Below are 57671 nucleotides of genomic sequence, written 5' to 3' on the forward strand. Positions count from 1 at the left end.
GCTCATCCAGAGACAGGCGCAGCGCATCCTGCTTGCCCGCCAGCAGTTCCTGATCCTGCAATTTCCAGGGTGACCATAGCGTTTCAGGTTGCGCAAGCCAGGTCGGCTTTGGCAGGCTGCCAGCCGTTGAAGTCGGGAGCAATGTTTTCATAATAAAAGACCTTTTTTGATGTATTAAAGCGTGTAGTTATCAGACCACTGCTCAAGAATGTGTTTGTAAGGCTTAATGAAGTACTCTTCGGTAAATCGACCCTGTTCAATCGCCAGACGGCTTCGCTCTTCCCGGTCATACACAATTTTGGTTAATGAGTGATCCTGCTGGTTCAGATCCGGTCGGTAGCACAGTCCGGCCGCCGAGTTGGCGTTATAAATTTCCGGGCGATAGATCTTCTGGAACGTCTCCATCGTGCTGATGGTGGCGATCAGTTCCAGATCGGTGTAGTCGCTCAATAAATCCCCGGTAAAGAAGAACGCGAACGGCGCCACGCTATGTTCCGGCATGAAGTAGCGCACGTTAAGGCCCATCTTCGCGAAGTACTGTTCCGTGAGCGATTCGCCATCCGGCTGGTACTCAACGCCCAGCACGGGGTGCTGATTACCGGTGCGGCGATAGGTATCTTTGCTGGAGACGCTCAGGCAAATCACCGGTCCTTTTGTGAAGTTCTCTTTGTACTCCGGTGAACTCACAAAATGGCGGAAGATATTGCCGTGCAGTTCGCCAAATTTTTCCGGAATGCTGAAGTGCTGCTGGTTCTTGTTGTGCTCCAGCAGCAGGACGCTGAAATCATAATCCCGCACGTAAGACGAGAAGTTATTCCCGACGATGCCAGGGATACGCTGGTTGTTTTTCTTGTCGACAATGGTGGTTTGCAGTATCTCAATGGCCGGGAACGGCTTTTCCGCGCCAATATTCAAATCGACAGAGATGATTTCAAGCTCAACCGCATAGCGATCGGCGTTTGGGTTATCCCAGCGCGCTAAAGCGTTAAAGCGGTTGTTGATCATCACCAGCGTATTGCGCAGGTTTTCCTGACGCTTTTCCCCGCGGGCCAGGTTGGCGAAGTTGGTGGTCGTACGCGTATTTTCTGACGGGTTGTAATTCTCATCGAAGCAACTGCGCTTAAGGGTATATGTGAAAGCTTTGCTCATTGTGGTTATGCATCCTAAGTTCATGTTGCTAAGAAGTTACCAATGCATAATTTATGCCTGAGCCCGTGGCGCAGGGGAAGTGACTTAATTTCAATGCAACATGAGGGAAGTTCATGAAGTGTAACGCTTGAGGTGTCGCTGCCTTCTTGCCGGGTGACGCTGCGCTTACCCGGCCTACGATTCTGCTAATGTCGCACTCTTTCCTCAATTCCCGCTATAATCCCCAAAATTTCCAACCGGTTTAGAAACAATCATGACAAAACTCACCTTACAAGAGCAGATGCTGAAAGCGGGCCTCGTCAGCAGCAAGAAAGCGGCGAAAGTGCAGCGTACGGCAAAGAAATCACGCGTTCAGGCGCGTGAGGCTCGGGAAGCGGTAGAAGAGAACAAGAAGGCGCAGATCGAGCGTGATAAGCTGCTGAGCGAGCAGCAGAAGCAGGCCGTACTGGCGAAAGAGTTTAAGGCGCAGGTGAAGCAGCTGATTGAGATGAACCGCATCACCGTGGCGAAAGGCAACATCACCTTTAACTTCACCGACGGCAATGTGATCAAGAAAATCGAGGTGGACAAACAAACCCAGGCTCAGTTGATCAACGGCCGTCTGGCGATTGCGCGCCTGGTGCTCAATGCTAACGGTGACTGCGACTACGCGATCATTCCGGCAGTGGTGGCCGATAAAATTGCCCAGCGCGATGCCGACAGCATCGTGTTAAACAGGGCGCTCAGCCAGGAAGAGCAGGACGAAGACGATCCGTACGCGGACTTCAAAATCCCTGACGATTTGATGTGGTAAACCGCGTTCAGAACGGGGCGGCGTGACGGGCGTTAACCGGCTCGCCGCTCACGGGATGAATAAAATTCAGCTCGCAGGCATGCAGCATCAACCGGGGCGTTTCCTCAGCACCCGGCACGTCAAGACCGCCATACAGATCGCAGCCCAGAATCGGGTGTCCCAGCTGCTGGCAGTGAATACGCAGCTGATGGGTTCGCCCGGTCTCCGGGATCAGTTTCACCCGCGTTAACGGTAATCCCGCCCCCTGATAAAACCGTTCCACAACCTGGTAGCGGGAGCGGGCGGGTTTACCGGTAATGGCGCAGATCGACATCAGCGGGAACAGCGCCGGGTCTTTGGCAATCGGCGCATCAATAACCCCTTCATCATTTTTCACGTGGCCGCAAAGCAGGGCGCAGTAGACTTTCTCCACGTTGCGCTGGCTAAACTGCTGGCACAGTGCCGCGTTGATGGCCTTATTACGCGCAACTACCATCAGCCCGGACGTACCAAAATCCAGACGGTGCACCAGCGTGCAGCCCGGGAACGTCTGAACCAGACGATAATGGACGGAATCAAGGTTTTGCGGATTTTTGCCCGAGAGGCTGAGCAGGCCGGAAGGCTTGTCGATCAGCAGCAGATGTTCATCCTGCCAGAGGATCTGAATGTCATCGTGACACGGTGGGGCAATAAAAGAATCAATAATCGCAGACATCAGGCCGCCCGGCTGGAGAGTGGGAGCGGATGATAACGAAATGCGGGGAAAAGAAAAACCCTCCCACCGGGCGGTGAGAGGGTGAAGTCTTACGCTGCAACCAGGCTGTCGATGGCGGCTTTCGCGTCGGTCTGCGCTTTGGTCGCCACTTCAGGACCGTAAGCGATACCTTCCGCGAACACGAAGTTCACGTCAGTGATGCCGATGAAGCCCAGGAACAGGCTCAGGTACGGCGCAACCAGGTCGGTTGGGGTGTCTTTATGGATACCGCCACGGCTGGTCAGTACGATCGCACGCTTGCCTTTCACCAGACCTTCCGGGCCGTTCTCGGTGTAACGGAAGGTTACGCCAGCGCGCGCCACCAGGTCGAAGTAGTTCTTCAGCTGGGTTGGGATGTTGAAGTTGTACATTGGGGCGTTGATGACGATAACGTCATGCGCCTGCAGCTCAGCAATCAGCTCGTCGGACAGGGCCAGGGCTTCCTGCTGGCGTGGAGACAGCGGTGCATCGCTTGGGCGCAGCGCGCCAACCAGCTCGCCATCCAGCACAGGAATTGGGTTTGCAGCCAGGTCACGCACGGTGATTTCGTCCGCAGAATGCTGTTCACGCCACTGTTCAACGAAGTAATCAGACAGCTGACCAGACTGAGAGTACCCTGCCAGAATACTGGATTTCAAAACTAATACTTTGCTCATGGGTGATTCCTGTTGTTGCATTTGATTGAAGGGGGTTGCCCCGTTGCTTGTTGACACTCTATTCACAATCCTGCCACAGAGATAGCGCAATATATCGAAGCCTATGTTCGAATTTTTTGAATAAGGCGCGAAAGGCGTCAGTGTGGTACTCTATAGCAATCATTAAAAAGAGAGTTTATCAGGGCGTGTACGGCCCTTTAACGCTATGACAGAACAACAAAAATTCACCTTCCCGATGCTCCTGCAACAGCTCGATTCTCTGACGCTGCGCGACAAACAGCGCTTCGCCCGCCGTCTGCACGGCGTCAAGAAGGTTAAAAATCCTGATGCACAACAGGCCATTTACCAGGAGATGGCGAAAGAGATTGAACAGGCAGCAGGGAAGGTTGTGCTGCGCGAAGCTGCGCGCCCGGCGATTACCTACCCGGAAAACCTGCCCGTCAGCCAGAAGAAACAGGACATTCTTGAGGCCGTCCGCGACCACCAGGTGGTGATTGTCGCGGGTGAAACCGGTTCGGGGAAAACCACCCAGCTGCCGAAAATCTGTATGGAGCTGGGCCGCGGGATCAAAGGCCTGATTGGCCACACCCAGCCGCGTCGTCTGGCGGCGCGCACCGTTGCCAACCGTATTGCCGAAGAGCTGCAGACGGAGCCGGGCGGCTGCATCGGCTACAAGGTCCGTTTCAGCGATCACGTTAGCGACAACACCATGGTCAAACTGATGACCGACGGTATTCTGCTGGCGGAAATCCAGCAGGATCGCCTGCTGATGCAGTATGACACCATCATCATTGATGAAGCGCACGAGCGCAGCCTGAACATCGACTTCCTGCTCGGCTACCTGAAAGAACTGCTGCCGCGTCGCCCGGATCTGAAAGTGATCATCACCTCCGCGACCATCGACCCGGAGCGCTTCTCGAAGCACTTCAACAATGCGCCGATTATCGAGGTGTCAGGTCGCACGTATCCCGTGGAAGTGCGCTATCGCCCGATTGTGGAAGAGGCGGATGATACCGAGCGCGACCAGCTGCAGGCCATTTTTGATGCCGTTGACGAGCTGGGTAACGAAAGCGCGGGCGACATTCTGATCTTCATGAGCGGCGAACGCGAAATCCGCGATACCGCCGATGCGCTCAGCAAGCGCGACCTGCGCCACACCGAGATCCTGCCGCTGTACGCCCGCCTGTCCAATAGCGAACAGAACCGCGTCTTCCAGCCGCACAGCGGACGCCGCATCGTCCTGGCGACCAACGTGGCGGAAACCTCGCTCACCGTGCCGGGCATTAAATATGTGATCGATCCGGGGACGGCGCGCATCAGCCGCTACAGCTACCGTACCAAGGTCCAGCGGCTGCCGATTGAGCCCGTTTCGCAGGCGTCTGCTAACCAGCGTAAGGGCCGCTGTGGCCGCGTGTCGGAAGGGATCTGTATTCGTCTCTATTCCGAAGACGATTTCCTGTCGCGCCCGGAGTTTACCGACCCGGAAATTCTGCGCACCAACCTGGCGTCCGTTATCCTGCAGATGACCGCCCTGGGGCTGGGCGACATCGCGGCGTTTCCGTTCGTCGAGGCGCCGGACAAACGCAATATCCAGGACGGCGTGCGTCTGCTGGAAGAGCTCGGGGCGATCACCACCGACGAGCAGGCGACGGTCTACAAGCTGACGCCGCTGGGTCGCCAGCTCAGCCAGCTGCCGGTCGACCCGCGTCTGGCACGCATGGTGCTGGAAGCGCAAAAACACGGCTGCGTGCGCGAGACGATGATCATTACCTCGGCGCTCTCCATTCAGGATCCGCGCGAGCGTCCGATGGACAAACAGCAGGCGTCGGACGAAAAGCACCGTCGCTTCCACGACAAAGAGTCCGATTTCCTCGCCTTTGTGAACCTGTGGAACTACCTCGGCGAGCAGCAGAAGGCGCTCTCCTCGAATCAGTTCCGCCGTCAGTGCCGCGTAGATTTCCTCAACTACCTGCGCGTGCGCGAGTGGCAGGATATCTACACCCAGCTTCGCCAGGTGGTGAAAGAGCTGGGCATTCCGGTCAACAGCGAACCGGCGGAGTACCGCGAAATCCATATCGCGCTGCTGACCGGCCTGCTGTCGCACATCGGCATGAAGGACGCGGAGAAGCAGGAATATACCGGCGCACGTAATGCGCGTTTCTCTATCTTCCCCGGTTCCGGCCTGTTCAAGAAGCCGCCAAAGTGGACCATGGTCGCGGAGCTGGTGGAAACCAGCCGCCTGTGGGGACGCATTGCCGCGCGTATCGATCCGGAATGGGTGGAGCCGGTGGCGCAGCATCTGCTTAAGCGCTCGTACAGTGAACCGCACTGGGAGCGCGCGCAGGGCGCGGTGATGGCGACCGAAAAAGTGACCGTTTACGGCCTGCCGGTCGTCGCCGCGCGTAAGGTCAACTACAGTCAGATCGATCCGGCCCTGTGCCGCGAGCTGTTTATCCGCCACGCGCTGGTGGAGGGCGACTGGCAGACGCGCCACGCCTTCTTCCGTGAAAACCTGAAGCTGCGTGCTGAAGTGGAAGAGCTGGAGCATAAATCGCGCCGCCGCGACATTCTGGTGGATGATGAAGCGCTGTTCGAGTTTTATGACCAGCGCATCAGCCACGACGTCATCTCCGCTCGCCATTTCGACAGCTGGTGGAAGAAGGCCAGCAAAGAGACGCCGGACCTGCTCAACTTTGAAAAGAGCATGCTGATTAAAGAAGGCGCGGAGTCGGTCAGCAAACTCGACTACCCGAACTTCTGGCATCAGGGCAACCTCAAGCTGCGTCTGACCTATCAGTTTGAGCCGGGGGCAGACGCGGACGGCGTGACCGTCCACATTCCGCTGCCGCTGTTAAACCAGGTGGATGAGAGCGGGTTCGAGTGGCAAATCCCCGGCCTGCGTCGCGAGCTGGTGATTGCGCTGATCAAATCCCTGCCGAAACCGGTTCGCCGCAACTTTGTGCCTGCGCCAAACTACGCGGAAGCGTTTTTGGGCCGCGTCACACCGCTGGAGCTGCCGCTGCTGGACGCGCTGGAGCGTGAGTTCCGCCGAATGACCGGAACGACCATCGACCGCGACGACTGGAACTGGGATCAGGTGCCCGATCACCTGAAAATCAGCTTCCGCGTGGTGGACGATAAAAATAAAAAGCTGCTGGAAGGGCGTTCCCTGAGCGAGCTGAAAGAGGCGCTGAAAGGCAAAGTCCAGGAGACGCTGTCTGCGGTGGCCGACGACGGCATCGAGCAGAGCGGGCTGCACATCTGGAGCTTTGGCCAGCTTCCGGAAAGCTACGAGCAGAAGCGCGGCAACTATAAGGTGAAAGCCTGGCCTGCGCTGGTGGACGAGCGCGACAGCGTGGCGATCAAACTGTTTGATAACCCGCAGGAACAGCAGCAGATGATGTGGCGCGGGCTGCGTCGCCTGCTGCTGCTCAACATCCCGTCGCCGATCAAGTATCTGCATGAGAAGCTGCCGAACAAGGCCAAGCTGGGGCTCTACTTTAACCCGTACGGCAAAGTGCTGGATCTGATTGACGACTGCATCTCCTGCGGCGTGGACAAACTGATCCACGAGGCGGGCGGCCCGGTCTGGACGGAAGAGGGCTTTGCCCAGCTGCATGAAAAGGTGCGCGCGGAGCTGAACGACACCGTGGTGGAGATTGCCAAACAGGTCGAGCAGATCCTCACCACCGTGTTCAATATCAACAAGCGTCTGAAAGGGCGCGTGGATATGACCATGGCGCTGGGGCTGTCTGACGTGAAGGCGCAGATGGCGGGGCTGGTTTACCGCGGCTTTGTCACCGGCAACGGATTCAATCGTCTTGGCGATACGCTGCGCTATCTGCAGGCGATTGAAAAACGGCTGGAGAAAATGGCTATCGACCCGCACCGCGACCGTGCGCAGATGCTGAAAGTGGAGAGCGTGCAGCAGGCGTGGCAGCAGTGGCTGAACAAGCTGCCGCCAGCGCGCCGCGACGATGAAGACGTGCAGGCGATCCGCTGGATGATCGAGGAGCTGCGCGTCAGCTTCTTTGCCCAGCAGCTCGGTACGCCGTATCCGATTTCGGATAAGCGTATCCTGCAGGCGATGGAGCAGATTTCCGGTTAAACCCTTGCCCGGTGTCGCTGCGCTTACCGGGCCTACGGGAGAACGGGTAGGCCGGGTAAGGCGTAGCCGCCACCCGGCTGGTTATCGTTCTACAATCGCCAGCGTAAACCCATCCCAACCCTTAATCCCCACCGTTTGCAGCGCGGTGGCGGTTAAGCGCGGGTTATCCCCCATCATCTCAATAAAACGCCGCACGCCCAGCACGCGCGCGTCGTCGCTTTCCCCGTTGATTACCTCGCCGTCACGAACCACGTTATCGCCGATAATTACCGTGCCGGGGCGGGAGTAGTGCAGCGCCCATTCCAGATAGCCGGGATTGTTTGGCTTATCGGCATCAATAAAGATCAGGTCGAACGGCGGAACCTCACCGAAATTCTCCAGCGAGCTCAGGGCCGGGCCTTCAATTAATTCAATACGTTCGTCTAGCCCCGCGAGGTGAATATTCTGGCGGGCAACCCCGGCATGCGTCGGATCGGCCTCAAGCGTAATCAGCTTACCGTCCGGCGGCAGCGCACGCGCCATCCAGATTGAGCTGTAGGCACCCAGCGTCCCAATCTCAAGAATGCGTCTTGCCTGCGTCATGCGCACGAACAGCGCCAGCAGCTGCCCCTGATTGGCCGCGACATCGTGTTCGGGTAGTCCGGCGCGTTTGTTGTTTTCCAGCACCTGATGCAGTACGTCATCGTCAGGAATCAGCGAAGAAATCATGAAATTATCAACTGCAGACCACTGTTGTTGCATAGATTGTCTCCTGAGGGGGAATCGCCGGGTGGCGGCTGCGCCTTACCCGGCCTACGTGACGAAATCCAGGCCCGTTAAGCGCCTTCAGACATTGACCCAGCCGCCGCCCAGCGCTTTATACAAATCAATCTGCGCCAGCAGCAGGTTATTTTTCACCTGCACGACGCTGGTCTGGACCGAGAACAGCGTGCGCTGCGCGTCCAGCACGTCAAGATAGGAGGAATAACCGTTGCGATAGCGATTCTGCGCAATGCGCAGCGTCTCCTGCGCCACATCCTGCTGGGCAAGCAGCTCCGTCAGCTGTTCCTGATAGCGACTTATCGCATCAAGGCTGTTGTTCACTTCGGCAAACGCGTTACGCACGGTTTTTTCATAGGCGTACAACGCCTGGTTACGCTGGGACTGGGAAATGTCCACCTGCGCATTCAGCGCCTGGCGGTTCAGCAGCGGGGCGAGAATACTGCCCCCGACGCTCCAGAGTTGAAGCGGGTTGTCCAGCAGGCCGGATAGGGTGCGATCCTGAACCGATCCGCTGGCGGTCAGGTTGATCGACGGCAGCAGGCTGGCGCGCGACGCCGCGAGCGAGGCATCCGCCGCCACCAGCTGGCGTTCGGCCTGGACGATATCCGGGCGGCGGTTCAGGAGCGCAGAAGGCAGCTGCGACGGCAGCGTCAGCGGCGTCAGTGCCGCGAAGCTTGCGCTGCGCGCCACGTCGCCGGGGTTGCTTCCCAGCAGCAGGCTCAGGGCATTCTCCTGCTGTGCAATCTGGTGCTGCAGCACGGGCACCTGCGCCCGCGTTGAGCGCAGTTCGGAATCCGACTGCATCAGCTCCAGGCGCGAGCTGTAGCCCGTCTCAAACTGACGTTTCGCGAGGTTAAAGGCCTCCTCGCGCGATTTCAGCGTGGACTCGGTCACGCGCAGCTGTTCGTCAAGCGAGAGCAGGGTGACGTAGCCGGAGGCAACGGAGGAGGCAACGGTCAAATCCGCGGCCGCGGCGGCGGCTTTTTGCGCCTCCAGCGAGGCTTCGGCAGCGCGCGAGGTGCTGCGGTTGACGCCCCAGATATCCACGTCATAGCTTGCCGTCAGGCTCCCTTTGTACAATGTGCCGTAAACCGGCAGCCCGGTCGCAGCGGATTGTGAACGGGCGCGCGTCCCCGTTACGCCCGCTTCAAGCGAGGGAAACAGGCTACCGTCGGCCACATAGACCCGCGCCTGATACTCGTTAATTCGTTCGCGGGCGATCAGCACGTCGCTGTTATGCTGTAGCGCCTGGTCCACATAGCGGTTCAGGTGGTTGTCATGGAAATTACGCCACCAGAGCTGCTCCGTCGGGCTGGCAGGGCCGGAGACGGTGCGCCACTGGGTGGGGATGTGTAGCGTCGACTGCGCTGGCTTGACGTCAACGGACTGGCATCCGGCCAGCATGACCACCGCCACCAGCACGGCTATCGGGCGAAGGATCATTACTTCGCCTCCCGTGTATCAATGGTCACCTGTACCGACATCCCCGGACGCAGCAGCGCGGAGTCTTCTGGCTTACCGAGCACCTCAATGCGCACCGGAATACGCTGGGCTATTTTGACAAAGTTGCCTGTGGCGTTGTCCGGCGTGATGGCGCTGAACTCCACGCCGGTTGCCGGGGAGATGCTCTCCACGCGTCCCTGATACGCTTTGTTGTTCAGGGCATCAACGGTGAATTTCACCGGCTGACCGACGCGCAGCTCCGCGAGCTGGGTCTCTTTAATGTTGGCGATGACCCAGTGCTGCGGCGGCACCAGGGTGGTGAGGTGCGTCCCGGCGGTCACGTAGGCCCCGAGACGCACGGCGATCTGGCCGAGCTGACCGTCACGCGGCGCCACAATGCGGGTGTTTTGCAGGTCAATCTGCGCCAGCTCCAGCGCCGCTTTGGCGTTTTCGACATCCGCCTCCAGCGCACCGCGGTTCACAATCACCGTCTGCAGATCCTGACGCGACATCTCCAGCGCGGCTTTCGCCTGGTCGATGTCGGCGCTACCCTGAGCGGCACTGGCCAGCGCGGCGTCGCGCTCGCGAATGGAAAGCGAGCCGTCCGCCGTCAGCTCTTTCACCCGCTTTAAATCCGCCTGGCTTTTCAGGCTCTGGGCGCGGGCATTTTTCAGCGCAGCGTCATTTTTGGCGATCGTTGCTTCGGCGCTTTTACGCTGCTGCAGGTTGTTATTCAGGGCGGCAATTTTCATCGCCAGCTGCGCCTCGGCCTGGTGCACACGCTGACGGTAGATACGGTCATCAATCTGCAGCAGCAGGTCGCCTTTTTTGACCTGCTCAAAGTCCTGAACCTTCACCTCGGTGATATAGCCGTTCACCTGCGGGCTGATAAACGTCGTCTGGCCGCGCACGTAGGCGTTATCGGTAAACTGCGCGTGACGGGTGAACGGCGGCAGTTGCCACGCATAAAGGATCACCAGTACGCCGACGATACCGATGGCTGCGGCGGTGAAAACGGAAACAATGCGCACATTTTTGCGGGTGTTGGCCTGCTCTTTGGCGGCATCCTGCTGACTCATAAACTCTCCAGAACTCTTTCAATTATTTGTTGCCGGTGGCGTTCTTCAGCGCCAGACGGGCAGTGATGCGCAGGCGCAGCAAGCGCCATAAAATCCAGACCAGCGTGGCGGCAGCGATGCTCGCCGTCAGCAGATAAGTATCGTTGTAAGCCAGAATATTCGCCTCCAGCGCGGTGACCGTTTGTAGCTGCGTTATCGCCTGGGTACCCAGCAGCGCGCTGTCGCCAATCAGGCTTTTGTACATTTGGGTATAAAGCTGAATTCGCTCGTTGACCAGCGGGTTGAGCGTGGTGAGCTGGTCCGCCAACAGGCTGGAGTGGTACTTCTCGCGCCAGGTCTGGAAGGTGCCGAGGATCGCGGAGCCCAGCAGGCCACCGAGGTTCTGGCTCATGCCAAACATTACCGAGAAGCTGACCAGGTTACGCGGGTCGGCGATCACCCCGCCAATGGCGGCCAGCATAGCGGGCGCCAGGAAGAAGGCGCTGCCGAAGCCCAGCAGGAACTGGCTTACCATCAGCTGATCCGGACGGGTCAGGTTGTTGGACTGGCTGTCCAGCAGCGAGGCAACAATCATCAGCGCCAGAGACGTGATGATTGGCCACGCCAGTTTCGTTGGCTTGATGGTGAGACAGCTGGTGACGATCCCACAGACGATCCCGGCGAAAATAGACCACGCCAGGTGCGTCATCTGCTCGTTCTGTAAGCCCACATACTGCAGCCAGCCGATGACGCCGGTGTTCTGCTCGGCCAGCACGATTCGGATCAGCAGCATAATTAGCCCCAGGCGGACGATGCTGCCGCTCGACAGCCAGCGGGTGTTCAGCAGCGGGTTGCTGCGGTTATGTTCAAAGACGATGGCTGCGACAATCAGTACCAGCGATAGCGCCAGCGACCAGCCGATCCACGGCGCTTCGAACCACCAGTCCAGACGGCCTAAAGAGAGCACGGCGCAGAGGAGGGCCATCCCGGGAGCCATTAAAAAGAAGGTGATAAAGTCTTTTTTCTCGAAGACCTTGCGCCGGTCGCCCGGCGGCAGTTTTAAGGCTATCACGCAGGCCAGGGAGATCAGCGCCAGCCCCAGCTCGAAGAAATAGAGCCCGCGCCACTCGTCCAGCTGCAGCAGCTCGGTCGAAAACAGGCGGGCCAGCGGGATGGCGAGCGACGATCCGGTGATGCCGATGGTCAGCGCCTTCAGGCGGTGCTTCGCAGGCCAGGCCTGGATTTGATAGTAAATCCCCAGCGAGCTGAGCGCGGCGGCCACCATGCCGTGCGCGGCGCGAACCATCAGCGCCGAGCTGAGATCGTTTACGAAAAGATGGAAGAAGGTGACCAGTACGTACAGCACCAGAAAACCTTCCGTAAAGGCGCGCAAACCGTACTGCTGGCGGAATTTCACCAGCAGCAGGTTGATGGAGATGTTGGTCATCACATAGACCGCGGGCAGCCAGGCGATTTCGGTGGACCAGGCCCCGAAAGTCCCCTGCAAATTTTGCAGGTTGGCGGTCACCACCGCATTCCCCAGCGCCCCCGTCAGGCAGACCAGCAGGCCCACGACGCCGTAGGCAATGCGTTTTGGCGTACTGTGTTCGGGCGTGGAGGGCGAACCCAACAGGGCGGGTTTCTCATGTGGCTGCCACTCGCGAGGAGCATAAGGGTCGCGTTCGGGCAGGCGCATAACGTCGTTTACCTTAGAAATGATTGAATAATTAGCGGGCTAGCGATTCTACGACTCCCGCAAATGATAATTCAAGTGAATATGATTTACGCATGTTAATCAAATGGTGAAGGGAAATTTAAGGAAAAAGAGCGGCCCGCAGGACGGGCCGGGAAGGGTCAGAGACGTTCGGGCTGCGCCTGGATGAGAGTGGCGCGCTTAACGCGGCTGGCGCAGAAAATCGCGATTAAAGAAATGGTCACCGTGACGGCAAGATACCAGGCCACCGGCACCCAGTCGCCGTCGTATTTTGCCAGCAGTCCGGTGGCAATCAACGGCGCGGTACCGCCAGCCAGCGCGGCACCCAATTGATAGCCGAGCGTAATGCCGGTGTAGCGCACGTTTGCACTAAAGATTTCAGAGCACAGCGTGCCGAGTACCGCGGTGACAGGTGCCCACAGCACGCCAAAGGCGATGACCGTCGCGAGCACGATACCCCATGTGGTGCCGGTATTGAGCAGCATAAACCACGGTACGATAAACAGGCCCAGCACGAAGACGCTGATCGCGTACATGCGCTGACGGCCTACCTTATCGGAGAGCAGCCCCATTAGCGGGATCATAATGGTCGCCACCAGCGCACCCAGCGTCACGGCTTCCAGCGCCTGCGATTTCTGATACGTCAGCGTGCTGGTGGCATAGCTCACCACGAAGGTCGAGAAAATATAGAACGGCGCGGTTTCAACCACCTTCAGACCGGCGGCAATCAACACTTCACGCCAGTGATGCTTCAGCGTATCGCGCAGGGGAGCCTTAGCCACCTGACCGGACGCTTTGACTCGCTGAAAATCGGGCGTTTCATCAATATCTTTGCGGATCCACAGGCCGAGCAACACCAGAACCGAGCTCAGCAGGAACGGGATGCGCCAGCCCCAGGAGAGGAAATCCGCCTCGCTGAACAGGGTCATCAGCGAGACGATAAAGGTCGCCATCAGCATGCCGATGGTCACGCCCGCCTGCGGAATGCTGCCGAAAAAGCCTTTACGTTTTTCTGGCGCATATTCATAGGCCAGCAGCAGCGCGCCGCCCCATTCACCGCCAATGCCCATCCCCTGAATGATGCGCATCAGGATCAGCAGAGCGGGCGCCCACAGGCCAATCATCTCATACGTGGGCAGCAGGCCAATCATGACGGTTGCACCTCCCATCAAAGAGAGGGTCAACACGAGGGTTTTTTTACGTCCGATGCGGTCGCCAATGTGGGCGAAAAGTACCCCGCCAATCGGGCGAATAAAGAAGGTTAAGGAGAAAGAGAGATAAGAGAGAATGAGTCCGATCACCGGATCGACCATCGGGAAAAAGATCTTATTGAAGACCAGCGCGGCCGCCGTACCGTAGAGAAAATAGTCAAACCATTCAATGGCGCTCCCGGTAAGGCTGGCGATTAACACCTTTTTATTTTTACGTAACACCGTCGTCGTACTTTCATGTTCTGTCATGACCTGAAACCCCGCCACGTTGATGATGAGAGAGGTGTCACCTGGCGCGCTTCAGGTGCAACCTGTGATGATGAAAAAGGTTGTGAAATTGTTAAGCAACTTAGGGTTGGATGTTGCGTTTGGCAAGCGCAAGGGGGATAAAACTGGTCAGATCACGGGGAAATAAGCAGCGCTGGGTGCTTTTTCATGACGCCTGTACAATACAATGTTTTGTAAGGCTGGAAATCAAAAGCATAATAGGCAGGTGCAACCCGATGATTTTTGGATGTTTCTGGTTATTTCAGAAAAATGATAAATTCGGTGCTTCAACAACGTGAGGAGTTCACCATGGTTCAGCCCCATTTTCCCTTTCTGGCAGATGCCACGCTGGCGGCCATCAATACTGTCGGTGAATGGCTGGCGCAGGATGACCTGAGCGCGACGCGTCCGCTCCCGGAAGTCGATGCGGTAATTCTGGCAGGAAACGCGGTGATCCCAACCATTGACGCGGCCTGCCGGATGGCCTCTCAGCAAGACGTGCCACTTCTGATTAGCGGCGGCATCGGGCATTCGACCACCTTTTTATATACCGCGATTGGCAGTCATCCGCGTTATCACACCGTACCGGTCACGGGGCGGCCTGAAGCGAGCATTCTTGCCGACATTGCGCGGGCGTTCTGGCAGATCCCCGAGGCGCGGCTGTGGGTTGAGGATCGCTCCACCAACTGCGGTGAAAACGCGCGTTTTAGCTGGAACTTGCTGAAACAGCGTCATCGAACGACCGGGCGGGTGCTGGTGGTGCAGGATCCGACGATGCAGCGCCGCACGATGGCGACGTTTGCCCGCGTTTGTCGGGATGAGCCCGTTTCACCGCAGTGGCTCAGCCATCCGGGGTTTACGCCGACACTGCAAAACGGAAACGAGGGCGTGGAATTCAGCGAGGGCAACACCGGCCTGTGGCCCGTTGACCGTTACCTTTCACTGGTTATGGGGGAACTGCCGCGCCTGTATGATAACGCCAACGGCTATGGCCCGGCCGGGCGGGATTATATTGCTCACGTTGAATTCCCCGAGGCCGTCACCGCCGCATGGAAACAGCTGCAGCAGGATCCTGTCCTGAAGGGTGCACGTAATATAATTTAGGCACGGAACAATCCCCTCGCCCCTTTGGGGAGAGGGTTAGGGTGAGGGGTAGGTGGGAAAAATCACAGCGCCGCAAACTTATCCAGCGTCCGCACCAGCTGCGTCACAAACCCATACTCGTTGTCATACCAGGCAACGGCTTTCACCAGCTGAAGGTCTCCCGCTTCTGACACCTCCGTCTGCGTGGCGTCAAACACTGAACCATAATGTGAACCAATCACATCTGACGACACGATCTCTTCATCGGTGTACCCGAACGATTTATTGCCCTGCGTCGCCTTTTTCAGCGCGGCGTTGATCTCCTCAACGGTCACTTTCTTGCCCAGAATGGCCACCAGTTCGGTAACGGAGCCCGTTTTAACCGGCACGCGCTGCGCGTGGCCTTTCAGCTTGCCGCTGAGCGCGGGGATCACCAGACCGATGGCTTTGGCGGCGCCGGTGGTATGCGGAATAATATTCTCTGCCGCCGCCCGTGAGGCGCGAAGATCTTTCCCGCGCGGGCCATCCACCAGCGCCTGGGTACCGGTATAGGCGTGAATGGTGGTCATGGTGCCCACCTTAATTTCAAACGCGTCGTTCAGGGCTTTCGCCAGCGGGGCGAGGCAGTTGGTGGTGCAGGAGGCGACGGAGATGATGGTGTCACCGGCGTCAATGGTGTCGTCGTTCACGCTGTAGACGATGGTTTTCATGTCGCCCGCAGGCGCAGAGATCAGCACCTTCTTCGCGCCCGCGTCCAGGTGCGCCCGTGATTTTTCTTCAGACGTATAAAAACCGGTGCACTCCACGACGATATCCACACCTGCGGTTTTCCACGGAATATGCTTTGCCTCTTTTTCGGCATAGACCGCTATGGTTTTACCGTCAACAATCAGCGCATCCTCGGTGAAATCCACGCTCCACGGGAAGCCACCGTAGTTGGAATCATGCCTGAGCAGGTAGGCCAGCACTTTCGGGGAGGTGAGGTCGTTGATGGCGACGACGGTATTACTGTCCTGGGTTTCAAGAAGGCGACGCAGTACAAGGCGCCCAATGCGTCCAAAGCCGTTAATGCCAATTTTACTCATGGTGTTCTCCTGTAAACGTGTCGATGCGACAGTTTGAACTCATCCAGGCTTAGACCATCACGGGCAGGGCGGCAATTGAAGATGCTTCATGCGGGGGGAAGTATTTGAAAAACCATACAGAAAAGTTAATGAATTTTTAAGGAAAGGGGATTATGTTGGCGCGGTAACTGTTTTTAATCGAGAAATCACATGCGCACTAAATATACAAGCCTGCAAATCGGCATCCACTGGCTGGTGTTTCTGTTAATCATCGTCGCCTACTGCGCGATGGAGTTCAGAGGTTTCTTCCCGCGCACCGCGCGTCCGGCGATCAATATGATCCACGTCTCATGCGGGATCGGTATTCTGGTGCTGATGGTGACGCGTCTGCTGGTTCGCCTGAAGTTCCGCGCGCCGCCGATTCAGCCGAAGCCAAAAGCGATGGTGACGGGGATGTCTCATCTGGGGCATCTGGTGGTGTATCTGCTGTTTATTGCGCTGCCGCTGATTGGCATTGTGATGATGTATAACCGGGGCAGCGACTGGTTTGCCTTTGGCCTGGCGATGCCGCATGCGGCGGAGTCCAATTTTGACCTGGTGGATACGCTGAAGGCGTGGCACGAGACGCTGGCAAACCTGGGCTATTTTGTGATTGGCCTGCACGCGGCGGCGGCGCTGATGCATCACTATTTCTGGAAGGATAATACCCTTCTGCGCATGATGCCGAAAAAGCGTTCGTAGTCTTCTCGCCCGGCGGCGCTTCGCTTGCACGGGCCTACAAACGGCTCTGAATCGTAGGCCGGGATCGCTACGCGTCACCCGGCTTGTTTTTAACCCAACAGAGCACGCTCTTCGGCACTTAACGCCAGCGCCTGGGTTGACCCCGTCTCAGACGACTTCACCGCCGCTTCCAGCACGGCCATGACTGCCAGTGCCTCAACCGGGTGGACCGGATTGGTGATTTTCCCAAGCAGCGCGTCACGCACGTTGATGTAATACTGGCGCTGATCGCCTTTCGGGGTAGGGATCGTCTGCGATGCGCCGTCAGCGCCAAAGAACACCATACTGTCGCTGTCTTCGCCCCAGGCTTCACTCCCAGGGATAACCCCGGAGAGCAACTGTGCTTCCTGCTGATCGATTCTGGCCTTCACCACGCTGCCCTTGTCCCCGTGGACGGCAAAGCGCGCAGTACCGCCTGCCACCAGCATGCTGGCGTGCAGAATCACCTTATGTTCCGGATAGTTTAAGACCACGTGCGCCCAGTCGTTGATTTCTGCGCCGTCGCGCAGCGTCGCGATATTCCCCTGAACCGACTGCGGCAGGCCAAAGAGCTGTAGCGTCTGGTCGATAAGATGAGGCCCCAGGTCAAACCACAGGCCGCTCCCGGGGACATTCTGCTCGCGCCAGCGCACGCGCACTTCCGGGCGGAAGCGGTCGATATGCGACTCCAGGTGCTTAACCTTGCCGAGCGTGCCTTGCTCAATGACCTGCTTAATGCCGAGGAAATCGCTGTCCCAGCGGCGGTTGTGGAAGACAGAAAGCAGTCGCTGCTTTTCCTCCGCCAGGGCAATCAGGTCGCGGGCTTCCTGCATGTCGAGGGTGAAAGGCTTATCCACGACCACGTGTTTACCTGCGTTTAGGGCCAGCGTCGCCAGCGGGGCGTGCGTGGCGTTGGGGGAGGCAATCACCACCAGGTCAACATCAGGATGCTGAATAGCCTCTTCAGGGGTGGCGACCACCTCTACGTCCGGCAGATCGCGTTTCACCTTCTCTTCATCACGAGAAGAGACCACGGCCAGCTTAAGCCCGTCCACAGACTGGATTAACGGGGCATGGAAAGTTTTGCCCACAAATCCATACCCGATCAGCGCAATGTTAATTGTTCGAACTGTACTCATGAACTTCTCCACGTTAATTCGCGCACACCGTGACCTGCAATGCGCCAGGGTCCCCAAGCTCAGGCCAGGGACGATCTAAAAAGAGTTGTTGAATGTTAGATAACCCGGAAACCAGATACGGTTCGCAGCGGTTGACTTTCAGGTGGTCGGCAACAATCCAGTGCGCATGGCTTGCGTCTAGCATCGCGCGTTTAACCTCGGCATCCGCTTCTTTACCGGCGCTCAAACCGAGTTCAGCATGAATGGCGCACGCCCCGAGGATGGCGATATCTGCCCGATAGCGGGACAGCAAGGACAAGGTGGCGCTTCCGGCAAACAGGCGCTGCTTATGGTCCCATTTCCCGCCGAGCAGGATCAGTTCAACGTCTTCCCGGTCGCTAAAATGCTGGGCGATATCCAGCGACGTGGTAATGACGGTGAGCGGCCCGCGAAGAAAGGAGGCGACAGCCATCACCGTGCTGCCCGCATCCAGAAACAGGGTAGAACCCGCAGGAACCTGCTGTGCGACCTGTTTTCCCAGGTGCTGTTTGGTTTCCGGCAGCAGCGTATTGCGGCCCTGGCGATTCATGGCGGAAAGATTCAGCGCGATGGCCCCACCGTGGTTCTTCTGCGCCAGCCCCTGGTTTTCCAGGTCGGTCAGATCCCGACGGATGGTATCGGCTGAAACCTGCAGCTTTTCTGCCAGCTCGGTGATGCTGGCCTGGCCTTGCTCGCTCAGGATATCCAGAACGTGGCGTTGTCGTGCGGTTTTGTGCATCGGTCTGCGTTCCTGCAAAATGTCGCAATAGTTTGCATAATACAGCATTTTAACGCAGAGAAAAGGGCAACGTCGTTTTGATGTCGTGGAGAGGCGTGATGATTCAGATGCGTGATTATTAAAATTGTATTAACCAGGTATAAGTAAGCTGTTTTGAATGTTAACCACAATGTTATTGTTATGTTTTATTTAACGATTTGGGTTATGTAACCACTACACTCCTATTGTCTGGATTTTTATTCTGTTAAATGTTTCTAGCGTGGTTTTTGATTGCTTTAATTAGTTTATTAATAGCATTAAATTCTAATTTTGCTGGTTTGGCTACTTAAATTGACACTTCTTTGAAAATCTTTGTGTCTGACCCGCCCGGAAATTAACGCAAAAATGTGCAGGTAACCAATTAAGAATTTTCCTTAAATAACAGTCGGTTTATATGTTTCATCTGAAAGGTCATTTTAAGAGTTTTGTCCAGAAACCCCATCTTTTTTCTTAATTGTAACACCACATTAACATTGGGGGTGTAGTGGCTTATAACGCATTTTGTTATGCTGCTAACCACTTTAGGAAATAAGTAAATTCTTAATTTAAATAAGACGCAGGCAGATCTCATCTCCAGAGGAAATGGGTATGGGGAGTTTTACCTAAAATTCGGCAAGGATGCGAAATAAGATATTTGTCTAATTATCTATACCTCTTTTTGGGTAATTGCTTCAGTGTCACTCAGAGTCAGGGAGATAAAAATGACGATATTGCGAAAGCCTATGTTACGTCGATTTACAGCAGCACTGGCATTCATTTCATTAGCCATAAATACGGCGTACGCCAATAGTAGTCAGGTGGGTATTGCCCCGGTTGCCACGACAACCTTAAAAGAAAGTATTCTTTTTGCCATCGATCGCGATCCGTCGATTAGTCAGCAGGCCGCGCAACTCGGTATTGGTCAGGCGCAAATAGATGAAGCGCGCAGCGGCTGGATGCCGCAAATATCGCTGAACGGCAGCACGGGCCATAGCCAGACCACCGATTCCAGCGGGTCGCTGAAGAATTCAGCCGCGTGGGGGCTGAGCCTGACGCAGCTGATATATGACTTTGGCAAGACCAATAACAGCATCAGCCAGTCTTCCGCCCAGCGCGATAGCTACCGCTACCAGCTGATGAGCACGCTCTCTGACGTGGCGGAAAAAACGGCGCTGAGCTATGTCGAGGTCAAACGCTATGCCGATCTGCTGCAGGCGGCAAAGGAGAACGTTCAGGCGCTAAAAAATGTTGAGCAGCTGGCAAAGCTGCGCGCCGACGCAGGCGTGAGCTCGACCTCCGATGAGCTCCAGACCCGCACGCGTATTGCCGGCATGCAGGCGACGGTCGCGCAGTATCACGCCGCCTTAAACAGCGCCCGCGCAAGGCTCGCGGTATTAACCGGAATGCAGGCCGATAACTTTTCGCCTGTACCCGCAAATCTCGCTGTTGAGCCTGATTCGCTCAACCGCATTGATTATTCGCTGATACCGGCGGTCATGGCCGCGCAAAACATGGAGCGCTCAGCCCAGTATGGCGTGGAAACGGCGAAGTCTCAGCACTGGCCGACCCTAAGCCTGAAGGGCGGACGTACCCGTTACGAGTCGGACAACCGTTCGTACTGGGATGACCAGATCCAGCTCAATATTGACGCACCGCTTTATCAGGGCGGCGCGGTCTCTGCACGCGTGCGGCAGGCTGAAGGGGCACGGGCCATGGCCTCCTCTCAGGTCGATCAGGCGCGTTTCGATGTCCTGCAAAAAGCCTCCGTCGCGCAGGCGGACTGGACCGGTGCACGGGGAAGAATGGAGGCCGGGAAACAGCAGCTGGAAAATGCCCTGCGCGCCCGTGATGTCTATAAAAATGAGTACACCCTGAGCAAGCGGAGCATTAACGATCTGCTCAGCGTGGAGCAGGATGTCTGGCAGGCCACCTCGGCGAAAATAATCGCTGAGTATGATGGCTGGAGTTCGGCAATTAATTATGCTTCCGCGGTTGATAATTTAATGCCGCTTATTGGAATAGAGAAAAACGCTGCCGCAAAACTACCCGATTTGAGTTAAAAAAAGACGCGTATTGTCGCGCAAAATAAGTCTGAAAATAATGGGTGTTTTTTCCCAGGGATAGCTACATCCGTCTGGTGGACATATCCACAGGAATCCGTACACCTGCAAGGAGAGAAATATGAGTAACATAAAGGTTGTTGATGTCATCATTCGCAAAACGGCGGAGAAAACGAAATTAACCGGCGAAGGGAATTTGTCGGTCTCTATTTCATCCCCGAGCGTGATTGAAATCCAGGGTTCTGCTCAGGATGTGGCGCGTTATGTCCGCCAGGGTAATGACCTCCTCATTTATATGAAAGATGGCAGCGTGATTCGCTGCAATAACTATTTTGTTGAAGATCCTGAAACGCATACTCAGTCAGAGCTGGTATTCAACGATCGTCAGGAACTGACGCATATTTCTTTTGCCGATGCCGGGGAAGCATCAGGCGTGGCGGTGACCGAGTTAACCGCGCAGGCCACACCGATTAGCAGCATTCAACCTTTCCTGGAGCAGGAAAGCGTCTTAAGCGACGCGCCGTGGGGCTGGATTGCGGGAGCTGCATTAGGCGGCGGTGCCATCGGGGCGCTGCTGGCAAACGGCGGCGACGGCGATACTAAAACAAAACTTATTGATAATACGAAAGAGGTGGAAAGCGCCACGCCAACCTTCCTGCTGTCGGATAAAGCGGGCGACAAGCAGGGCGTGCTGACAGCAAACGCGATCACGGACGACAATACGCCAACTTTTAGCGGTACCGGTCAGCCGGGCGCGACGATCCAGATCAAAGACAGCAGCGGCAGCACCATCGCCAGCGCCATGGTGAGTAAAGAGGGCACCTGGACGGTAAAATTACCGACCCAGACGGACGGGGAACACACCTGGTCGGTGGTGCAGATCGACGGCAGTAAGACTACCGATGCGGGCAATATCACCGTAACGGTCTCGACCGCCGAGGCCGCCATTACGCTGGCCACCACGGCGGGCGATAACGTGCTTAACGCCAGCGAGCAATCCGCAGGCTTTACGCTCTCCGGCGCCAGCAAGAATCTGGCGCAGGGCACCGAACTTACCGTGACGCTAAACGGTAAAACCTACGCGGCCGTGGTGGGCGCTGACGGGACGTGGAGCGTTAACGTACCCGCGGCCGACGCGCAGGCGCTGGGCGATGGCACCTGGACGGTTAACGTCAGCGGCAAAGACGCGGCGGGTAACACCGTGAGCGGCAGCCAGACAATCGGCGTGGATACCGTCGCGCCAACCCTCTCTGTCGATACCCTTGCGCAGGACAACATCATTAATGCCGCCGAGCACAGCCAGCCGCTGACGCTGACCGGCAAAACGAATGCGGAAGCCGGTCAGATCGTCACAGTCACGCTGAACGGTAAAAACTACAACGCCACGGTGGGCAGCGACGGCACCTGGTCCGTCACGCTTGCCGCGAACGACGTGCAGGCGCTCAGCGAGGGCAATCACACCCTGACGGTGAACGTCAGCGACAAAGCGGGTAACGGCTCGTCTGTCACCGCCGATTTTGCGGTGGATACCACCGCGCCGGTCGTCACCATCGATACCGTGGCGGGCGACGATATTCTCAATACCAGCGAGCAGGGTCAGGCGCAGATTATCTCCGGGCAGGCAAACGGCGCCGCTGCGGGGGATGTGGTCACCGTGACCGTTGGCGGCCAGTCCTTCACCGGCGTGGTGCTGGCGGACGGCAGCTGGAGCGTAGGCGTTCCGGCGTCCGTGCTGGGCGCGCTGGGGGAAGGTAACCATACGATTTCAGTTTCCGTGACCGACGCGGCAGGCAACACCGGCAGCGCCACACACGGCATTACGCTGAGCGGCAACCCGCCAGAATTTACGATTGATGCCATTAGCCAGGACAACGTGTTGAATGCTCAGGAGGCAATGCAACCGCTGAGCCTGACCGGCACCAGCAACCTGCCTGACGGCAGCGCCATCACCGTGACGCTGAACAACGTCAGCTATCAGGCCACCGTTGAAAACGGCATCTGGGCGGTCCAGGTGCCGGTTTCCGATGTACTGAATCTGGCGAACACCCTTTACACCGTCAGCGTCAGCGGTACTGACAGCGTGGGTAACAGCGGCTCTGCCGCGGCGACGCTGCTGGTGGATACCGTGCTGCCGCAGGTGATCATCAACACCTTTGCGGGGGACAACCTGGTCAATAACGCCGAAGCGGGTGTGGATCAAACGCTCAGCGGTCGCGTCACCGGCGCGGCGGCGGGCGATACCGTTTCTGTCACCGTGGGCGGCAAGAACTACATCGCCACGGTGGGCAGCGATCTGACCTGGAGCGTGAAAATCCCGTCAGCGGATCTTAAGGCGTTCGGCGACGGCGATTTAACCTTCACCGCGTCGGTGACCAATTCGCACGGCAATACCGGTACCGGCGAGCGCGATATCAACATCAACGCACAGCTGCCGGGCCTGCGTGTGAACACCATTTCCGGCGATGACGTGGTCAACGCCATTGAGCAGCAGCAGGATCTGACCGTCACCGGCTCCAGCACCCATCTGGCTGCCGGCACGCAGATTACCGTCACCATCAATAACGTTGAGTACGTTACCGCGGTGAACGCCAGCGGCCACTGGCAGATCGGCGTCCCGGCCGCGGACCTGCAGGCCTGGACGGCGGGAGAGGTGACGGTAAGCGTCAGCGCTGAAGATGACTGGGGCAATACCGTTGCGGCTGAACACCCGATTGAACTCGATCTGAACGCTGTGGCGGTCACCATTGATACCGTCTCCGGCGACGACCTGCTGAATGCGGCAGAAAAAGGCGCCGATTTAACCCTTTCCGGCCAGACGCAGGGCGTGGAGGCGGGGCAGACCGTGGTGGTGAAATTCGCCGACCAGACCTTTACCGCACAGGTGCAGCAGGACGGCTCCTGGAGCCTGACCGTGCCTGCCAGCGCCATGGAAACCCTGATCGACGGGCGCGCGCAGGTGAGCGTCAGCGTCACGAACGTCAATGGCAACAGTGCCGACGCGTCGCGCGTGGTCACGGTGGATACGCTGCCGCCAGCGATTACGCTCGATAATCTGACCGCCGACAACATCATCAACGCGGCTGAGGCGCAGCAGGATTTAGCCTTGCGCGGCACCAGCAGTGCGGAAGCAGGCCAGACGGTCACCGTGACGCTGAACGGTAAAACGTATCAGACCACGGTCCAGACGGACGGTACCTGGCAGCTGATCGTTCCGGCGGCTGATGTCGGCGCCCTCAACGATGGCATCGTGACCGTGACGGCCACCGTGAGCGACGTGGCGGGCAACAGCAGCAGCGCCGACCGCGTGGGTCTGGTGGACGCGACCGTGCCGCAGGTGACCATTAACGACTTTGTCACCGACACTAACACCGTTAACCAGCTCGCACATTCACAGGCGCAGATCCTGAGCGGCTCCGTCACCGGTGCTGCAGCGGGCGACCTTGTGACCATTACCATTAACAGCGTCGATTACACCACCGTGGTGGATGCGGCTGGCAACTGGAGCCTTGGCCTGCCGGCGTCTGTCGTTCAGGGGCTGACGGACGGCACCTGGACCATTGACGTCTCCGTGACCGACAGGTCCGGTAATACCGGTAGCACTTCGCTGGATGTGGTGGTGAATACCGTGACGCCTGTTATCAGTATCAACACGCTGGCGGCAGACGACGTGATTAACGCGACCGAGAAAGGCGAAGATCTGCAGATTTCCGGCACCAGCAACCAGCCGGAAGGCACGACCATTACGGTGACCCTGAACGGCATACACTATACGGTCACCGCTGACGCCAGCGGCAACTGGAGCCTGACCGTTCCGGCGGCAAACGTCTCGGCGCTGGGCGAAGCGAATTACACCGTGACGGCGAACGTCACCGATAGCGTAGGCAACAGCGCCTCAACCTCGCACGATGTGCTGGTGGACAGCTCGCTGCCGGTGGTAACGATCAACACGCTGGCGGGCGACAATATCGTTAACGCGGCGGAAGTGGCGGCGGGGCAAACCCTTTCCGGTAAGGTGACGAACGCGGCGGCAGGTGACACTGTCACGATTATCCTCGGCGGTCAGACATACACGGCTACCGTACAGGACGATCTCACCTGGAGCCTGCCGTTAACGGAGAGTCAGTTCACCGCGCTCGGCAATGGCGATCTCACCGTATCGGCCAGCGTGACCAACGGCCACGGCAATACCGGCTCTTCTTCTCTCGACTTCACCATCGACGCCCAGCTTCCGGGGCTGCGTATTGATACGGTCGCAGGCGACGACGTGATTAACGTGATTGAACACGCGCAGAACCTGATTTTGTCCGGCACCAGCACCGATCTAGCGGCGGGCAGCGCCGTGACCGTGACCATCAACGGCAAAGCGTATTCCGCAACGGTGCTGGCAGACGGTACCTGGCAGGCGGCGGTACCGGCGGCGGACGTGTCCCAGTGGGCAGATGGCTCGCTGGATATCAAGGCAAGCGCGCAAGATGCCTCCGGCAACCCGGTAACCATCGGGACCGTCGTGGACGTCGATCTCGCGCCGGTCGCCATCACCATCAGCAGCGTGACCGACGACAACGTGCTTAACGCGGCGGAAAAAGGCCAGGATCTGGTGCTGTCCGGTACGACATCCAACGTTGAAGCGGGCCAGACCGTCACCATCACCTTCGCAGGGAAAACGTATACCACGACGGTGGATGGCAACGGCGACTGGACCTGGACCGTTCCGGCTGCCGATCTGAGCGGCCTGAAAGAGGGCGACGCCAGCGTGCAGGTCAGCGTCACCAACGTGAACGGCAACACGGCCTCTTCGGCGCAGGCATTCAGCGTCGACACCACCGCGCCGACGGTGACCATCAACACCATCAGCGGCGATAATATGCTGAATGCGGCTGAGGCGGCGCAGGATCTGACCCTGAGCGGGACGTCTACGGCCGAAGCAGGCCAGACGGTCACCGTGACCTTCAACGGCAATCAGTACAGCGCGCAGGTGCAGGCGGACGGCAGCTGGACGCTCGACGTGCCTGCGGCGGATCTGGCAGGCATTACCGACGGCAACGCGGCGGTCACGGCGACCGTGTCCGATAAAGCAGGTAACCCGGCCAGCGCAGGATCCTCGGTGTTGGTGGACACCACCGTGCCGCAGATCACCTTCAACATCGTTGCCGGCGACGACATCGTGAATATTGCCGAGCACGGCCAGGCGCTGATCGTCTCCGGTAAGGTGACGGGCGCGCAGGCGGGCGACGTGATTACCGTGACCCTGAACGGTAAAGACTACACCGCCATGCTGGACGCGTCCGGCAGCTGGAGCGTGGGCGTTCCGGCGGCGGACGTGGGCGCGCTGGCCAATGGTGACCAGACAATCTCCGCGACCCTCACCGACAAAGCCGGTAACAGCGCCAGCGCGACGCACGAATTTGACGTCTCCCTGACCGCGCCGGTCATTGCCATCAATACCCTGGCGGTTGACGACGTGATCAACGCGACCGAGAAAGGCCAGGATCTGCAGGTATCCGGCACCAGTAACCAGCCGGACGGAACGACCATTACGGTGACCCTGAACGGAATCAGCTATACGGCCACCACCGACGCCAGCGGGAACTGGAGCGTGGCCGTTCCGGCGGCAAACGTCTCGGCGCTGGGCGAAGCGAGCTACACCGTGACGGCGAGCGTGACTGACGCCGCGGGCAACAGCGCGAGCACCGGCCACAGCGTGCTGGTCGACAGCGCGCTGCCGCAGGTCACCATCAACCCGGTCGCCACGGACGATGTCATTAACGCAGCGGAAGTGGCTGCCGGACAGACCCTGAGCGGGAAAGTGAGCGGTGCGGCGAGCGGTGACACTGTCACCATTTCCATCGGTGGCAATATCTATACTGCGACGGTTCAGGACGATCTGAGCTGGTCGGTCAACGTGCCGTCCTCGGTCTTAACCGCCATCGGTAACGGCGATCTGACGGTGTCAGCCAGCGTCACTAACGGCCACGGCAACACCGGCACCGGCGAGCGCGACATCAGCATCGACGCAAACCTGCCGGGCCTGCGCGTCGATACCGTGGCAGGCGACGATGTGATCAATAGCATCGAGCACGCTCAAAACCTGATTATCACCGGCACCAGCGACGGTCTGGCAACGGGCGCGGCGCTGACCGTCACCGTCAACGGCAAAACCTACGCGGCCACCGTACTGGCGGACGGCACCTGGACGGCGGCCATTCCGGCGGCAGACGTCAGCGCGCTGGCTGCGGGCACGGTTACCGTGACCGTGGAGGGGCAAAGCACCGCGGGGAATCCGGTGACCATCAGCCATGACGTGAAGGTGGATCTGGCGGCAGTCGCCATCAGCATTAACCCGATTGCCTCTGACGACGTGATTAACGCGGCAGAGAAAGGCGCGGACCTGGTGCTGTCCGGCTCCACCACCAACGTGGAAGAAAACCAGACCGTTACCATCACCTTCGGCGGCAAGTCGTACACCGCGACGGTCGATGCCGACGGCAACTGGACGGCTACCGTACCGTCTGCCGACGTGGGCAGCCTGAAGGACGGCGATGCCAGCGTGCAGGTGAGTGTGACCAACGTGAACGGCAACAGCGCGTCGGCGGGCCGCGAGTACAGCGTGGACGCGACCGCGCCGACGGTGTCTATTGAAATCATCAGCGACAACAACATCATCAATGCGGCTGAAGCGCAGCAGGATCTGGTGATTAACGGCGTCACCAACGCCGAAGCGGGCCAGACCGTCACCGTGACCCTGAACGGTGTGGACTATACCACCACCGTGCAGGCCAACGGCAGCTGGAGCGTGACCGTGCCGTCCGCGGATCTGAGCGGTATTACCGACGGGAACTACACCGTCAGCGCCGCCGTATCGGACAAAGCGGGCAACCCGGCCTCCGCGGATCGCGACGTGCTGGTGGATACCACCGTTCCACAGTTGACCATTCACACCGTGTCCGACGACGATGTGATCAACAGCGCCGAGCATGCGCAGGCCCTGATTGTCACCGGTTCCGTGACGGGCGCGGCGGCGGGCGACGTGGTCACGGTCACCCTCAACGGCAAATCGTACACCGCCACCCTGGACGCCTCCGGCAACTGGAGCGTGGGCGTGCCTGCGGCGGACGTCACCGCGCTGGCTGCCGGGGATTACACTATTACCGCGGCGCTGACCGATAAAGCGGGCAACAGCAACAGCGCCACGCACGGCGTGGCGGTGAACCTGACCGCGCCGGGGCTGACCATTGACACCGTTTCCGGTGACGATGTGATCAACAACACCGAGAAAACCCAGGATCTGACTCTCTCCGGTACGGCTTCCGGCCTGGCGGCAGGCGCGGTGGTGACCGTGATGCTGAACGGCAAAGCGTACAGCGCGCAGGTGGACGATAACGGAAAATGGACCACCACCGTTCCGGCGAGCGAAGTCGGTCAGCTGGGCGAGGCGCTTTACACCGTCACCGCCTCGGCGACGGACAGCGTCGGTAACAGCACCAGCGCGTCGCACACCGTAAACGTGGAGTCCGTTCTGCCGGGCGTGATCGTCAACACCATTGCGGGCGACGACGTCATTAACGCGGCGGAGCTGGCAGCCGGCCAGACCATCAGCGGTAAGGTGGTGAATGCCGAAGCGGGCAACACCGTGACCGTGACCATTGGCGGCAACAGCTACACCGCAACGGTGCAGAACGATCTCACCTGGTCCGTTAACGTGCCGTCGGACGTGCTGACTGCGCTGGGTAACGGCGATTTGACGGTGTCGGCCAGCGTGACCAACGGCGTCGGCAACAGCGGATCCGCTGAGCGCGATATCACTATCGACGCTAACCTGCCGGGCCTGCGCGTGGATACCGTGGCGGGTGACGACGTGATCAACAGCATCGAACACGGGCAGAACCTGATTATCACCGGCACCAGCGACGGGCTGGCGGCGGGCGCGGCGCTGACCGTGACCGTCAACGGCAAAACCTATCCGGCGACCGTGCTGGCGGACGGCACCTGGCGCGCGGCGATCCCGGCTGCGGACGTGGGTGCGCTGAATGCAGGCACGGTCACCGTGACCGTGGCAGGCCAGAGCAGCGCCGGTAATCCGGTCTCCATCAGCCATGATGTGACGGTGGACCTGGCGACCGTTGCCATCAGCATCGATGCGATTGCCGCAGACGACGTGATTAACGCCGCCGAGAAGGGCGCGGATCTGGTGCTCTCCGGGGCGACCTCAAACGTTGAGGAAAACCAGACCGTTACCATCACCTTCGGCGGCAAGAGCTACACCGCGACCGTAGGCGCCGACGGCAAATGGACGACCACGGTGCCAGCCGCCGACCTGGCGGGTCTGAAAGACGGCGACGCCAGCGTGCAGGTGAGCGTCACCAACGTGAACGGCAACAGCGCCTCGGCGGGCCGCGAGTACAGCGTGGACGCGACCGCACCGTCCGTGACCATTAACACCCTGGCGACGGACGACATTCTCAATGCCACCGAAGCGAAGAGCGATCTGACCGTGTCCGGTACCAGTACCGCCGAAGCGGGCCAGACGGTCACCGTATCGCTGAACGGCAAAGACTACACCACAACCGTCAGCGCGGATGGCAGCTGGACGCTGAACGTCCCGGCGGCTGATGTTGCGGCCCTGACGGACGGCAGCGTCACCGTGACCGCAAGCGTCAGCGACAAGGCGGGTAACCCGGCATCGGTAGACCACAACCTGGCGGTAGATATCACCGTGCCTGCGGTGACCATCAATACCGTGGCGGGCGACGATGTGATTAACATCGCAGAACACGGCCAGGCGCAAATCATCAGCGGCACCGTCACCGGCGCGGCAGCGGGCGATAAGGTGACCGTCACCATCGGCGGCCAGACGTACACCACCGTGCTGGACGCGGCGGGGAACTGGAGCGTGGGCGTACCGGCCAGCGTGATTTCCGGCCTCAGCGACGGCACCGTGACCGTCACGGCGTCCGTCACCGACGCGGCGGGCAACACCGGCACCGGCAGCCATAACGTGACCGTCGATACCGGTCTGCCATCGGTCAGCTTCAACGCCATCAGCGACGATAACGTGCTGAACGCGGTGGAGAAGGGTCAGGATCTGAGTGTCAGCGGCACCAGCGCCAACCTGGCGGAAGGCACCGTGGTGACCGTGACCCTGAACGGCAAAAACTACACGGCGACGACCGCGGCAGACGGCACCTGGAGCCTGACGGTTCCGGCGGCGGATCTGGCCGGTCTGGGTCAGGCCAACTACACCCTGAATGCGACCGCCACCAACGGGGTGGGCAACAGCGTGAGCAACACCGCGAACCTGCTGGTAGACACCGCGCTGCCGGGCGTCACCATCAACACCATCGCGGGCGATAACGTTATCAACGCGGCGGAAGTGGCCGCGGGCCAGACCCTCAGCGGCAAGGTAACGAACGCGGAAGCGGGCAATACCGTCACCGTGACCATTGGCGGCAACAGCTACACCGCAACGGTGCAGAACGACCTGACCTGGTCCGTCAACGTGCCGTCTGACGTGCTGACCGCGCTGGGCAACGGCAGCCTGAGCGTGACGGCGACCGTCACCAACGGCCACGGCAACACCGGCACCGGCGAGCGCGAGATCGCGATCGACGCTAACCTGCCGGGCCTGCGCGTCGATACCGTCGCGGGCGACAACGTGGTCAACAGCATTGAGCATGCGCAGAACCTCATTGTTACCGGCTCCAGCGACGGGCTGGCACCGGGCACGGCGCTGACCGTCACCATCAACGGCAAAGACTATGCGGCCACGGTGCTGGCGGATGGCAGCTGGAGCGCGGCGATCCCGGCTGCTGACGTGAGCGCGTGGCCGGAAGGCACCGTCAAAATCAGCGTCACTGGCGACAGCGCTGCGGGCAATCCGATTACCATCAGCCACGATGTGACGGTAGATCTGGCGACCGTTGCCATCAGCATCAATGCGATTGCCACCGACGACGTGATTAACGCGGCGGAGAAGGGCGCGGATCTGGTGCTGTCCGGTGCGGTCATCAACGTGGAAGCCGGGCAGACCGTGACCATCAGCCTGAACGGCAAAATCTATAGTGCGACAGTGGACGACAGCGGCAACTGGACCTGTACCGTACCGTCTGCGGATCTGGCTGGCCTGAAGGACGGCGACGCCAGCGTGCAGGTGAGCGTCACCAACGTGAACGGCAACAGCGCCTCGGCGGGCCGCGAGTACAGCGTGGATGCGACCGCGCCGAGCGTGACCATCAACACCCTGGCGACGGACGACATTCTTAATGCCGCCGAAGCGAAGAGCGATCTGACCGTGTCCGGCAGCAGCTCTGCCGAAGCGGGCCAGACGGTGACCGTGTCGCTGAATGGCAAAGACTACACCACCACCGTCAGCGCGGACGGTAGCTGGACGCTGAACGTCCCGGCGGCTGATGTTGCGGCCCTGACGGACGGCAGTGTGACCGTTACCGCAAGCGTCAGCGACAAGGCGGGTAACCCGGCGTCCGTTGATCACAACCTGACGGTGGACGTCACCGTTCCGGCGGTGACCATCAACACCGTGGCGGGTGACGATGTGATTAACGTGGCTGAACACAGTCAGGCACACGTTATCAGCGGCACCGCCACCGGCGCGGCAGCGGGCGATAAGGTGACCGTCACCATCGGCGGCCAGACGTACACCACCGTGCTGGACGCGGCGGGTAACTGGAGCGTGGGCGTACCGGCAAGCGTGATTTCCGGCCTCAGCGACGGCACCGTGACCGTGACTGCGTCCGTCACCGACGCGGCGGGCAACACCGGCACCGGCAGCCATAACGTGACCGTCGATACCGGCCTGCCGTCCGTGGCCTTCAACGCCATCAGCGGTGACAACGTGCTGAATTCGGTGGAGAAAGGTCAGGATCTGAGCGTGAGCGGCACCAGCGCCAACCTGGCGGAAGGCACCGTGGTGACCGTGACCCTGAACGGCAAAAACTACACGGCGACGACCGCCGCAGACGGCACCTGGAGCCTGACGGTCCCGGCGGCGGATCTGGCGAGCCTGGGCGAAGCCAACTACACCCTGAGCGCGGCCGCCACCAACGGCGTGGGCAACAGCGTGAGCAACACCGCGAACCTGCTGGTAGACACCGCGCTGCCGGGCGTCACCATCAACACCGTGGCGGGCGATAACGTCATTAACGCGGCGGAAGTGGCCGCGGGCCAGACCCTCAGCGGCAAGGTAACGAACGCGGAAGCGGGCAATACCGTCACCGTGACCATTGGCGGCAACACCTACACCGCGACGGTGCAGAGCGATCTGACCTGGTCCGTGAACGTGCCGGAGTCCGTCCTGACGGCGCTGGGCAATGGCGATTTGACCGTGTCAGCAACCGTCACCAACGGCCATGGCAACACCGGGACCGGCGAGCGCGACATCGCGATCGACGCTAACCTGCCGGGCCTGCGCGTTGATACCGTGGCGGGCGACGATGTGATCAACAGCATCGAACATACTCAAAACCTGATCGTCTCCGGCACCAGCGACGGGCTGGCGGCAGGCACAACGCTCACCGTGACCGTCAATGGCAAAACCTATGCGGCCTCCGTGCTGGCAGACGGTTCCTGGAGCGCGGCGATCCCGGCGGCAGACGTCGCGGCCTTCGCAGCAGGTACGGTCACCGTGACCGTTGCAGGCCAGAGCGCGGCGGGCAACCCGGTGACCATCAGCCATGACGTGACCGTCGATCTGGCGGCGGTGGCTATCAGCATCGATGCGATTGCCACCGACGACGTGATTAACGCGGCGGAGAAAGGTGCGGATCTGGTGCTCTCCGGCAGCACCTCGAACGTGGAGGAAAACCAGACCGTTACGGTTACCTTCGGCGGCAAGACGTACACCGCGAAGGTGGATGCTGACGGTAACTGGACGGCCACCGTGCCGTCTGGGGATCTCGCGGGCCTGAAAGACGGTGACGCCAGCGTGCAGGTGAGCGTCACCAACGCGCACGGCAACAGCGCCACGGCGGGCCGGGAGTACAGCGTGGACGCGACTGCGCCAACCGTGACCATTGATACGGTCGCAGGCGATAACGTGATTAACGGCAGCGAAGCGGCTGCGGGCGTTGCTATCTCCGGCACCACCACGGCGGAAGCCGGGCAGACGGTCACCGTGACGCTGGGCGGTAAGAGCTATACCGCCCAGGTGCAGCAGGGCGGCGTCTGGAGCGTGAACGTTCCGGGCAGCGATCTGACCGCACTGGCGGATAGCGGCTACACCGTGCAGGTGAGCGTGAGCGACGCGGCGGGGAACCTGGGCAGCGCGGGTAAGACGATTACGCTTGATACCACGCCGCCGACCGTCAGCTTTAACGTGGTGGCGGGCGATGACGTGATTAACAGCGTGGAGCACGGCCAGGCGCAGATCGTCAGCGGGTCGGCAACCGGCGCGAACGTCGGCGATAAGCTGATTATCACCCTCGGTTCGCACCAGTACACCACCACCGTTGACGCCAGCGGCAACTGGAGCGTGGGCATTCCGGCCAGCGTGATTTCCGGCCTCAGCGACGGCACTGTGACCCTCAGCGCGACCATTACCGACAGCGCGGGTAACAGCAGCACCCAGACCCATGACGTGGTGGTCAACACCGCCTCCGTGGCGCTGACGGTGAACACCGTTAGCGGTGACGACGTCATCAACGCGGCTGAAGCCGGTTCGTCACTGGTGATTAACGGCTCCAGCGCGCAGTTCGCCAGCGGGACTCAGGTCACCGTGACTCTGAACGGCAAGACCTATACCGCCACGATTCAGAACGACGGCACCTGGACGACCACCGTACCGGCCGCCGACGTGGGCGCCCTGGCCGATGGCGCACGCTATCAGGTGTCCGTATCGGCACAGGACAGCGCGGGCAACAGCGCGTCGGCAACGCACGGCATCAGCGTGGATACCACTGCGCCGGTGGTGAGCATTGGGACGCTGTCGGTTGACGACATGCTGAACGCCGCGGAAGCGCAGCAGCCGCTGACCGTGCACGGATCTTCCAGCGCGGAGGCGGGTCAGACCGTTACCGTGACGCTGGGAGGCAAAACCTACACTGCGCTTGTCGGCAGCGACGGCACCTGGACGCTCGACGTGCCGGCAGCCGACCTGGCCGCCCTGAGCCAGGGCGCGCTGACGGTCACTGCCTCGGTCAACGATAAAGCGGGTAATAACGGCCAGACCACGCACACCTTAACGGTAGACACCGTTGCGCCAAACGTGACCATCAGCACTGTGGCCGATGACGATATCGTCAACAACGCGGAGCAGCTGGCGGGCCAGACCATCCGCGGCACTACCACGGCGGAACAGGGCCAGACGGTGACCGTCTCCTTCAACGGGCACAGCTATCAGGCGACCGTCGGGGCAGACGGATCGTGGTCGGTCTTCGTGCCGGGCCGTGATTTCCTCGGCCTGAGCGACGGGGAGTACACCATCACCGCGTCGGTGAGCGACAAGGCGGGCAACCCGGGGAGCGCAACGCACGACGTGACGCTGAACGGCGATGTTCCAACCATCACCATTAACACCTTTGCGCAGGACGACATCGTCAACGCCGCCGAGCACGGCACGCCGCTGGTCATCAGCGGCACCACCGATGCGCCGGCAGGCCAGACGGTGACCATCACGCTGAACGGTAAAACCTATGCGGCTACCGTCCAGAATGACGGTACCTGGAGCTACACGGTGGGAAGCGCTGACGTGACCGCGCTGGCAGACGGCGGCTCGTACGTGATTAACGCGCAGGTCAGCAATACCATCGGCAACAGCGCCAGCGATAACCATACCGTCACGGTCGATCTGACCGCGCCGTCGATGGGGATCGCTATTGATTCGCTGCAAAACGACACCGGCCTGAGCGCAACGGATTTCATCACCAACGACAGCCAGGTCGTCGTCAACGGCTCGCTGACCGCGCAGCTCGGCAATAACGAGAAGGCGCAGATCAGCCTCGACGGCGGCGTCACCTGGATTGACCTGACCGTGACCGGCACCACCTGGCGCTACGCCGATGGCCGCACCCTGACGGACGGGACGTATCAGTACCAGGTCCGCGTGATTGATAACGCAGGCAACGTGGGGGCCACGGACAGCCAGGACGTGGTGATTGACCTGACGAAGCCTGCGGCAACCACCATTACCGTGGATTCCATTACGCAGGATACCGGCCTGTCCGGCAGCGACTTTATCACCAGCGACAACCAGATCAGCCTGAAAGGGACGCTGGGCGCGGCGCTGGGCAGCGGCGACCACGCGCAGATCAGCCTTGACGGCGGCGTCACCTGGACCGACGTCAGCGTCAGCGGCCTGAGCTGGACGTATGTCGATGGCCGCACGCTGGCCGACGGGGATTACAACTACCAGCTGCGCGTGATTGACGATGCGGGCAACATCAGCGCCACCGCCTCTCAGGTGGTGACCATTGATACCGTTGCGCCGGACGCCAGCAAAACGATCGCCATCGACAGCATCAGCGACGATACCGGCCTGAGCAGCAGCGACTTTATCACTCGCGACACGTCCCTGACGTTGCACGGCTCGCTCGGCGCGACGCTGGCCGACGGCGAATACGCCCAGATCAGCATCGACGGCGGCGTCACCTGGCAGAACGTGATCGTCACCGGCAACAGCTGGTACTACGTCGATAGCCGCACGCTGGGTAACCAGACCTATGACTACTACGTCCGCGTGGTGGATGCCGCCGGTAACGTGGGGGCCAGCGCCCATCAGCAGGTGACCGTCGATACGGTCGCCCCGGATGCGGCGATTACGGTGACCGTGGATAACATTACCGTGGATACCGGCTTCGATAATAACGACTTCCTGACCAGTTCGACCTCGTACACGCTGCACGGAACGCTCGGCGCAGAACTCGGCGCGGGTGAATTTGTGCAGGTGAGCATGGACGGCGGCACGACCTGGGTATACGCCACCGTAAGCGGTACGCAGTGGAGCTACAGCGACACGCGTACCCTGACCGACGGCAGCCATAACTACCAGGTGCGGGTCGTTGACCTGGCGGGGAACGTTGGAGCCACCACCTCGCAGGCGGTGACGGTGGATACGCAGGCGCCGCAGTATGGCGTCACCATCGACAGCATCAGCGAAGATACCGGCCAGTCCGGCAGTGATTTCATCACCATGGACACCACGCTGACCATCAACGGTTCGCTGGGCAGCGCGCTGGCCAGCGACGAGCGCGTACAGATCAGCCTCGACGGTGGGAATACCTGGCTCGATGCCACGGTCACCAACCAGCGCTGGAGCTACACCGATACCCGCGATCTGCCTGACGGGGACTACACCTACCAGGTGCGGATTATCGACCAGGCGGGCAACGTGGGTTCCACTGCGTCTCAGGTCGTCACGGTAGACACCACGCCGCCGACCACGGTTGGCACGGTCGTGAGCTACACCGACGGCGAAGGCGAGCGTCAGGGCACCTTTGGCAGCGCGGTGGCAACGGACGATAACTCGCCGCTGATCAACGGGACGCTTAACCGTGCCCCGGACGACGGTGAGATCGTGCAGCTTTACCGTGACGGGGTTCTGCTCGGCCAGGTGACCATGAACGGCAGCGCAAGCTGGTCCTTCCAGGACAACGGCCTGAGCGACGGGAATCACACCTACATCGTGCGCGTCACCGACAGGGCCGGAAACTACACGGAATCCGAGGGCTTTGTGCTGAATGTCGATACCAGCATCCCGACCACCACGGCGGCGATCACCGCGCAGACCACGTCGGATACCACGCCGATCGTCACCGGTACCGTCTCCGCTGACCTGGTGAACGGCGAATACCTGGTGGTGACGGTGAACGGCAAAACCTACACCTCCCAGACGGGCGGTGCGGTGGTGGTCGACCCGGATCACAACACCTGGTATCTGCAGATCCCGGACGGCGATGCGCTGGGCGTGGCGAGCTACAGCGTGACCGCGCAGGTGAAGAGCAGCGCGGGTAACGGCAATACCACGGGTACGGCGACCGGCAGCCTGGTGATTGATACCACCTCGGTGAACACCGACTGGGCAACCACGGCGGGGAACAGCAACAACTCCACCATGACCCTCGGCATGAACAGCAGCGGTCTGTGGAATATCATCGCTAACGGCCAGTCTTACTCCAGCAGCGATAGCTCGACCTATGCCGGCAATATGCTGACTAACACCCGTAACTACTACGTGGTGAGCCAGACCGCCGCCGACTTTGACCGTAACGGCACGCAGGACATTTTCGCGACGGAAAATACCTACGCCGGGTCAACGCAGGTGATGTGGACCTACGATGGCAGCACCTATAACGCCAGTCAGCTGGCAATGGGGACCACCATCTGGTACGGCGGCGTGATTGCGTACGATAAAACCGGGGATGGTTATCTGGATCTGGCTTACGGCGATGCCGGTATGGACTCCCTGACCTATCTGGTGAACAACAAGGGTGTCCTGTCGCCGGACGGCACCGGTGGGGAAGGCGGTTTCTACGGCCAGTTTGATTCCGGGCGCGAAATCTCCGGCGTTGACCTGAACAACGATGGTACGGTGGATATTGTTCAGCACACCAACCGCAGCGGCGCGTACTCGTTAACCGTGATCAACAACAACGGCAACGGGACGTTATCCATCGGTCAGAACCTGACGAACGTGTTTGTGGCTAACGCCTCGAATACCACCACGGCGGCGTCCATGACGTGGGCGGACTTCAACGGCGATGGCTACATGGATCTGTACCTGGGCAGCAGCTACAACAACAACGGCGGGGTGATCTACTACAACGACGGCACCGGGAAGCTCTCGGCCACGAAGAGTGCGGTCGAGGCCTCTAACGCCTCGGCGGGCTATCTGTCAGTGGCGGTGGACTGGAACGGTGACGGGCAGATGGACATCATCAAGCTCAGCACCTACGGCGGCTCGCAGACGGCGACCCTGTTCACCAACAACGGCTACGGCTCCACCTGGACCTCAAGCCAACTGGCGTCCGGCATTGCTTACGCCACCGGCGTGGCGGCAGTGGACTACAACTGGGACGGCGCGCAGGATCTGCTGGTCTCTCAGCAGAACGGCAAGGTGGTGCTGGTGCAAAACAGCAAAACCATTGCTGACGGCACCGCGATGCATCTGCACATTGTCGACAGCGAGGGCATCAACGCCTACTACGGCAATACGGTCAACCTGTACAACGCCGCGGGCGTGCTGGTGGCCTCGCAGATCATCAACGCCCAGTCCGGTATCGGGTCGAACGATACGTCCGCGCTGGTGAGTTTCTACGGGCTGGATCCGAATGAAACCTATTCGGCCGAGATCCTGAAGATCACCAACGGCGTGTCGGATAACGTCACCTGGAGCGGCCTGGAGGCGGGCAACGGCAAGGAGGGCTACGTCCTGACGGCCGAAGCGGCCACCGGCGGCCACAGCGGAACCATTACCGGGACCGGGTATAACGACACCTTTATCGCCGAAAATGGCACTTATACCTACAACGGTTCCGGCGGCTGGACTACCCATTCCGACCATGACACCTGGAGCAACACCGGTGGGATGGACGTGGTGGATTACCGCAATGCGACCTCTGGCGTGACCGTGGATCTGCGCCTCTCAACCGCGCAGAACACCGGCTTCGGCACCACGCGTCTGCTGAACATCGAAGGGATTAACGGCTCGGATTACGACGACGTGATCACCGGCAACAGCGGTGATAACCGGTTCGAAGGCCGCGGCGGAAATGACACCTTCAACATCGGCAGCGGCGGTCACGATACGCTGCTCTACAAGCTGATCAACGCTTCGGACGCCACGGGCGGTAACGGTCACGACGTGGTGAACGGCTTTACGGTCGGCACCTGGGAAGGGACGGCGGACACGGATCGTATTGACCTGCGCGATCTACTTTCCGGCAGCGGCTATACCGGCACGGGCTCGGCGAGCTTTGTAAACGGCGTGGCCACGCTGGACAGCAGCGCGGGCAATATCAGCGATTACATCCGCGTGGTGCAGAACGGCAGCAATACCGAGATTCAGGTTGACCTGGACGGTACCGGCGGTCAGTTCTCGCCAACCACCCTGGTGACGCTGAACGGCGTGCAGACGGATCTGGCGACGCTGCTGGCGAACCATCAACTGTTAATTGCGTAAAACAACGCCGCGGGGAGCGATCCCCGCGGCCTTTTGGCGTTTCTTTACACGAATGGCGTTAACCCGGAGATTATGAAGACACATCCACAGTACGAACCCTGGCTGCAGGGCATGCTCATCATCGCGAAGCACTACCGGCTGGACTTTTCGGTGGAGCACGTTCGGGTCACGATTAACCATGAAAGCCAGTCGCCGCGCCAGCTGGTGCTGGAGGAGATGGCGCGCCAGCTTGGGCTGGGGATGCGTGTGGTGGCGGCGGAAGCGGTCTCCCTCGATCCGTGGCGTCTGCCGCTGCTGGCGGAATTCACCGGTGGGCAGATTGCGGTGATCAACCGCATGGACAACGAAGGCAACGTCAGCCTGCAGTTCAGCGGCGACGGCGGCCTGGAGACGACGCTGACGCGCGAGGCGCTCGGGTCGCGGTTAAAGGGCCTGATGGTGCTGCGCCCGCTCGAGTCTACGCCGGATGCCCGCGTGGATGACTACATCAAACCGTATGAGAAAAACTGGTTCTGGCAGCTGGCGCTGAAGGACTGGCGACGCTACAGCGACATTATGCTGGTGGCGCTGGTCGCCAACGTGCTGGCGCTTTCCGGCATGGTCTTCTCCATGCAGGTCTACGACAGGGTGGTACCGTCGCAGTCAGAAGCCACGCTGTGGGTGCTGTTTGGCGGCGTGATGATTGCCATCGTGTTCGAATTCATCATGCGCATGCTGCGTGTACACATTTCTGACGTGGTGGGGAAGCGTGCCGATCTGCGCATCTCTGAACGCGTCTTTGCCCACGCGCTGCGGATTAAAAACGGTGCGCGCTCGAAATCAACCGGATCGTTTATCGCGCAGATCCGCGAGCTGGAGTCGGTGCGCGAGCTGATCACCTCGACGACCATTGCGGCCCTCTCCGATCTGCCGTTCTTCCTGCTGTTCGTCTTTATTCTGTGGATGATTGGCGGTCCGCTGGTGCTGGTGGTCCTGCTCGCCGTGCCGCTGTTGCTTATTCCGGGCCTGCTGGTGCAGCGCCCGCTGGGGAAACTCTCCAGCGAAGGGATGCGTGAATCCGCCATTCGCAACGCCACGCTGGTGGAAGCGGTGCAGGGCATTGAAGACATCAAGCTGATGCGCGCCGAGCAGCGTTTCCAGAACCAGTGGAATAACACCAACGACGTCGCCGCCAGCGTCGGAATGAAGCAGCGCTGGCTGACGGGCCTGCTGCTTACCTGGACCCAGGAGGTTCAGTCCATTGTTTACGCGGTGGTGCTGCTGGTGGGCTGCTATCTGGTCATCAGCGGTGACATGACCACCGGTGCGCTGGTGGGTACCTCGATTCTGGCGTCGCGGACCATTGCGCCGCTGTCGCAGATCTCAGGCGTGCTCTCGCGCTGGCAGTCGGCAAAAGTGGCCCGTAAGGGGCTGGACGACCTGATGCAGCGGCCGATTGACGATCCGCAGCACGGCAAGAAGGTGCACAAAGCCCACCTGCGCGGCGACTATGCGCTTGAGGACGTCGGGTTTTACTACGACGAGGAAGAGAAACTCACCGTGCTCAACATCAGCAAGCTGCAGATCCGCGCCGGAGAACGCGTGGCGGTGCTCGGGCGCAATGGCTCCGGCAAAAGCACGCTGTTACAGCTTCTGGCGGGCATGCAGGAGCCACAGCAGGGCACCATTCTGCTGGACGATATTGCCCTTAATCATCTTGATCCGGCCGACGTGCGTCGCGACATGCAGCTGCTGAGCCAGCAGGCCCGTCTGTTCTTTGGCTCCGTGCGGGACAACATCCTGATGGGGAACCCGCTGGCGACCGACGATGAGATTCACCAGGCGCTGGTCAACAGCGGCGCGCTGGAGTTTGTGCGCAAACAGAAAATGGGGCTGAACACTATCATCAACGAGGGCGGAACGGGCCTCTCGGGCGGACAGCGTCAGGCGCTGCTGCTGGCGCGCGCCCTGATCACCTCGCCGACTATTCTGCTGCTTGACGAGCCTACCGCCTGGCTGGACGAAATGAGCGAGAAGCAGTTTATTCAGCATCTTCACACATGGCTGGGTAAGCGTCGGACGCTGGTGGTGGCGACGCATCGCCTGCCGATTCTGGACCTGGTCGACCGCATCATCGTGCTGGAAAACGGCAAGGTGGTGATGGACGGCCCGCGCGACGCCATCCTGCACCAGCATGGTATGGCGCCGCAAAAGACAGCACAGCGCACCGTGACCATGAAACCGGCGGCGGTTGCAGAGGAGGGGGCGGCATGAATGATTTCTCCCGTTTTAATAGCCGACTGAAGGAGCCTCGCCTTCCGCGCTCTACCCTGGTGGCATGGTCCCTGTTCGCCCTGCTGGTGGTGTTTATCGCCTGGGCGAGCCTGTTCCATCTTGATGAGGTGACGACCGGCAGCGGCAAGGTGATACCGTCTTCGCATGAGCAGGTCATCCAGTCCCTGGAAGGCGGCATTATCCACAGCCTGATGGTGCGCGAAGGCGACATCGTCGAGCGCGGCCAGCAGCTCGCGCAGCTTGATCGGACAAAAACCGAGTCGAGCGTGCTGGAGAGCGAGTCGCGTCTGAATGCGGCGCTGGCCACGGCGGCACGCCTGAAGGCCGAAGTTAACGACACGGAGCTGACGTTTCCCGAGGAGCTGGATGACGACGTTGAGCTGGTTAAGCAGGAAACGGCGCTCTATCAGTCCCGTCGCGAGAGCCTTGAAAAAGGGCTGGCGGGTTTACGTCAGGGTGCCGAGCTGGTGCAGCGCGAGCTGTCGTTGACCCGTCCGCTGGTGACCCAGGGGGCGGCCAGCAAGGTGGAGGTGCTGCGTCTTGAGCGTCAAAAAAATGAGCTTGAGAATAAAATCACCGAGATGAAAAACCAGTATTACGTCCGCGCCCGCGAAGAGCTGGCGAAAGCCAATGCGGAGATTGAAGCCCAGCGTTCGGTGATGAAGGGGCGGGAAGACTCCCTGACCCGACTGACCTTCAATGCGCCGGTTCGCGGGATCGTGAAGGATATTGACGTCACGACCGTGGGCGGCGTCATCCCGCCGAACGGCAAGCTGATGAGTCTGGTTCCGCTTGACGACCAGATGGTGGTAGAAGCGAAAATTTCGCCGCGCGATGTGGCGTTTATCCATCCCGGCCAGAAGGCGCTGGTGAAAGTGACGGCCTATGACTACTCCATTTACGGTGGGCTGGAAGGGGAAGTGACCATGATTTCGCCGGACACCCTGCAGGATGAGGTGAAAAGAGATGTTTATTACTATCGCGTCTATATTCGTACCGACAGTAACCATCTGACCAATAAGCAGGGTCAGGAATTTCCGGTCTTTCCGGGCATGATTGCCACCGTTGATATTAAAACCGGCAGCAAAACCATTCTGGATTATCTGTTGAAACCGCTGAACAAGGCAAAAGAGGCGCTGCGGGAAAGATAAGTGAAAGGCGTTCGGGATACCGAACGCCTGGTGGATTATACAGTTGACGTCACGTTGTGAGCGTGGCGTCGCTCTTTAGGAACAACGTTGATGTAATGCGTAACATACGCAAAATATAACCCGGCATAATTTTCGACGAGTTCGATAAACGCCGGATAGACCGATAGCCGACCATCACCCCGATCTTTCAGATAGCCTGCCTCCTGAGCCGATTTGATAATCCGGTTGACGTGGATGCGCGATACAAAAAATTCTTTTGCGAGCGTGCTGGCTGAATAGTCGATGACGGCACCATGGGCAGATTTATTTTTCATAGCCTGCAGGTAAAGATAAAGCATAATCATACGTCCGCCATCTTTATCGATAAATAATCCCACTTCAGGCAACACCTTTCTGAACGTTAATCCCCGAAAAAGATATTCTGCCGCACGGCGGAAGAAGTTATTTCTCAAAATATCATTATCCAGCAGGTTCACGTTAATATTGAATGTTGGGTAAAGAATGCTGACAGGCAAAAAAGCGCCGGACATATATCGCTTAAGTTCATTCAGACCTTTTTCGGTTGGCGCGATTCTCGTTTTGCGTCTGTCTTCCGTACAGCGCCAGGTCCTGATGCGCCCGGTGGTTCTGAGTATCGTAATGATCGCAATAACGCTGTTAGGGCTGGCTATCTTATAGCGAGAGCATAACTCTTTAATTTCTGAGACTGACTCGGCCTGATTTCCAAAAATAAAACAACACATGGAGAGGATAATGTTGAACCGGGATTCCTGCAGCATTGTCTTGTAGAACAAAGGTTGTTTTTTGTAGATGGTGTCATTAATTGTGTAGTGCTCTAATATTGCCTCACCGAATCGTGGATTGTTTTTTATAACATCCCTTCGATGTAGCAAGGCCCTGGATGAGATATGATTATCCATAGCATTTTTCTCGTATTTGAATGAGCCGATAGATGAAGTATCCAGTCTTCTTTTTCGGAATTTTCATTATACCCTGAGAATAAAACATTTGCCGTGGTTATTTGAAAAGAAAAGTATATTTAAACGCGGGTGATTAACGCAAAGATGTTCCGGTGAATTAGGCTGATAACAGTTTCTTAACCCTGGGTGCTACTGTAAAATTATACTTCGCAACAGATGCAATAAATTTTACGCATACTCAAATGGAAATGGCGCTTTGGTGCCCAGGAGCAGGTTATGACCCACAAAATTTCTCTCAGAAATGGGGCGTGCGATGAACATAAGTTTGTCATCTCAGCCTGCGGTTTCACATTCCAGGGATATTGTTCGATCCTTAATAAATACGGAATCCATGCTTCCCGGATCCACTTTAACGGAGATGAGGCATCTCAACAGGATATTGAAAATATCCTTAAAAATCAGGATGCCCATATCGTGGTGTTTCTCGGGAAAGGCGTGGTCAACCTCCTGGAAAGCCTGAAGCGACTGGCCTCGGTACTCAATGCACTCCCCGTTATTCGGCATGTCACCCTGTATGGTGATATTCCTGATGGCTGGCTGTACCGCACGCTGGGCAGTCTTTTAAATAACCGCTATCAACTATCATTGATTCGCGTAGCCAGCGTTTCTGATGTAATAGCCTGTTTTCATACCCATTACAAAAGTTTTAAGGATCGCTCTCGCGCATTACGCGAACGCTACATGGATATTTCCTCGCAAGAAAATCTCAAGTGGTTAACACGAAGAGAAATTGACGTATTATTAAGTTTCTACCGCGGCATGTCCGTAAAAGAAATGTGCGATAGAATGGGGTTGTCGAATAAAACGGTGTATACCCACCGTAAGGAAGGTGTGCTTAAATTACACTTAATTAAGCGTTGGCTACACGATCCGCATAATTTTAAAGCAGAAATGCCTGCTAAACACCCACGTCAAAAAACGGGGCTCACGGAGAAGGAAACCGACATTTTTAATGCCCTACGTAATCGCGAAATATTTCCGGCATATCAGATTATTACCGATCGTGATAAAAAAGGTGTTGGGTTTGAAATACTGATTCGCTGGAATAAAAACGGTAAAATTGTCAAGCCTGCCAGTTTTTTAACGGATATTACCAATCATGAGATATGGCTGCAAATAACGGCCTTGGTCATCCATGCTGCCGTTTCAGGTATTAATAAGTATAACGGGAAATATTATTTTTCTGTGAATATCCCGCCTCGTCTGGCATCCGGAAATGCCTTGCCTGATATGGCACGAAAGGCCATCGATATGCTGCTCAAACCGCAGTGGGCGGAAAAGCTGGTCTTTGAATTTGCAGAGGATATTGACGTGACGAAGGATAAAAGGATCCCTGAAACCATGCGGCATTTACGTAAGACGGGGTGTCGTTTATTTCTGGATGACTGCTTTTCTAACCATCAAACCATGTTCCCGGTGCGCCAGGTCCATTTCGATGGACTCAAACTGGATCGGGACATCGTCGATCACTTTGTGGCAAATGACAATGACTACAATTTAATAAAAGCGATTCAGATTTATAGCGACATGACCGGCACTGACTGTATTGCAGAAGGGGTTGATAGCGAAGAAAAGTTCGAGAAACTCGTCGCGCTGGGCGTTAAAAACTTTCAGGGATATTATCTTTCACGTGCCGTGAAAGAGGATGAGTTAGACCGCATGGTACGGTTATTTAGCTGATAAGAAAAATAAAGCCCCGAAGGGCTCTGGTTTATTTTCGACCCAGCAACAGGCCGAGAACAATACCGACAGCACCCGCGGCGATGAGGCCGGTGAGGGGATTATTTCTGACCGCTTCTGTGACGTCGGAAACGGCATCGCTGGCCTGAGCGGCGTATTTTTTCGCGGCACCTTTTACCTGATGTTTTGGTGAATCGACGAATTCACCAAACTGCTGCTGCGCTGAACCTGCAAGTTCATCAAATTTATTTTTTGCCTTGTCTTCAGCAAACTGGGTGTTTTTATCAGTACCGATATCAGACATTTTTGCCTCCTTTTGTTGATAGTTAAAGGATAGCCGCTCTTTGCGGATGTGGGAGACGCAAGGCTAAATTCGGCACCTGACAGGGCGGTTTTCGGATATATCTCTATACCGGGAACCCGTTATTTCTCATTGTCATCCTGACCGTAATACAGTTTCCCGATGCGGATCAGCGGGCGACCCTGAGACTTACGGTGCAGGTTACTGTCCCTCAGCGAATAAACGCACCCGCAATATTCCTGCTGGTAAAACTGTTCCCGCTTGCTGATCTCAATCATGCGTGAGGAGCCTCCCTGTTTGCGCCAGTTATAGTCCCAGTAAACCATACCCGGATAGCGCGCGGCCGCACGCTGGCCGCAGTCGTTTATTTGCTGCATGTTCTTCCAGCGGGAGATCCCCAGCGAGCTGCTGATGACGCTGAATCCATTTTCTGCCGCATAGAGCGCCGTGCGCTCGAAACGCATATCGAAGCACATGGTGCAGCGGACGCCGCGCTCGGGTTCCCATTCCATGCCTTTCGCGCGCTCAAACCAGTTATCGGTGTCGTAATCGGCATCAACAAACGGCACGCCGTGCTTTTCCGCAAAGCGAATATTTTCCTCCTTACGAATGAGGTATTCCTTTTGCGGATGGATATTGGGGTTATAGAAGAAAATGGTGTACTCAATGCCCGACGCCTGAATAGCCTCCATCACTTCACCCGAGCAGGGTGCGCAGCAGGAGTGCAGCAGCAGTTTGTCAGCGCCGTTGGGCAGGGTGAGTTGAGGGCGGATAAAAGGGGCTGTCGTCATGGCGTTCTGCACTATGTTGATGAAATTTATGGAAGGGTAGCATAAATTCAGAATCTGTTGAGACGGGATCGACGCAGGAAAGCGCGATCCCGCGGGGCGGGATCTTCTCGGGTAGCGCGTGCCGCTATTCGGCAAATTTGAGCAACGCTTCTCCGTCAAGACGGCAGCGCACCCATTCGGACTGCGGCAGCGCGCCAATGCTCAGATAAAAATCTATAGCGGGCTGGTTCCAGTCCAGCACGCTCCATTCAAGGCGACCGCACTGCCGTTGTACGGCGAGCTGGGCGATATGTTTCAGCAGTGCTTTTCCCGCCCCCAGGCCGCGATAAGCTGGGGAAACATACAGATCTTCCATATAAATCCCGTTGCGTCCGAGCCAGGTTGAATAGCTGGTGAAGAACACGGCATAGCCCGCGATCTTGCCTTCACACTCCGCGATCAATGCCTCGGTTTTAGTACCTGCGCCAAAGAGCGTTTCCCGGATCTCCTCCGGCGTGGTAACCACTTCTTCCGGGGCTTTTTCATACACCGCCAGCTCGTAAATCATGGCGTAAATGGCCGCTGCATCTTCGGGACGGGCCTGACGAAGGGTGATGCTCATTGTTTTTCCTGCTTTTTAGCGTGTGTCCTGATTGATGGCATTAAGCATACGGCGTATTGTCCGAAGAATTAAGTGCAATGAAATCAACATATGATGAATATTATGCATCCGATACTGAGACGGCTTGATTTAAACCTGCTGCCCGTTTTCGACGCGATATACCGCCACCGTTCCGTTCGGCTGGCCGCTGACGAGCTGGCGATGAGCACATCCGCGCTCAGCCATGCGCTGTCGCGCCTGCGCGCCACCCTGAATGACCCGCTGTTTTTTCGTGAAGGGCATCGCATGTCCCCCAGCGTGTATGCTTCTCAGCTCGCGCCTTCGATTGCTTCCGCACTGTCGTTCCTGAATCATGAGCTGACCCCGCAGCCGGAGTTTGATGCAGCCAGCACTACGGAGAGCCTGCAGATTGCGATAACGGACTTTACCGCGCTTTGCATTTTTCCGGCTCTGATGCACAGGCTGCAGCTTACAGCCCCGGGTTTACGCTTTGAATTGCGCTATCTGCCGCACAGCCCGGCGCTGACGGAACTGCTGGCGGGCGAGGTGGATCTGGCGCTGGGCTTCAGCACGCCGGAGGATATCCGTCATCCGGAACTGGAAGAGATCGGCTGGTTTGAAGATGAGTATGTGGTCATCAGCAACGCAAGCCGGACCCGGCTGACGCTGGAGGATTATCTCGCGGCACGGCACCTGGTGGTGACGCCGTGGAATGAGAAGCAGGGCGTTCTGGACGTGCGGCTTGAGCAATTGGGCTATACCCGACAAATCGCGATCAAAACGCCGTCGATGCTCAGCGCACCGTTTATCGTAGCGGAAAGTGACCTGCTGATGGCGATCCCCCGCTATGCCGCTGAGAAGCTGATTAAGACAGCGGATCTCCGGATTTTTGCGTTACCGTTTCCGATACGCACGTTTGAAGTGAAAATTTACTCGCATAAACGCAGCGGCCAGCGGGGCGCGACCCGCTGGCTGAAGGAGGAACTGCAGATGATGGCGCAGGCTGTCAGGGGACGGTAGGCTATTTGTTAACGGACAGCCCAGCCCGCGCTTTAATATTGAGCAGAGCGAGTCTGTCCATAGAAGCTTAGGTCCTGAAGATTTTATTCATCCAGTAACGGTTTTCGATTATCTTTCGCTGGCTCTGGCTTGAGTTTTTCAACGGGAATACTACACATGCTTTCCGCTATTGTCCCAAAAAGAGAGTCTTTCGGATAACTTTCCCATTGTCCCACATCCTGTGTCACATGTACGACATCGCCTTCCGCGAACGGTTTCGAAAAATAGGTTCGCGCCATAACGGCACGCTGGTTTTTGTCGCAGTTAATCACGTCGATTGCCCGTGAGCTCGCTATGTAGACGGGAGGATTTTTTATAATGAGTGTCTTCTCGGCGTAGTTATTGATGAAATAAAAGCGGCGTAAGTGATCGTTACCCTGATAAGTTGAAATCACCCGAAAATCGATATACGAAGCAATTCTTTTATCTTCAAGGATTTTTATGACGCCTGCCGGTGGCTTGGGGGTAGACTGGGGCTGGGGTTTACTTGTCCCGGTACAACCTGTCAGCATAAGTAATACCAGCCATGTTAGCTTTTTCATTTCGCATCCCCTGCGGATAAATCAGGCCGTAATGTCGTCAGCATGTCAGGCGTTACATTTCCCTGAACGGTACAGAGCAATAATGTCCCGTCTTTGCTTTTGCTGAGCATTAACAGCTTTTCGGTACTTTCTTTTGCCGGAGCAATACCTGTCACCGCCTGCGCGTTGTCTTCCCACTCACTGTTTGGGTTGATTTTAATCATCGTCTGAGAAACATAATCTTCTCCCGCCTTTTTCCAGGACAAATGATCAAGTCTGGACATCACTTCTTCTTGTGACTCTTTGAAAATGAGTCCCCAGTAATAGTACTTACCGTAATTGATTTCATCGAGATTGCTGGTTTGCAGGTAATATCCCGATACCGTCAGATTTAATTCATGCAGCGGTTGAGCAAACCAGATGGTGCGATTGCCGTCTTCAGGGGCTTTGAACCAGGCCTGCGAATGCTTGTTGAGCGTTAAGGGGGCTACGCGGCTGAGTTTGGCTCGCTGATGATAAATCTCGTTGAAAAAGGTTGAGTCGCAGCGGGTCAACGTTTGTGTCAACGTGCTGGCGTGCACCGCGGGTGTGGCTACAGCCATACCTGCTATGAGCCCAATGGAGGAGATGAGTTTACGCATGTAATATCCCTATATTAAAAAAAGACCCTATTTTTATCGGCTTATCAGGATGAGACTTTACGCTTTTTTATTTTGCTTCGTTGTCTGGCGTATTCAATGCCTCCCCCGAGTTTTGTACAAAACCTCAACCCTCTAATCTTTAGGTTTACACAGCGGTAACAAAATAGGTACCATACCCCCCTATAGTATCAGGAGGGCGTATGCCGCATTCACCCGAAGATAAAAAACGTATTCTTACCCGCGTCCGTCGCATTCGGGGTCAGGTTGATGCCCTTGAACGCGCGCTGGAGTCGGGCGACCCCTGCCTGGCCATCCTGCAGCAAATTGCCGCCGTGCGCGGGGCTGCCAATGGCCTGATGGGCGAAATGGTTGAAATTCACCTCAAAGATGAGCTGGTAGCGGGGGACACCACGCCGGATCAGCGAGCCGTACGCATGGCGGAAGTCGGCCATTTACTGCGCTCTTATCTAAAATAAATCCACATACCTGACAAAAAAGGGAAGGCATATGAAATCTCGCGCTGCAGTTGCATTTGGCCCCGGCCAGCCGCTCAAAATCGTTGAAATTGACGTGGCACCGCCGAAGAAAGGCGAAGTGCTGATCAAAATCACCCATACCGGCGTGTGCCATACCGATGCGTTTACGCTCTCGGGCGATGACCCGGAAGGCGTCTTCCCGGCAGTGCTCGGTCATGAAGGCGGCGGGATTGTGGTGGAAGTGGGCGAAGGCGTGACCAGCCTGAAGCCGGGCGATCACGTGATCCCGCTGTACACCGCGGAATGCGGCGAATGCAAGTTCTGTAAATCCGGCAAAACTAACCTCTGCCAGGCGGTTCGAGCCACCCAGGGGAAAGGGCTGATGCCGGACGGGACGACCCGTTTCTCTTACAACGGCGAGCCGGTTTATCACTACATGGGCACCAGCACCTTCAGCGAATACACCGTTTGCGCGGAGATCTCGCTGGCGAAGGTGAACCCGCAGGCGCCGCTGGACAAAGTCTGCCTGCTGGGCTGCGGCGTGACCACCGGTATTGGCGCGGTGCATAACACGGCAAAAGTCAAAGAGGGCGATACCGTGGCGGTGTTCGGTCTCGGCGGCATTGGTCTGGCGGTGATTCAGGGCGCGGTGCAGGCGAAGGCCGGTCGTATCATCGCGGTCGACACTAACCCGGAGAAATTCAGGCTGGCGGGTGAAATGGGCGCGACCGATTTCGTGAACCCGAAAGATCACGAGAAGCCGATTCAGGACGTTATTGTTGAGATGACCGACGGCGGCGTGGACTTCAGCTTTGAGTGTATCGGCAACGTGAACGTGATGCGTTCAGCACTGGAGTGCTGCCACAAAGGCTGGGGCGAGAGCATCATCATTGGCGTGGCCGGTGCGGGTCAGGAGATTAAAACCCGTCCATTCCAGCTGGTCACCGGGCGCGTATGGCGCGGTTCCGCGTTTGGCGGCGTGAAGGGGCGTACCCAGCTTCCGGGTATGGTTGAAGATGCCATGGTCGGCAAGATTCAGCTCGATCCGTTCATTACCCATCGCTTACCGCTGGAGCAGATCAACGAGGCGTTTGATCTGATGCACGAAGGAAAATCCATCCGTACCGTTATCCATTTCGGCGACAAGTAACTCTTCTGCCAGCGGTTTTTCGCCGCTGGCGTTTCTTTAATAATCTTCTCTAAAGTGTGACCAGTGCGGCGTTTTTAGCCGTAATCTAAATCTCTGCCGTGCCGATGACTATTTAACAGGCGTGTTTTTACGCATCTTACCTACAAGAGAGTCGACGGTCATGGACAACACTACTTCGATGCTGGCGCAGCGCAAGCTGAGCTTCTTGCATCACATCAGGCTGGTTCCGCTGTTTTCCTCCATTCTCGGTGGCATTATTCTTCTGTTTGCCTTGAGCTCGGGTCTTGCGGGTTATTTCCTGCTGCAGGCCGATAACGATCAGCAGGATGTCACAGCTGAAATTCAGGTGCGTATGGGGCTGTCGAACAGCTCAAACCATCTGCGAACCGCGCGTATCAATCTGATCCACGCCGGTGCGGCAAGCCGTATCGCGGAGATGGACGCCATGAAGCAGAACATCAGCGAGGCGGAAACACGCATTAAGCAGTCCCAGGAGAGCTTTACCGCCTACATGAATCGTGCCGTGCGCACCGCCGAGGGCGCAGCGCTGGACGCGGATCTCAAGGCGCGTTACGACGCCTATATCGCTGGCATGCAGCCGATGGTGAAATTCGCCAAAAACGGCATGTTCGAAGCGATCATCAATCACGAAAACGAAACGGCGCGTCCGCTGGATGACGCTTATAACGCCGTACTGCTGAAGGCGATTAAGATCCGTACCGACCGCGCCAATGCGCTCACGGCGCAGGCGCACAGCCGCACGCAGCTGGGCCTGATGTTTATGGTGGGCGCGTTTGCGCTGGCGCTGGTGCTGACGGCAATGACCTTTGTCGTGCTGCGCCGCACGGTAATCAATCCGCTGCAGCGGGCAGCGAAACGTATCGAAAATATCGCTAAGGGCGACCTGACGATGCCGGACGACGTGGCGGGGCGCAGCGAAATTGGTCGCCTGACGCGCGATCTGCAAACCATGCAGCACTCGCTTGAAAACACCGTGGGCACCGTACGTCAGGGGGCAGAGGAAATCTACCGTGGCACCAGCGAAATTTCAGCCGGTAACACCGATCTCTCTTCCCGCACCGAGCAGCAGGCTGCCGCCATCGAGCAAACCGCCGCGAGCATGGAACAGCTGACCGCGACGGTGAAGCAGAACGCCGATAACGCCCATCATGCCAGCAAGCTGGCGGAAGATGCTTCCGGCAAAGCCACCCGCGGCGGCCAGATGGTCTCCGGCGTGGTGAAAACAATGGGCAATATCTCCAGTAGCTCGAAGAAGATCTCTGAAATCACCGCCGTGATTAACAGCATTGCCTTCCAGACCAATATCCTGGCGCTTAACGCGGCGGTAGAAGCGGCCCGTGCGGGTGAACAAGGGCGCGGATTTGCCGTGGTGGCAAGTGAAGTGCGCACCCTGGCAAGCCGCAGTGCGAATGCCGCAAAAGAGATCGAAAGCCTGATCAACGAATCGGTATCGCTGATCGACCAGGGCTCCGGCGAGGTTGTGGCCGCCGGTAACACCATGAATGAGATTGTCGACGCGGTGAAACGCGTTACCGACATCATGCTGGAGATCGCCGCGGCGTCTGATGAGCAGAGCCGCGGTATTGTGCAGGTGAGCCAGGCGATTTCTGAGATGGATAAAGTGACCCAGCAGAACGCCTCGCTGGTGGAAGAAGCCTCCGCGGCGGCGGCGTCTCTGGAAGAACAGGGCGCGCGTCTGACCGAGGCGGTTGGCGCGTTTCGGTTGAATAGCGCAAAGCAGGGCCGCGTGGTGACGGCTGCGCCGGTGGCGCAGAACGTACCGTTACGCCCGGCGGCGACGGTTTCCGGGGATAACTGGGAGACGTTCTGAGTGGCGTGTTGCGTCGGGTGGCGCTTCGCTTACCCGACCTACAAAAACTGACCTAAAAAAAAGGGACCTTTCGGTCCCTTTTTCACATCTTATTTCTTATCAGGTAATGCGTACGCGATAACGTAATCACCGCGGTCCGGCGACTGGCGGGCGCCACCGGCGTTAATGATGATGTACTGCTTACCGGTTTTCGGCGACACGTAGGTCATCGGGCCGGACTGGCTGCCAACCGGCAGGCGGTCTTTCCAGATCTCTTTCCCGGTGGCGGTATCAAACGCGCGCAGGTAGAAATCCTGGGTACCGGCAAAGAACAGCAGACCGGACTGGGTAGAGAGCGACGCGCCCAGGGTCGGCATACCGATTGGGATTGGCATGTGCATGCGAATGCCCAGCGGGCCGGTATCTTCCACCGTGCCGACAGGAACCTGCCACACCAACTTGCCGGTTTTCAGGTCAACGGCTGACATGGTGCCAAACGGCGGCTTCTGGCACGGAATGCCCAGCGGTGACAGGAAGCGTTCACGCATCGCGCCGAACGGCGTGCCGTCCATTGGAACAATCCCCATCTCGATGCCGCTGGCATTTTTCGCCACGTTCGCGCGCGGCACCATATAGTTCGCCAGACCCAGGCGCATATCGTTGACGAACATCAGGCTGTTGTTCGGGTCAACGGAGACGCTGCCCCAGTTCATCCCGCCGAGTGAGCCAGGGAACTGCAGGGAACGATCGAGACCCGGAGGGGTAAAGACGCCCTGATGACGCATCTCTTTAAACTGAATGCGGCACAGCAGCAGGTCGACTGGCGTCGCGCCCCACATGTCGGACTCGGTCAGCTTCTGGTTGCCAATCATCGGCATGCCAACGGAGTACGGCTGGGTTGGGGAGTAGCGTTCACCTTCAACGTTACCCGCCGGGACAGGGCGTTCCTCTACCTTCGCCACCGGCTTGCCGGTTTCGCGGTTAAGCATGAAGATCATGCCCTGCTTGCTGGTCTGCACCAGCACCGGCGTGGTGCCGCCCTTACCGTCAGGTAGATCGTACAGCAGCGGCTGGGAAGGCAGGTCGAAGTCCCACAGGTCGTGGTGGGTGGTCTGGAAATGCCAGCGGACCTGACCGGTGGCCGCGTCGACGGCGACGATGGAGGAACTGTACTTATCGTCCAGCGCGGTACGCTCGCCCGCCCAGAAGTCTGGCGTGGCGTTGCCGGTTGGCAGGTAGATCAGGTTCAGTTTGGCGTCGTAAGACATCGCAGACCAGACGTTCGGCGTACCGCGGGTGTAGGTCTGGCCTTCTGGCGGCAGGCCGGTCAGGTTCGGATTACCCGGATCCCACGCCCAGGCCAGTTTACCGGTGTGAACGTCGTAGGCGCGCACCACGCCCGGCGGTTCACCGGTAGAGTAGTTATCCGCGACGCGACCGCCGACGACGACAACGTTCCCGGCAACCAGCGGCGTGGAGGTTTGCTGATAATATCCGGGCTTGATCTCGCCCATGCCGACGCTCAGATCCACGATGCCATGGTCGCCAAAGTCGTCGCAGACCTTGCCGTTATCCGCGTTGATGGCAATCAGACGGGCATCGGTGGTGGGCAGGAACAGGCGGCGAGGGCATGCCGCTGGCGATGTTCCGGTCTGTGACGCCGTCACGTTTGCATGATCTTCAAAGTAGCCCAGACCGCGGCAGCGCTGCCAGTTCGGCGCGGTCGCTTTCGAATCATAACGCCATTTTTCTTTACCGGAATCCACGTCCAGCGCCAGCACTTTACTGTACGGCGTACAGACATACAGCGTGTCGCCAATCTGCAGAGGCGTGTTCTGATCTTCCGCACCCGAGCCGTTGCTCTGCGGAATATCGCCGGTGTGCGCAACCCACGCGACTTTCAGCGAGCTGACGTTTTGCTTGTTAATCTGGTCCAGCGCGGCGAAACGGTCGCCGTGGGTGGTGTTGCCCCAGTGTTCCCAGTTCTTTTGCTGCTCGCCGGGTGCAACGGGTTTCACCGGAACGGGCTCGTTCGCTGCAACGAGGGTTTGCGGCTTAAACATCCAGCCCAGGCTGACCAGCATGGCCACCGCCAGCAGGGCCGCGACGCCAAAGGCGGGCGCCTTGTTCGGGGCAGTGTGGTTTGCTGCGCGCAGGAAGGGCCAGACGATGGCGCATAGGAACGCCAGCACGGCAAAGGTAAACAGGCGGGAGAAGAGCGGCCAGAAATCCCAGCCTGCATCGCTTACCGCCCAGAACAGCGAGGCAATAAACGCGATGCCGTAAAGCAGGATCCCGCTGGTGCGGTTGAGGAAAATCAGGATCGCGGCAATCACCATTACCACGCCCATTATCAGGAAGTAACTACTTCCGCCTACGGTGGCGAGCTTTAAGCCCAACCCGCCGACGGCCAGACCGATGAGCATCATCAGTCCGGCAAGAAGCCACTGCAGAATACGAGGTATCCCGCGCGGCGCGCTGCCAAATGCCATTTCTGTCTCCTTAGATCCCCCGCCGTGTCGGGTATGTACCAGTTGGGTAATAAATGCGGTGGGATTGATGGTTAATACCGGTGAATTCGTTTCTGTCAAATAATTTGCGAACCATTTGGTGAATTCGCCGCTATGATAAAACTGTTAAATTGTTTTACGCAATTGTTAATGATTTATTCCGCATTATTTGATTAACGCACAGGACAGCCCCCTCGCCCCTGAGGGGAGAGGGTTAGGGGGAGGGGCAAAAAGGTTTTAAACCGGCATTGATTTGCGGATGGCGCTCAGCAGCGTCTGCGCGCCTGTGGAAAGCGGAGTATCTACCCGGGTCAAAATACCAATAGGTTCACCAGCGCCGGGGGCCGTTACCGGGAGAGCGGTCAGCGTGCCCTGGCGCAAATCATCTTTTACCGCCCCGGAGGGAACGAACCAGACGTAGTCATAGTCGAGCGTGAGCTGGCGTGAAAGCGAGGCCGACAGCGTTTCGATGCACCCTGAGGGCAGCGTACACCCCTGCATTTGAAGCAAGGTTTCGGCGGTCTGACGTGGGACGGTCCCTTTCGGGCACACCACCACCGGCCACTCCATCACGCGGCTTAACGTCACCGTGTCCTGCAGCAGAGGGTGATCGGGACGAACCACCAGCTTCAGGGATTCCAGGAACAGCAGTTCGTAATTGAGACCCCCCATCAGTTCAGGATCGGACATGCGGCCGATACCGATATCCAGCTCGCCCGATTTCAGCCCCGCGAGCAGCATGGTGTTATTCATGGTGGCAACCTGGATCGTGGTATGCCGTTGCTGCTTGTGGAACTGGCCAATCACCGGCGGAAGAATGCCCAGCGCGGCGGTAGGCAGGGCCCCGACGCGGACGACCTCGCTGCTGTGCTCTTCTTTTCGATGCAGGGACTGGCCTGCGGTATTGAGCGCATCCAGCACCTTAACGGCGTGCGTAAGGAACTGTTCGCCCACGATGGTAAGCTGCGCGCCCAGCCGACCGCGGTCAAAAAGACGGGCGCCGGTCAGCTGTTCCAGCTCGTTGAGGGTTTTCGAGAGCGCAGGCTGGCTCAGGTTAAGAGTTTCAGCCGCACGCCCCAGCGTTCCCTGTTGAGCGACGGCCACAAATGTATGCAAATGGCGCAAGCGTATGCGCTGACTGAACAGACCATTTTTTTCCATAGGCGATGTTAAAAACAGAGCGATGCGGGTGACAAGTTAAGTTGTTTAATTTTGATAACCTGATAGCAAAATATTTTTAACATTTGATCTGTTTGAGTTACAACATGTTTTTCGGCAGGGGAATAAGAGCGAACATCCTTGTTCATTTATTGCTCATTGCTGAGGGGAAAGGGTTATGCGGTTAGATTACCCCGTCACCGCCGTCAGAACACCACACCTGGCCGGACGTAAATGAACATTCATCCGAGGCCAGCGTGACGTACAGCGGGGCAATCTCGACGGGCTGACCCGGACGTCCCAGCGGCGTATCTCCGCCAAACTCCTTCACTTTTTCCATCGGCTGGCCGCCGCTGGACTGAAGCACCGTCCAGTAAGGCCCGGGAGCGACCGCGTTGACGCGAATGCCTTTCGGACCCAGCTGCTTGGCTAAGGATTTGGTAAATACCGCCAGACAGGCTTTCGTCTGGGCGTAGTCCAGCAGCACCGGGCTGGGCTTCACCGCCTGGACGGAGGAGGTATTAATGATCACGGACGAGGCTTTCAGGTGCCGCAGAGCCGCCTTCGTGATCCAGAAAGGCGCGTACACGTTAGTTTTAAACGTCGCGTCAAAATCTTCGGTGGTCAGCTCTTCAAGCGATTCACGGAACTGCTGGCGACCGGCGTTGTTGATCAGAATATCCAGCCCGCCCAGCTTCGAGACGGCTTCTTCGACCAGATTCTGGCAGAAGGTTTCGTCCCGGACGTCCCCCGGTAGCGCGACGGCATTCCGCCCTTCGGCTTTGATCAGGTCGATAACCTCAGCGGCGTCTTTTTCCTCTTCAGGCAGATAGTTAATGGCCACGTCCGCGCCTTCGCGGGCATAGGCGATGGCTACAGCGCGACCAATACCCGAGTCACCGCCGGTGATCAGCGCTTTTTTGCCCGCCAGGCGGCCGTGCCCTTTATAGCTGGTTTCCCCGTGGTCGGGTACGGGTTGCATTTCGGATGCCAGTCCCGGTGGCGTTTGTGGCTGTTCCGGGAACGGGGGCTGCGGGTAAGCGTTCGTACGTTGTTTAGTATCACTCATAGCTGACTCCTTAAGCCAAGGGGTGAGATTTGATGGATAACTGCAGCGTTAACGCTTCGCTGAATTATTTCTGCAAACGATCAACACGGACGACGGCAGGGGATGATTTTTTATCAAGCGAACCGTTGATACTGATCATCTGGTCGGGTTTTACCGTTCTGCCGTCGAAGACTGCCTGGGGAATAATAACGTCGATTTTTCCGGTTTTATCCTGAAATACAAACTTATCGCCGCTACCATCAATAAGATTACCGCGTAATGAAATGGTCGCACCGTCGTGCAGTTGTTTTGCCTGATCGATGGTCATAATACGCGCATCATCGGTTCCGCGATATCCGCTATCCAGCGCATGGGGTGGCGGCGGAGCTTCACCTTTTTGTAACCCGCCGTTATTATCTGCGAAGGCGGCCGGAACCAGAAATATCATAAAAGCGGAAATAAGAGATAATTTCATCGGATATCCTTCATTTTGGGTGTCTTGACTTATTAAGTATTGTTGCTATTTCTTTATGTGGCAAATGTGATAAGTCCTAAAAACATTCGCGTGAAAAATCAAACTTATCGGATAATAAGCGAA

General features: G+C 58.1%; 35 protein-coding genes (1 of these 35 running past the window's edge). 13 read left to right on the forward strand and 22 right to left on the reverse strand.

Features of this window, described 5'->3' with window-relative positions; translation table 11 throughout:
- Together ACMGGU_RS08840 and ACMGGU_RS08845 are read right to left on the reverse strand one after the other, a co-directional pair.
- Positions 1-151: the start of a methionine synthase gene (locus tag ACMGGU_RS08840; protein WP_262749542.1), read on the reverse strand. Its footprint begins 878 nt before the window's first position; only the first 151 of its 1029 coding nucleotides appear in the window; it begins with the start codon at positions 149-151; the stop codon falls past the left edge of the window.
- A gap of 23 nt (positions 152-174) precedes the next feature.
- Positions 175-1149 carry a DUF1852 domain-containing protein gene (locus tag ACMGGU_RS08845; RefSeq protein ID WP_048030569.1) on the reverse strand — a complete coding sequence of 325 codons (975 nt, stop codon included), beginning with the start codon at positions 1147-1149 and terminating at the stop codon, positions 175-177.
- A 253-nt stretch (positions 1150-1402) separates the two neighbouring features.
- Between ACMGGU_RS08845 and ACMGGU_RS08850 the strand changes: the two genes are divergently transcribed.
- Positions 1403-1942 (forward strand): DUF2058 domain-containing protein, encoded by a 540-nt coding sequence (locus ACMGGU_RS08850; RefSeq protein ID WP_420300441.1) that lies wholly within the window; start codon positions 1403-1405, stop codon positions 1940-1942.
- 7 nt (positions 1943-1949) lie between these two features.
- Here ACMGGU_RS08850 and ACMGGU_RS08855 read toward each other — a convergent pair whose 3' ends face one another.
- Both ACMGGU_RS08855 and azoR read right to left on the reverse strand, forming a co-directional pair.
- A complete protein-coding gene (locus tag ACMGGU_RS08855) occupies positions 1950-2636 on the reverse strand; it encodes an RluA family pseudouridine synthase (protein WP_420300442.1) in 687 nt (228 codons plus the stop codon).
- 89 nt (positions 2637-2725) lie between these two features.
- Entirely contained in the window at positions 2726-3331 is a 606-nt protein-coding gene (azoR, locus tag ACMGGU_RS08860; RefSeq protein ID WP_008502313.1) for an FMN-dependent NADH-azoreductase, read from the reverse strand.
- A 205-nt stretch (positions 3332-3536) separates the two neighbouring features.
- Here azoR and hrpA point away from each other — a divergent pair, with 205 nt between their 5' ends.
- Complete coding sequence (gene hrpA / locus ACMGGU_RS08865) at positions 3537-7439, forward strand: ATP-dependent RNA helicase HrpA (protein WP_248221346.1); 3903 nt, start codon at positions 3537-3539, stop codon at positions 7437-7439.
- Between the two features lie 81 nt (positions 7440-7520).
- Here hrpA and ACMGGU_RS08870 read toward each other — a convergent pair whose 3' ends face one another.
- The 5 genes from ACMGGU_RS08870 to ACMGGU_RS08890 all read right to left on the reverse strand — a co-directional run bounded on the left by ACMGGU_RS08870 (position 7521) and on the right by ACMGGU_RS08890 (position 13876).
- Positions 7521-8180, reverse strand: a complete 660-nt coding sequence (locus ACMGGU_RS08870) for an O-methyltransferase (RefSeq protein WP_223540455.1) — start codon at positions 8178-8180, stop codon at positions 7521-7523.
- 84 nt (positions 8181-8264) lie between these two features.
- The gene (locus ACMGGU_RS08875) at positions 8265-9644 is read right to left on the reverse strand and encodes an efflux transporter outer membrane subunit (protein WP_420300443.1); all 1380 of its coding nucleotides are present in this window, start codon (positions 9642-9644) and stop codon (positions 8265-8267) included.
- Entirely contained in the window at positions 9644-10723 is a 1080-nt protein-coding gene (locus tag ACMGGU_RS08880) for an HlyD family secretion protein (RefSeq protein WP_262749551.1), read from the reverse strand. Before ACMGGU_RS08880 ends, ACMGGU_RS08875 begins: the two co-directional genes overlap by 1 nt.
- Before the next feature lie 22 nt (positions 10724-10745).
- On the reverse strand, positions 10746-12398 hold the full coding sequence (locus tag ACMGGU_RS08885) for an MFS transporter (protein WP_045910485.1): 1653 nt from the start codon (positions 12396-12398) through the stop codon (positions 10746-10748).
- Positions 12399-12556: 158 nt separating this feature from the next.
- Positions 12557-13876 (reverse strand): MFS transporter, encoded by a 1320-nt coding sequence (locus ACMGGU_RS08890; RefSeq protein ID WP_046092563.1) that lies wholly within the window; start codon positions 13874-13876, stop codon positions 12557-12559.
- A gap of 327 nt (positions 13877-14203) precedes the next feature.
- Between ACMGGU_RS08890 and ACMGGU_RS08895 the strand changes: the two genes are divergently transcribed.
- Positions 14204-14998: a YdcF family protein gene (locus tag ACMGGU_RS08895; RefSeq protein WP_420300444.1), complete on the forward strand. Its 795-nt coding sequence runs from the start codon at positions 14204-14206 to the stop codon at positions 14996-14998.
- A gap of 62 nt (positions 14999-15060) precedes the next feature.
- Here ACMGGU_RS08895 and gap read toward each other — a convergent pair whose 3' ends face one another.
- Complete coding sequence (gene gap, locus ACMGGU_RS08900; protein ID WP_024908382.1) at positions 15061-16062, reverse strand: type I glyceraldehyde-3-phosphate dehydrogenase; 1002 nt, start codon at positions 16060-16062, stop codon at positions 15061-15063.
- A gap of 189 nt (positions 16063-16251) precedes the next feature.
- Between gap and cybB the strand changes: the two genes are divergently transcribed.
- The gene (gene cybB, locus ACMGGU_RS08905; RefSeq protein ID WP_045910487.1) at positions 16252-16782 is read left to right on the forward strand and encodes a cytochrome b561; all 531 of its coding nucleotides are present in this window, start codon (positions 16252-16254) and stop codon (positions 16780-16782) included.
- Positions 16783-16871: 89 nt separating this feature from the next.
- On the opposite strand, the gene ACMGGU_RS08910 is transcribed toward cybB, so the two are convergent.
- Together ACMGGU_RS08910 and ACMGGU_RS08915 are read right to left on the reverse strand one after the other, a co-directional pair.
- Positions 16872-17939, reverse strand: a complete 1068-nt coding sequence (locus tag ACMGGU_RS08910; RefSeq protein ID WP_262790806.1) for an oxidoreductase — start codon at positions 17937-17939, stop codon at positions 16872-16874.
- Positions 17940-17952: 13 nt separating this feature from the next.
- The gene (locus ACMGGU_RS08915) at positions 17953-18696 is read right to left on the reverse strand and encodes a DeoR/GlpR family DNA-binding transcription regulator (protein ID WP_420300445.1); all 744 of its coding nucleotides are present in this window, start codon (positions 18694-18696) and stop codon (positions 17953-17955) included.
- Between the two features lie 740 nt (positions 18697-19436).
- On the opposite strand from ACMGGU_RS08915, the gene ACMGGU_RS08920 reads away from it, so the two are divergent.
- The 4 genes from ACMGGU_RS08920 (at position 19437) to ACMGGU_RS08935 (ending at position 42326) form a co-directional block, all read left to right on the forward strand.
- Entirely contained in the window at positions 19437-20774 is a 1338-nt protein-coding gene (locus tag ACMGGU_RS08920) for a TolC family outer membrane protein (RefSeq protein WP_045910489.1), read from the forward strand.
- A gap of 121 nt (positions 20775-20895) precedes the next feature.
- The gene (locus ACMGGU_RS08925) at positions 20896-38901 is read left to right on the forward strand and encodes an Ig-like domain-containing protein (protein WP_420300446.1); all 18006 of its coding nucleotides are present in this window, start codon (positions 20896-20898) and stop codon (positions 38899-38901) included.
- A 72-nt stretch (positions 38902-38973) separates the two neighbouring features.
- Positions 38974-41154 (forward strand): type I secretion system permease/ATPase, encoded by a 2181-nt coding sequence (locus ACMGGU_RS08930; protein ID WP_063621583.1) that lies wholly within the window; start codon positions 38974-38976, stop codon positions 41152-41154.
- Positions 41151-42326, forward strand: coding sequence for an HlyD family type I secretion periplasmic adaptor subunit (locus tag ACMGGU_RS08935; RefSeq protein ID WP_045910492.1), 1176 nt, complete (start codon positions 41151-41153; stop codon positions 42324-42326). Before ACMGGU_RS08930 ends, ACMGGU_RS08935 begins: the two co-directional genes overlap by 4 nt.
- Before the next feature lie 35 nt (positions 42327-42361).
- Here the strand turns inward: ACMGGU_RS08935 and ACMGGU_RS08940 are convergent, their stop codons facing one another.
- Complete coding sequence (locus ACMGGU_RS08940) at positions 42362-43246, reverse strand: MarR family transcriptional regulator (protein ID WP_262801723.1); 885 nt, start codon at positions 43244-43246, stop codon at positions 42362-42364.
- Positions 43247-43522: 276 nt separating this feature from the next.
- Between ACMGGU_RS08940 and ACMGGU_RS08945 the strand changes: the two genes are divergently transcribed.
- Positions 43523-44986, forward strand: a complete 1464-nt coding sequence (locus ACMGGU_RS08945) for an EAL domain-containing protein (RefSeq protein ID WP_048030546.1) — start codon at positions 43523-43525, stop codon at positions 44984-44986.
- Between the two features lie 31 nt (positions 44987-45017).
- Here ACMGGU_RS08945 and ACMGGU_RS08950 read toward each other — a convergent pair whose 3' ends face one another.
- The 3 genes from ACMGGU_RS08950 to ACMGGU_RS08960 form a co-directional block, all read right to left on the reverse strand.
- Complete coding sequence (locus ACMGGU_RS08950; protein WP_045910495.1) at positions 45018-45290, reverse strand: DUF883 family protein; 273 nt, start codon at positions 45288-45290, stop codon at positions 45018-45020.
- Positions 45291-45409: 119 nt separating this feature from the next.
- Positions 45410-46078, reverse strand: coding sequence for an epoxyqueuosine reductase QueH (locus ACMGGU_RS08955; RefSeq protein ID WP_063621585.1), 669 nt, complete (start codon positions 46076-46078; stop codon positions 45410-45412).
- Positions 46079-46202: 124 nt separating this feature from the next.
- Positions 46203-46679 (reverse strand): GNAT family N-acetyltransferase, encoded by a 477-nt coding sequence (locus ACMGGU_RS08960; RefSeq protein WP_420300447.1) that lies wholly within the window; start codon positions 46677-46679, stop codon positions 46203-46205.
- Positions 46680-46769: 90 nt separating this feature from the next.
- Here ACMGGU_RS08960 and ACMGGU_RS08965 point away from each other — a divergent pair, with 90 nt between their 5' ends.
- Entirely contained in the window at positions 46770-47699 is a 930-nt protein-coding gene (locus tag ACMGGU_RS08965; RefSeq protein ID WP_420300448.1) for a LysR family transcriptional regulator, read from the forward strand.
- Positions 47700-47782: 83 nt separating this feature from the next.
- On the opposite strand, the gene ACMGGU_RS08970 is transcribed toward ACMGGU_RS08965, so the two are convergent.
- Both ACMGGU_RS08970 and ACMGGU_RS08975 read right to left on the reverse strand, forming a co-directional pair.
- Positions 47783-48280 carry a surface-adhesin E family protein gene (locus tag ACMGGU_RS08970; RefSeq protein ID WP_420300449.1) on the reverse strand — a complete coding sequence of 166 codons (498 nt, stop codon included), beginning with the start codon at positions 48278-48280 and terminating at the stop codon, positions 47783-47785.
- Positions 48277-48900: a hypothetical protein gene (locus ACMGGU_RS08975; protein ID WP_420300450.1), complete on the reverse strand. Its 624-nt coding sequence runs from the start codon at positions 48898-48900 to the stop codon at positions 48277-48279. The genes ACMGGU_RS08970 and ACMGGU_RS08975 overlap by 4 nt, the downstream gene beginning before the upstream one ends.
- 200 nt (positions 48901-49100) lie before the next feature.
- Between ACMGGU_RS08975 and ACMGGU_RS08980 the strand changes: the two genes are divergently transcribed.
- From ACMGGU_RS08980 to ACMGGU_RS08990, 3 genes are all read left to right on the forward strand, one after another.
- Positions 49101-49376 carry a metal/formaldehyde-sensitive transcriptional repressor gene (locus ACMGGU_RS08980; RefSeq protein ID WP_008502288.1) on the forward strand — a complete coding sequence of 92 codons (276 nt, stop codon included), beginning with the start codon at positions 49101-49103 and terminating at the stop codon, positions 49374-49376.
- Positions 49377-49407: 31 nt separating this feature from the next.
- Entirely contained in the window at positions 49408-50526 is a 1119-nt protein-coding gene (locus ACMGGU_RS08985) for an S-(hydroxymethyl)glutathione dehydrogenase/class III alcohol dehydrogenase (RefSeq protein ID WP_021242543.1), read from the forward strand.
- A gap of 160 nt (positions 50527-50686) precedes the next feature.
- Positions 50687-52378 carry a methyl-accepting chemotaxis protein gene (locus ACMGGU_RS08990; protein ID WP_061715184.1) on the forward strand — a complete coding sequence of 564 codons (1692 nt, stop codon included), beginning with the start codon at positions 50687-50689 and terminating at the stop codon, positions 52376-52378.
- 89 nt (positions 52379-52467) lie between these two features.
- On the opposite strand, the gene ACMGGU_RS08995 is transcribed toward ACMGGU_RS08990, so the two are convergent.
- The 4 genes from ACMGGU_RS08995 to ACMGGU_RS09010 form a co-directional block, all read right to left on the reverse strand.
- Complete coding sequence (locus tag ACMGGU_RS08995) at positions 52468-54849, reverse strand: glucose/quinate/shikimate family membrane-bound PQQ-dependent dehydrogenase (protein ID WP_420300451.1); 2382 nt, start codon at positions 54847-54849, stop codon at positions 52468-52470.
- A gap of 255 nt (positions 54850-55104) precedes the next feature.
- Positions 55105-56028: a LysR substrate-binding domain-containing protein gene (locus ACMGGU_RS09000; protein WP_045910501.1), complete on the reverse strand. Its 924-nt coding sequence runs from the start codon at positions 56026-56028 to the stop codon at positions 55105-55107.
- Between the two features lie 181 nt (positions 56029-56209).
- Positions 56210-57094 (reverse strand): SDR family oxidoreductase, encoded by an 885-nt coding sequence (locus ACMGGU_RS09005; protein WP_045910502.1) that lies wholly within the window; start codon positions 57092-57094, stop codon positions 56210-56212.
- A gap of 64 nt (positions 57095-57158) precedes the next feature.
- Entirely contained in the window at positions 57159-57548 is a 390-nt protein-coding gene (locus tag ACMGGU_RS09010; RefSeq protein ID WP_045910503.1) for a YdeI family stress tolerance OB fold protein, read from the reverse strand.
- Positions 57549-57671: the final 123 nt, after the last annotated feature.

The sequence above is a fragment of the Enterobacter sp. BNK-8 genome, assembly GCF_048685095.1.
In the GTDB taxonomy this organism is placed as follows: Bacteria; Pseudomonadota; Gammaproteobacteria; order Enterobacterales; family Enterobacteriaceae; genus Enterobacter; species Enterobacter quasiroggenkampii.

Excerpts from the sequence above, each read along its gene's own strand:
- ACMGGU_RS08845 (WP_048030569.1), bottom strand. The coding sequence starts at position 1,149 with ATGAGCAAAGCTTTCACATATACCCTTAAGCGCAGTTGCTTCGATGAG.
- ACMGGU_RS08850 (WP_420300441.1), top strand. The coding sequence starts at position 1,403 with ATGACAAAACTCACCTTACAAGAGCAGATGCTGAAAGCGGGCCTCGTC.
- ACMGGU_RS08855 (WP_420300442.1), bottom strand. The coding sequence starts at position 2,636 with ATGTCTGCGATTATTGATTCTTTTATTGCCCCACCGTGTCACGATGAC.
- azoR (WP_008502313.1), bottom strand. The coding sequence starts at position 3,331 with ATGAGCAAAGTATTAGTTTTGAAATCCAGTATTCTGGCAGGGTACTCT.
- hrpA (WP_248221346.1), top strand. The coding sequence starts at position 3,537 with ATGACAGAACAACAAAAATTCACCTTCCCGATGCTCCTGCAACAGCTC.
- ACMGGU_RS08870 (WP_223540455.1), bottom strand. The coding sequence starts at position 8,180 with ATGCAACAACAGTGGTCTGCAGTTGATAATTTCATGATTTCTTCGCTG.
- ACMGGU_RS08875 (WP_420300443.1), bottom strand. The coding sequence starts at position 9,644 with ATGATCCTTCGCCCGATAGCCGTGCTGGTGGCGGTGGTCATGCTGGCC.
- ACMGGU_RS08880 (WP_262749551.1), bottom strand. The coding sequence starts at position 10,723 with ATGAGTCAGCAGGATGCCGCCAAAGAGCAGGCCAACACCCGCAAAAAT.
- ACMGGU_RS08885 (WP_045910485.1), bottom strand. The coding sequence starts at position 12,398 with ATGCGCCTGCCCGAACGCGACCCTTATGCTCCTCGCGAGTGGCAGCCA.
- ACMGGU_RS08890 (WP_046092563.1), bottom strand. The coding sequence starts at position 13,876 with ATGACAGAACATGAAAGTACGACGACGGTGTTACGTAAAAATAAAAAG.
- ACMGGU_RS08895 (WP_420300444.1), top strand. The coding sequence starts at position 14,204 with ATGGTTCAGCCCCATTTTCCCTTTCTGGCAGATGCCACGCTGGCGGCC.
- gap (WP_024908382.1), bottom strand. The coding sequence starts at position 16,062 with ATGAGTAAAATTGGCATTAACGGCTTTGGACGCATTGGGCGCCTTGTA.
- cybB (WP_045910487.1), top strand. The coding sequence starts at position 16,252 with ATGCGCACTAAATATACAAGCCTGCAAATCGGCATCCACTGGCTGGTG.
- ACMGGU_RS08910 (WP_262790806.1), bottom strand. The coding sequence starts at position 17,939 with ATGAGTACAGTTCGAACAATTAACATTGCGCTGATCGGGTATGGATTT.
- ACMGGU_RS08915 (WP_420300445.1), bottom strand. The coding sequence starts at position 18,696 with ATGCACAAAACCGCACGACAACGCCACGTTCTGGATATCCTGAGCGAG.
- ACMGGU_RS08920 (WP_045910489.1), top strand. The coding sequence starts at position 19,437 with ATGACGATATTGCGAAAGCCTATGTTACGTCGATTTACAGCAGCACTG.
- ACMGGU_RS08925 (WP_420300446.1), top strand. The coding sequence starts at position 20,896 with ATGAGTAACATAAAGGTTGTTGATGTCATCATTCGCAAAACGGCGGAG.
- ACMGGU_RS08930 (WP_063621583.1), top strand. The coding sequence starts at position 38,974 with ATGAAGACACATCCACAGTACGAACCCTGGCTGCAGGGCATGCTCATC.
- ACMGGU_RS08935 (WP_045910492.1), top strand. The coding sequence starts at position 41,151 with ATGAATGATTTCTCCCGTTTTAATAGCCGACTGAAGGAGCCTCGCCTT.
- ACMGGU_RS08940 (WP_262801723.1), bottom strand. The coding sequence starts at position 43,246 with ATGGATAATCATATCTCATCCAGGGCCTTGCTACATCGAAGGGATGTT.
- ACMGGU_RS08945 (WP_048030546.1), top strand. The coding sequence starts at position 43,523 with ATGACCCACAAAATTTCTCTCAGAAATGGGGCGTGCGATGAACATAAG.
- ACMGGU_RS08950 (WP_045910495.1), bottom strand. The coding sequence starts at position 45,290 with ATGTCTGATATCGGTACTGATAAAAACACCCAGTTTGCTGAAGACAAG.
- ACMGGU_RS08955 (WP_063621585.1), bottom strand. The coding sequence starts at position 46,078 with ATGACGACAGCCCCTTTTATCCGCCCTCAACTCACCCTGCCCAACGGC.
- ACMGGU_RS08960 (WP_420300447.1), bottom strand. The coding sequence starts at position 46,679 with ATGAGCATCACCCTTCGTCAGGCCCGTCCCGAAGATGCAGCGGCCATT.
- ACMGGU_RS08965 (WP_420300448.1), top strand. The coding sequence starts at position 46,770 with ATGATGAATATTATGCATCCGATACTGAGACGGCTTGATTTAAACCTG.
- ACMGGU_RS08970 (WP_420300449.1), bottom strand. The coding sequence starts at position 48,280 with ATGAAAAAGCTAACATGGCTGGTATTACTTATGCTGACAGGTTGTACC.
- ACMGGU_RS08975 (WP_420300450.1), bottom strand. The coding sequence starts at position 48,900 with ATGCGTAAACTCATCTCCTCCATTGGGCTCATAGCAGGTATGGCTGTA.
- ACMGGU_RS08980 (WP_008502288.1), top strand. The coding sequence starts at position 49,101 with ATGCCGCATTCACCCGAAGATAAAAAACGTATTCTTACCCGCGTCCGT.
- ACMGGU_RS08985 (WP_021242543.1), top strand. The coding sequence starts at position 49,408 with ATGAAATCTCGCGCTGCAGTTGCATTTGGCCCCGGCCAGCCGCTCAAA.
- ACMGGU_RS08990 (WP_061715184.1), top strand. The coding sequence starts at position 50,687 with ATGGACAACACTACTTCGATGCTGGCGCAGCGCAAGCTGAGCTTCTTG.
- ACMGGU_RS08995 (WP_420300451.1), bottom strand. The coding sequence starts at position 54,849 with ATGGCATTTGGCAGCGCGCCGCGCGGGATACCTCGTATTCTGCAGTGG.
- ACMGGU_RS09000 (WP_045910501.1), bottom strand. The coding sequence starts at position 56,028 with ATGGAAAAAAATGGTCTGTTCAGTCAGCGCATACGCTTGCGCCATTTG.
- ACMGGU_RS09005 (WP_045910502.1), bottom strand. The coding sequence starts at position 57,094 with ATGAGTGATACTAAACAACGTACGAACGCTTACCCGCAGCCCCCGTTC.
- ACMGGU_RS09010 (WP_045910503.1), bottom strand. The coding sequence starts at position 57,548 with ATGAAATTATCTCTTATTTCCGCTTTTATGATATTTCTGGTTCCGGCC.